The following is a 55089-nucleotide window of genomic DNA, read 5'->3' on the forward strand; positions in this document are numbered from 1 at the left end:
CACGCCTTGAATCGAAGCCCCAGTAAACGGCGGCCGTAACTATAACGGTCCTAAGGTAGCGAAATTCCTTGTCGGGTAAGTTCCGACCTGCACGAATGGCGTAACGACTTCCCCACTGTCTCCAGCACACACTCAGTGAAATTGAATTCCCCGTGAAGATGCGGGGTTCCTGCGGTTAGACGGAAAGACCCCGTGCACCTTTACTGCAACTTTGCACTGGCAATCGTGACTGCTTGTGTAGGATAGGTGGTAGGCTATGAAACCTGGGCGCTAGCTCGGGTGGAGCCGAAATGTGAAATACCACCCTAGTGATTATGGTTGTCTAACCGCGGTCCGTTATCCGGATCCGGGACAGCGCATGGTGGGCAGTTTGACTGGGGCGGTCGCCTCCTAAATCGTAACGGAGGCGTGCGAAGGTTGGCTCAGAGTGGTCGGAAATCACTCGTCGAGTGCAATGGCATAAGCCAGCCTGACTGCGAGACTGACAAGTCGAGCAGAGTCGAAAGACGGCCATAGTGATCCGGTGGTTCTTTGTGAGAGGGCCATCGCTCAACGGATAAAAGGTACGCCGGGGATAACAGGCTGATGACGCCCAAGAGTCCATATCGACGGCGTCGTTTGGCACCTCGATGTCGGCTCATCACATCCTGGGGCTGGAGCAGGTCCCAAGGGTATGGCTGTTCGCCATTTAAAGTGGTACGTGAGCTGGGTTCAGAACGTCGCGAGACAGTTCGGTCCCTATCTGCCGTAGGTGTTGGAGAATTGAGAGGATCTGTCCTTAGTACGAGAGGACCGGGATGGACGTACCTCTGGTGGACCTGTTGTCGTGCCAACGGCACAGCAGGGTAGCTATGTACGGACGGGATAACCGCTGAAGGCATCTAAGCGGGAAACCCACCTCAAAACGAGTTCTCCCTCGAGAGTCGTGGAAGACCACCACGTTGATAGGCCGGGTGTGGAAGCGCTGCAAGGCGTGTAGCTTACCGGTACTAATAACTCGATTGGCTTGATTGCTCTCATTTAGCAATGCTCATCGTTTGCATGAGTTCGCGAAGCGAATTCGGCAATGGCGCGCTCTCACGAGCGCCGCACGATGAGCGTAGGCAAACGGAAAGACCCAAATCAGAAGTCATATGACGTCTCCGCCGACCTGGTGATTATGGCGGGGTGGCTGCACCCGATCCCATTCCGAACTCGGCCGTGAAACGCCCCTGCGCCGATGGTACTTCGTCTTAAGACGCGGGAGAGTAGGTCGTTGCCAGGTCTGCCGAGACGTCATGTGAACTTTCTAATTGCGCTTCGGATGCCCACAAGCATCCGCGCGTAATTCGCGCTTACTAGCGCAAATAAAGAAGTCAATCAGTGCCCTCTATATGAATTCAAAACGCGCCGCTGTGCCTTGTGCCAGCGGCGCGTTTTTGTTTTTGCGATACGCAAAACGTCAGTTCAGGCATTTCGCGAGCTGCAGGCGGTTCTTCTCCGCCAGCGTCTTGCCGTCGAGGGTCGCGAGCGTGCCGCGGCCGGCTCCTGAGAGCGCGGCAAGAAAATCGCCGGACGGCAAGCGAACCGGATCGAGATCGAAGTAGGGCGAAAAATTTTTGACGATGGTGTCGTGGCACGCCTGCGAGACGCCGATCGGCGAGCCAGGCTCCGCCACTTCGATGTTGCCGAGGTCGAGGCCATCGTTCACCTCGTCTGGCGTACATGGTGCCGTGCTCACGGGCCGCGCGAACTCCTCGATCGATCCGTCACGCGCGTCGACGATAAGCACGGACTGCAAGCCGGCGTCTGCGAGTGCGACATGATTGTCGTCAATCACGTTGACGCCACCGGCATAAACGGAAAAGTGGCCCGATGTCGTCTTGTGCGCCTTCGGATCGATGATGCCGAGACGCGTGCCGTCGTCCTTGAACGCCCAGACGCCGGTGAAAGGTCCGGCGTCGGCGCCGACGATGAAAATGGAATGCCCGACGTAAAGGATCTCCATCGGCTCATTGCCGACATTGGTCTTCTCCGGCGCGTTGTCGTCGGAAAGCGCGATCGTAACGGTCTGCGCTTTTGAAACTGTATCGAAAATGGAAAGCACATTTTCGCGGAGAATTGCCGCGTGCGTTCCATCGGTGCTCGTCGCCCACAGCAGCACTTCGTCCGGACTGGCTTGCGGCGCCGGACAAAAGCCTTCGATACAGCCGTCGGCGTCGGTCTTTCCGCGATGGCTGTGTCCGGGAAGAGCTGTGACGCTCGCGGTCGTAAGCGCACCCGTCGCCGTGTCGATCGTCCAGCAGCCCGTCATTCCTGCTGTTGTCGTATCGTTCAACGCGCAGAGCGTGGGCACGCCCGCAACCAAACCGAGATCGAGAACGGGTGGTGCCGCCTCTTGCTCCGGCGGGAACAACGCGGCCGGCAGGCAAGCAGTCTCGGCGTGCGCGAAGCCGCCTGAGATCGATCCTGCGGCGGTCAGCAAGGCCGGGATAACCTGTCGGAGCATCTCATTCACCTTCGCTGCCTTCAGACGCGCGGAACCTCGCACGCTGCAGGTCAATTGGAAATATTGACATCGTCCAATCGGCTTGGGCTACATGCCGCGGGGATAGGCTGTTTTGCGGGCTTATTCCGACCATCTGCGGATATTAGCACCGAAAAGGACGGCCGGACCGTCCACCGGAACTGGGACGTCGCGAAATATGCTGCACTACGTTTGGTCGAAGCTTTATGCGCAATGGCTGCGCGCCCAGCTCGTGCGGCCGAAGCCTCGCGTCGCGCTTCGGCACGGCGGCGGCAAAAATCTCATCCTTGGAATCGCACGCAATTACAGCATTTCGGACTTGAGGCCTTTCGTCCGCTCGGCACGAAAATTTCACGATTGCCGGATTGTCCTCGTCATCAACAACGATCCCGAACTCAGCAAAGAGCTTGATAGGGAAGGGATCGATTGCGTTGTCGAAGACGTGGTGTCGAGCGTCGGGCGTCCGCATATGAACTTCGCGCGCGTCGCAGACTACATTGCGGTGTTGCAGGCGCTTTCGGGTCAAGTCGAGCGCGTGTTTCTCGCCGATACGCGAGACGTGGTTTTTCAGGCCGACATCTTTCAGGCTCTGCCCGATGTGCCGATGGTCTTTTTCGAAGAAGGAAAAGGTTTCTCGCTCGAAACCGCCGGTTGGAACGGCAATGCCATCCGGCGCACGTTCGGCATTCCCGTCTACGAACAGATCAAGCATCACGAAGTGATTTGCAGCGGCACCGTCATGGGGCAGCACGGCGTCACGCTGATGTATTGCTGGGAGAAGCTTCTGCTTGGGCAAATGGTGCGACGGCGGCATCACATGCGCTCAGGCGTCGATCAGGCGACGACGAACGTGCTTGCGCGCGTCAATCTCGTACCGTCGTCCGTCGTGATGCCATATGACGGTGCTGTCGCGACCCTGTCAGGCCGCAACACGAATTTTCTGTCAGTCAAAGACGGACACATGGTAACGGCGACGGGTGCAATCCCGGCGGCGATCCATCAGTATGATCGCAATCCGTCGGTGCGGGATTTCGTCTACGCAACCTACAACGGACCGAAAAGCGGCAACGCGGGCGACAAGGCGAAAGATTCCAAGCTGCAGAAAAAGCTGCGCGTCGCGTTCGGGCTTCAGGGGCCGTGAGTCCTTGTTTCGCTATTCGACGGATTTTTCTTTATCGGCGGTGCGAAACGCGACTTTGACGCCGCATTTTTCCATCGGCAGCGCGGTCGAGGTCCAACGATCTTTCGTGATCGTCACGACGTAGCGGCGGCAGTCGCGCTCGGCGCCCGGCACGAAATGCACGCTGAAGACAGCGGTTCCTTTGGCGCGCGTGCGCGGCCACGTGAACTCGCCGTCGTCGGGAACAGACTTGATCGCCTTCTGAATGGCATAAGCGGCGTTGCGGTAATCGGCGGGCGTCAGGCGGGCGAGGACGACGCGCGAGAGATCAGGATGCAAGCCGACGGATTCCGCCTTCCTGCGATAAGGGTCATTCGAGGGTGCGGGCGGTGCGTAGGCGTCCGATACACTTGCTTTGCCGGAAGTTTTGTCCGCATCCGCGTCGTCCTTGACGCCGGGAGCGTTCGCGACTGTCACTTCGGGTAATGGTTGGGCGATGGCGGCAGTCGCAGGAGGCGTCGGGGAGGGAAGCGGAATGGATCCCGGCACATCGGCGGATGCGACGGCTTTTTCCGCCAGCGGTTCCGTCGACTGGGCGGATTGTACGCGCGCCATCACGGTCGATGCGATGTGCTCGAATTTCTCCGTCCATAGCGCGCGCGTCGCGTCGTCGGTGGCAAATGCGATTCCGACCGTCAGCGCCAGCAACAGAAACAGGGTCGAATAGGGAACGACTTCGAGCTTCCGGCGGGATGGCGGGCAGACGGGATCGCCAGCATAGAACTCGGCGGAAGAAAATTCGCTTTCGTTGTCGGAAACGATGAAGGACGGCAAATCGTCGGCGGAATAGGACGTGCGGGCATACATGGCCGATCCTCGAAGTGAGCTGTCATTTCCCGCACTGCATATGCACCGCACAGTCCTGGCCAAAAAAAGGCGCGGCGGAAAAACACGTCAAATCATCGGCTAATGCCCAATCAATTGAGTTCGAATCGAGTTCTTCGCAGGGGAAATATTCTTGACTCTTAATGGCTGCTTCGGTCAGGTGACGGCGGACCTGATCTCGGGACCTTGAATCCTGACCTATTAGGAGTTGCAATGAGCATTTCCCGTTTCGCGCACGCTGTCGTGCGCCTTTTTTCGGCGTCTTCCTTCCTTTTCGCATCGTTCATCGCGCTCGGCGCGGCCTCGATCTTTTCGCAGGGCGTGCGCGCAGAAGACACCCATGAAGTCGAGATCTCGATCAAGGATCACAAATTCGATCCGCCGTCTCTGAAGCTTCCTATCGGCAAGCCGATCAAGATTTTGGTGAAGAACCTCGACGCGTCGGCGGAAGAGTTCGAAAGCCACGACCTAGGGTTCGAGAAGGTTATCGCTGGCAACAGCTCGGCGACGATCCGGCTGAAGCCGTTGAAGCCCGGCACCTACATGTTCTTCGGCGAATATCACGAGGACACGGCTCTCGGTCATATCGTTGCCGAGTAAGCGCCCATGCTTGCAGCCCTCGTCATCGTTTTTCGTGAAGTTCTCGAAGCCGGACTGATCATCGGCGTCGTGCTGGCGGCGTCACGCGGCGTTCATGGCCGCAACGGCGCGGTCGCCCTCGGTGTGCTCGCGGGCATTCTCGGCTCGATCGTCGTCGCCATGTTCGCGGCGCGGATTTCGGATGCTTTCGACGGGCGCGGGCAGGAGATTTTCGTTGCCGCCATCTTGCTTCTCGCTGTCGTGATGCTGGCTTGGCACGTGGCGTGGATGGCGCATCATGCGCGTGAGATGACGCAGCAATTGCGCCAGCTCGGCAGCGACGTGACAGCCGGGCGGCAATCGCTGTTCGCGCTCGGCACGGCGGTGGCCATCGCCGTCATGCGCGAGGGCAGTGAAGTCGTGCTGTTCATGACCGGCATCGTCATGCAGGGCAAAGACACGGCCGCGTCGCTGCTTGTCGGCTCTTGCATCGGGCTGTTGCTTGGGGCCGCGGTGTCGATGGTTCTCTACTTTGGCCTTGCCGCCATTCCGCTGAAGCGAATGTTCTCGGTGACGGGTGTGCTCGTAACCCTGCTGGCGGCGGGGCTGGCTGCGTCTGCCGTCAAGCAGCTTTCGAATGCCGGTCTCCTCAACGTCTTCGATGTTCCGTTGTGGGATACGTCGTCGTTTCTGTCGGAAGACAGCTGGGCGGGGCGGGTGCTGAGCATTCTCGTCGGCTACATGGATCGCCCGACCGGCATGCAGCTCATTGCCTATGTCGTGACGGCGGCGACGATCTTCACGCTCAGTTATGTCTGGCGCATGCCGGCGAAGACGTCGGCACAGCGCGCTTGATAGAACAGGGAGGCGCCGGATCGCACGGCGCCGTCGCTTCGTTCACAGTCCCAATTCGGACAGGCCCGGATGATCGGCCGGCCGGGGCCCGAGCGGCCAATGATATTTGCGATCGCTTTCTGAAATGCGCATGTCGTTGATGCTGGCATAGCGGTGGTGCATCAGCCCGTCAGGCCCGAATTCCCAGTTCTCGTTGCCGTACGCGCGATACCACTGATTGCTGTCGTCGCGGTATTCGTAGGCGAAGCGGACAGCGATGCGGTTGTCGGTGAAGGCCCACAGCTCCTTGATCAGGCGATAGCCGAGTTCGCGGTTCCATTTGCGGGTAAGAAATTCGACGATCTGCTGACGTCCGACGGGGAATTCGGCGCGGTTGCGCCAGACGCTGTCGACCGTATAGGCCAGCGACACCTTGTGCGGATCGCGCGAATTCCAGCCGTCCTCGGCGCCGCGGACTTTCTGGATAGCCGTCTCACGGGTAAACGGCGGGAAGGGAGGTCGGCTCTCGGACATTTTCTTCTCCTTCAATTCAACCGGTGACGGATTGCTTGACCCGGAGCCCGAACCTCACGAGGTTCTGCGCCAGATCGATATCGTTCGATGACCGCCGACAGAGGGAGCGCCTAGCATGTACGACATCGCCAATCTTTCGAATTTGCCGCATCTCAGGAACCTGTCATCGACAACGATGTCGGCGTTCGAAAATTTCGACCGGGCCGCCATGGCGGCAGGTGCTATTCCGCGTCGCTACAAAGAGTTGATCGCGCTCGGCGTCGCGATTGCGACGCAGTGCCCCTACAGCCTCGAAGTTCATCGCACCAACGCCGAAAACGCCGGTGTGACGGAAGCCGAGATTGCGGAAGTCATTTATATCGCGGCCACGATGCGGGCAACGGCTGCAATCGCGCACGGGACGCATCTTGTCGGGCCGCGCAAAGGCGTGGCGAAGACAAAAGCCTGATGCGGTGTTTGTACGGCCTACAAAATGCCAAGCGATTTGACGGCGATGAGCGCGAGGCTCAATGCGCCGATCCAAAGGGCGATATCGGCGGCACGGCTGCGTTTCGAGCGCGAGGCGATTTTCTCGACGGTGTCGTCGTCGAGGCGGACGCCGGAATTCGCCATTTGCGAGAAACCGTTGATCGCTTGCGCGACGTTTTGCAGAAGTCCCGGAGTCTTGAGCAGGACCTCGCCGATCGTCTCGGCGCCGCGGCCGGCTTCGCGCAGGCGGCCGAGCGGCGAGAGATTGGATTCCATCCATTCCTTGGCGACGGGTTCGGCGGCCACCCAGACGTTAAGCGTCGGGTCGAGATCGCGCGCCACGCCTTCGACGATCACCATGCTTTTCTGCAGAAGTATCAATTCGGGCCGCGTCTGCATGTCGAACACTTCGGTGTAGGCGAAGAGCTGACCCAGCAGATCGGCCATTGAGATTTCTTCGGCGGTGCGGCCTTGAATGGGCTCGCCGATAGCACGCATCGCTTGCGCGAATTCCTCGACGCTGTGATGCGGCGGCACGTAACCGGCTTCGAAGTGAATGGCGGCGGCGCGGTAGTAATCGCGTGTGATGAGGCCGTGCAGAATCTCGGCGAGGAAGCGGCGCTCGGGGAGCCCGAGACGGCCCATGATGCCGAAGTCGACGGCGACGATCTTGCCGCTGTCATCGACGAACAAATTGCCCTGGTGCATGTCGGCGTGAAAGAAGCCGTCGCGCATGGCGTGACGCAGAAACGAGCGCAAAACGGTCATGCCGAGAGCGGAGGTATCGAAGCCTTTGGCAACGAGCTTGTCGCGCTGAGCAATGGGCGTGCCGTCGATCCATTCGACGGTCAGCACGCGTTTAGCGGTGCGCTTCCAGTCGATGTCGGGAACGCGAAAGCCTTCGTCGTCCTTGGTGTTTGAAGCCATCTCGGAGATGGCGGCGGCCTCGAGCCGCAGATCCATCTCGAGATCTGTCGTGTGCTTCAGGTTGTCGACGACGGCAACCGGCTTCAGTCGGCGCGCAGGCGGATAGAAACGCTCGATCATGCGCGCGGCGAAATAATAGCTGTCGAGGTCGCGATAGAAACGCTTCTCGATATTGGGGCGGAGAATTTTGACGGCGACGGCTTTTCTGACGCCGTTGTCGAGAGTGTAAGCCTTATGCACCTGGGCGATCGACGCGGCGGCGACCGGCGGGCCGAATTCGACGAAATGATCTTCGAGCTTGCCGCCAAGCGCGCGTTCGACGGCTTCGCGGGCTTCGGCCATCGAGAACGGTGCGGCCTTGTCCTGAAGCTGGCGAAGGTCGTCGGAGAGTTCAGGACCGATGACGTCGGCGCGGGTGGCGAGGAACTGGCCGAGTTTCACGTAGCTCGGTCCGAGCCTCGTCAGTGCGGTTGCGACGCGCGCGGATCTCGGTTCGTTTCGGCGAAAGGGCGCTGAGATAAGCCGGATCGGTAACGTCGCGATGCGGGCGAGTTTCAGCGGCAGGGGAACCGGCATACCCTTGGGCACGAACTGCACGCCATATTGCGCAAGCACGATCCCGGCGCGCGCGAGTCTTAGCGTGTTGAAAATCGCTCCGGGCATGGCGGTGAATTTGTCGTCCTCAAGTTCGCGAAGGCTGCGGCCCCGGCACATTGCGCCGCAACCTTATGGGGTCAAGTGTAGCCTTCCCGTGCGGTAAAAACGGTTAAACCGACCCGCCTTGATACGAACCAGCGACGAAATGGTCATGCAACGCGGGCAGAAAAATAGCGCCCGGCGGAATTGCCGCGGGCGCTAGAGATGTCGAACTGATGAGATCGCTTAGAGTTTGCAGAAGGTCGCGCGACCGTGACACTTCACCATGCCGCCGTCAGGGCTGCAGCTATAGCGCTTGTTGATGACCTTGTAGCCCTCGACCTGGCCGTTCGCCAGGAAGCCCGGCCAAAGACCCCAACTGACGTTCTGGACCATCGTCTCCATGGCGAACCATTTCGCGGAGTCGGCCGACGTCGATGTCGCAACGGCGCCCTTGGTTACGCAGCCGGCATTGGCGGCGCCGGCGCCAAGCGAAACAACGGCGGCGGCGAGCGCCGAAATCAAAATCCTGGTTTTCATGTGTCCCACCTCCAAAGAAGAATTCACTCTTCCCGTCCCCGTGGAAAAGCTAAGAAGCGTCGCCGCCAGCGTCAATGCAACTTGCGCGGATCGGACGAGAACGTGGTTCAGATGTGGCCGATCAGATCTTCCAGCCGCCGTGGATGGCGGCGATGCCGCCCGTCAGATTGCGATAGCTGACGCGCGCGAAGCCCGCAGTGCGGATCATTTCAGCGAACGCTTCCTGTTTTGGAAAGCGGCGGATGCTTTCGACGAGATAGCGATAAGAGTTTGAATCTCCGGCGGCCCACTGACCGAGGCGGGGAATGACTTCGAATGAGTGGAAGTCGTAGGCGCGATCGAGGATCGGCACGCGGCATTCGGAAAATTCGAGGCAGAGAAAGCGACCGCCGGGTTTCAGAACGCGGAAGGCTTCGGCGAGCGCCTTGTCGATGTGAGTGACGTTGCGAATGCCGAATGCGATCGTGTAGGCGTCGAAGCTGGCATTTTCGAAGGGGAGCTGTTCGGCGTTGCCTTCGATGCAGGTGATGCGATTTTCGAGTCCGGCGTCGGCGAGGCGGCGCTTGCCGACTTCGAGCATCTGCGGACTGATGTCGCAGATGACGGCGGTCGCGTTCGGTCCGCTGTCTTTGGCATAGCGGATGGCGATGTCGCCGGTGCCGCCGGCAACATCGAGGAGCTTGAACGAAGCGACGCTGCGCGGGGCGTTGAGCATCGTGATAAGCTCGCGCTTCCACAGCCGATGCAAACCGCCCGACATGAGGTCGTTCATCAGATCATAGCGGTCGGCGACCGAGGCAAAGACCTTGTTGACGAGGCCCTGGCGCTCGCCTTCGGGTACGGTGCGGAAGCCGAACGTGGCTGTGCTCTGGCTTGCGTTTTCTGAGTTCTGATCCATATGGCGAGAATAGCGGCCCAGCCGGCGGCGCGCTATCGTCACCTCGTCTCATCGTCAATTTCAGGTGTTCTCACATGCCCGAGCTTCCGGAGGTCGAAACCGTGCGGCGGGGGCTGGCACCCGTGCTGGTCGGCAGCCGGGTGGCACGGCTTGATGCACGGCGGCCTGATCTGCGTTTCCCTCTGCCCGAGCGGTTCGGCAAGCGGCTGGTTGGGCAGGACATCGTGCGGCTCGAACGGCGCGCCAAGTATCTGATCGCGGGCTTATCGGGAGGGGAAGATCTCGTCATGCATCTGGGCATGACGGGGCGGTTCACGATCGTCCACGGCGGCGAGGTCGACCGGCCGGGGGACTACATTCACGAGACCGGTCCTGATCCCGCGCACGATCATGTCGTGCTGCATCTCTCGGATGGCACGCAAGTGATCTACAACGATCCGCGGCGGTTCGGATTCATGGTCATGATGCCGCATAACGAGCGGCCTGGTCACGCGCTGTTCGCTAAGCTTGGCGCCGAGCCGCTCAGCGATGAGCTGACGGCGGATTATCTGGCATCGCGGGCGCTGGGAAAGAAGGTCAATCTGAAAGCCTTTCTGATGGACCAGCATGTCGTCGCCGGGCTCGGCAACATCTACGTTTCCGAAGCGCTGTTTCAAGCGCGGCTGTCACCCGATCGCGGGGCGGCAAGTCTCGCCGACCGACGTGGACGGCCGACGGAGCGCGCGAAGCTACTCGTCGATGCGATCAAGGATGTGCTGGAGCGGGCTATCGACGCGGGCGGCTCGACATTGCGTGATTATCGCAATGCGGCGGGTGAGAAGGGCGAATTTCAAGAGCGGTTCGCCGTCTACGATCGCGCCGACGCGGTGTGCGTGACGGCTGGATGTGGTCGCAAGATACGACGCGCGGTCCATTCAGGGCGCGCGACGTTCTACTGTCCGCGCTGCCAGCGTTGAAGCGCGTCAGACCGCGGTGCGGCGTTCGCTCAAGGCGGCGTTGGTTTTGATCAGAATGACGCTGATACACATGATCGCAAAGCCGCCGGCGAGAAACAGCTGATTGGCGGCCCAGTCGCCTTTGTGCGTTATGGCGAGCTTTCCAGACGCGACCAGCCACACGAGGCCGATGGCGATCAGAATGGCTTGATAGCCGATGATCCTGGTCATGCGTTCGATCGTGGCAGGTTGGGCCTGCGCGTCGGCTGAGTTTGCGAGGCGGAGGGCGTAGTAGCCGTAAGCGGCGGCCAACAGCAGGCAAGCGGTGCCATACTCCCAGCCGTGCTGCCAGCGAACGGCGGTGCCGAGGTAGATCGCGTAGAAGGCGGCAGCGCACCACAGAAACGCCAGTGCGATCAGCAGGACGTTGGTGCGCATCGCCTCCCTCAGAAGCACGGGCTGTTCATTTGCTTCCCGGCGCCAGTGCGGAGCATTGGTGCGAATGGCAGAAGCGCACAAGACCGCTGAGAAGACGGCGGCGGCGATCGCCGATTCCGCAATCTGGAAGGAACGACAGGCGAGATACATCGCAACGAGGGCTACCGCGAGCGTGAGTAGCAGCCAGAACAGAGAAGGGCGCAAAGTCATCTCGGCGAACAGTCCCCCATGTCGATCGTCTCAAAGTTCAGCGTCAGGCGCGCGGGCGGGAGCGTAGAGCATCCAGGCTGATGACGGCAATCGCCAGCGCTCCGAAGAAGAAGACGTTGCACGCCGCCCAGTCGGCGTGGGTGGCGTCGCGCGGGAACTTGTTGTCGATGAAGAGGCTGATGATACCGGCCGCCATGCCGACGATCTGGAACTGCAGCAGAATGCGCCCGGCCTTGACGAGGACGGTGTCGTCGCGGCCGGCGGCGCGGTCGCGATCGAGCAATAGCGCAAAGGCGAGGCTGGCGATGGCGGCAAACGCGAAGCCGGCGAAGAATTGCCACCACTCCGGCCAGTGCTTGTCGATGATGAAGAGATAGGTGATCAGCACGCTCAGCGCCGCCCACGCCCAGACCAGTCCGAGGTATCGGGCGGTCGAACTGGCGACGGCGCTCAGCTGAGCGCCGGTATCCCGCAATTTCTGATGGTCCCGGATGGCGAGCAGCGTGATCGCGATACAGACGGCGACGACGGCCGACATCTGCAGCAGGGGCTGTTCGGTCGTGGCCAGGATCGTCGCGCAGACTGCGGCTGCCAGAGAAAACAGCCAACCGGTTATCGATAACATTCTGAGAGGGGCTCCTTACGTCTCGGCCGCCGCACGGCGGTTCGAGGATGGACTTATCGCAAATGGCAGGGCAAAGCGCTGCGACCGGCCGTCGGACACGACATTTGTGATGGATTCGCGCGGATTCATTGACCGCGGGCTTCGGGGCGGCTATACCGCCCGCAAACCGTGCCTGGTGCAAACAAGCCCGGGGCGACGATTCATCTTCTTCAACCCTTTGCCGCGCTTAGCATTTTGCGATCGCGACGGCGTATTCGCAGGACATGTAAGGAAATCCAATGGCAAACACGTCGTCGGCAAAGAAAGCCGCGCGCCAAATGATCCGCCGCACCGAAATCAACAAGGCGCGCCGTTCGCGCGTCAAGTCCGAGGTTCGTTCGGTCGAGGAAGCGATCAAGTCGGGTGACCGGGCGAAGGCGCAGGCGGCTCTGGCCGCGGCGGAACCGCTGCTGGTTCGCACAGCCCAGAAGGGCGTCATGCACAAGAAGACCGCGAGCCGGAAGGTTTCCAGGCTGGCGCAGCGTGTCAAGGCAATGAGCGCATAACGCACTTGTGAATAAAGGGAGCTAATTTTCCTCCCTGTTGCGTATTCGCAACGATCAACAGCGGGCTCGTCAACGAGCCCGCTGTTTTATTATCGTCATTAACCCTACGGAATCTGAGCGATCTACGGCGTTCTGGCGGCGGCGGAGTCGGCTGCTGCTGCTTCCAATGTGATGCGAAGAGCAAGAGAAAATGACGCACCGGTGACGGTCGTGGCGGCAATGCAACCCGACGGTGTGACAGTGGAAAAAACGCGAATAGAGTCAGTCCTCTTATGCACAGATGTTGCGATCTGACTCGCGTTTTCACCAGCACCTGTGGACAACCCACGGGTGGTCCTCATAGCCTCAATCGCCACGCAGGGGCGCTTGTCGAAAAGAAGGTTAAGCGATAGTAAATTTTTAGTGGATGGCAGCGGGGTAAAGCGGTCGTTCGCACTCGTGAGTTAGGCGAGCGTAGCGTTCAGGTCTCTGAAGTTCATCGGACCATGAACGTATCGCCAATTTAGATATAGACCTGCGTTTTGACTTGGGCGTTGCTTCGGCTTTCCCAAGAATGGATGGGTATTCTCCAGGTTGGACTGGAGATACCCGCGCGGGTCTCTATCGAATACTTGTTCGGTGCGTGAGGGGACTCGTGGAAAATGCAGACTTCCGGCGTCGAGGACGTGTCCGTCCCCGAAACTTGGAAGCGTCTCGAAGGCGATCCAAAAGCTGTTCTTGTCGATGTCCGCACGCGCGCCGAATGGGCGTTCGTGGGTATTCCGGATCTCTCCAAGATCAACAAGGACGTCATCCTGATGGAGTGGCTGACGTTTCCAGACAACCGCGCCGTACCGAATTTTGTCGAACGATTAAGTGAGACGCTCACGGCCAAGGGCGTCGAAAAGGATACTGCAATTTATTTCATCTGCCGCTCGGGTGCACGCAGCCGAATGGCAGCCGAGGCAATGACGGCAGCGGGTTATCGCAACTGTCAAAACGTCAGGGAGGGCTTTGAGGGACCTTTGGACGCTAACCGACACCGCAATGAGGTCGCCGGATGGAAATTCTCCGGTCTCGATTGGGTGCAGGGCTAGCACGGATATCACGGAAGGCACGCCGGGTGGCAGAGGGTAACGCCAGCCGGTGATCAGGGGGGACGCTTCCACGCGTCCCGCGTTATCAGCGGGAGTATTCACTATGCAGGCAGCACAAAAGGCAGAGGGTGCGAGCACCGAACGAGGCGCAGAGACGCCAGCTGGAGCGGTAGAGGGCCGCGGCCACAAGGTTCGAGCGATGCTCAAGGTTCAACTCGGTGACGAAGTTTATTCGAGCTGGTTCAAGAGCCTCGAATTCGAGAGCTTCGACGGGCGGATCGTCAAGGTTTCGGTGCCGGTCAAGTTTGTGCGCAACTGGATCCAGGAACATTATTCGGAACACTTGCTTCGCTGCTCGCGGGTCGAATTCGCGACGGCCGAACGCGTCGAAGTCGTCTGGCGGCAGCCCGGCGCGGTGCCGCAAAGGCCATGCGAGACACGTCCGACGGATGCTGCGAGCCAGGGCGCTCCGGCTCCGGCCGCAATCGCACAGCAGACGACTGAAGCTCCACGACCGATTGCTACGCCTCGGGCGCCCGTGTTGCCCGTGCAGAGAACGTCGGCGGGCGGCCTTGAAGGTTCGCCGCTCGATCCGCGCTATACGTTCGAAAGCTTCGTCGTAGGCGCGTCGAACCGCATGGCACATGCGGGCGCAACGCAGGTTGCGGAAACCGTCCTGACAGGAGCTCCGGGCTACAACCCGCTCTATATCCATTCCGCGGTGGGCCTTGGCAAAAGCCACCTTCTGCACGCCATCGCCTGGGAAGTGAAGAAGCGCGCGCCCAACGCGCAGGTGCTTTATCTCACCGCCGAACGCTTCCGCTATCAGTTCGTCGAGGCCTTGCGGTCGTCCGATCCGCTGGCCTTCAAGGAGCGCTTCCGCAACATCAACCTGCTGCTGATCGACGACCTCGAATTTCTTCAGGGCGAGCGGACCGAGCAGGAATTCGATCACATCATCAACGCGCTGCTCGACGGCGGCAAGCAGGTGGTGGTGGCATCGGCGCGGGCGCCGAACCAGATCGAGCGTTTGAACGAGCGGATGCGGTCGCGTCTGCAGCGCGGCCTTGTGACCGAACTCCAGTCGCTCGACCATGAGCTGCGTCTCAAGGTTTTGGAGAAACGCCTTGCCGAGAAGCGGGCGGCCGATCCGTCGTTCTCGCTGTCGCGGGATGTCGTCGACCTGCTGGCGCTGCGGCTGACCGAAAACGGGCGCGAGCTCGAAGGTGCGATCACCCGGCTTTACGCGACGTGGCAATACATGCGCACGCCGATCACGCTCGACATCGTCGAGACGGTCATCCGTGATCTCGTGCAAAATCTCGAGCCGCGGCGGATCAAGATCGAAGACATCTTGCGCATCATCTCGCGCCACTACGGCGTATCGAAGGGCGATCTGCTGTCACAGCGCCGTCATCGTTCGGTCGTCTGGCCGCGGCAGATCGGCATGTACCTCGCCAAGCACCTGACCGCCCGGTCGCTACCGGAAATCGGCCGGCGCTTCGGCGGCCGGGACCATACGACCGTGCTGCACGCGATCCGCAAAATCGAGGGCGAGATCTCCAAGAATCCGAACCTCGGAGACGAGCTTGAGGAGCTGAAGAGGCTTCTCAACCACTGACCGCAAACTCACCCCTTGCGGCCTGATGCGACGTGAGGCCGGCATTTCATCCCCCTGGAGTGCCGGCCTTGCCGCGGATCGAGCGAGGCTAACCCGCGGTCTGACGCGGATTCTCCGCTAGCCCATACATCTCACTTGAAAAGCTCATCTCTTTCGGGTCTGATCCGGCTCCGCGGGCGATTCCGTCCATCGGCGTGTCTTGCGCCAAATTCGTTCTTTTTGCGTGATGCTGCGGCGGTTCCGACCGCTCCTCCACGCGGATTTCCTTAGCTGAGGACAACTATGCGTCTCGAGATCGAACGTGGGGAACTCTTGAAGGCGCTCAGCCACGTCACAAGCGTCGTCGAACGGCGAACCACGATCCCGATCCTGTCGAACGTGATGCTGAAAGCCGCGGGCGACACGCTGATGTTCAAGGCGACCGATCTGGAGCGTGAAGTGAGCGAGAGCGTCAGCGCCAAGGTGTCGGCGCCCGGGACGCTGACGGTTCCGGCGCATGTGCTGCACGACATCGTGCGCAAGCTGCCCGACGGCGCCGAGATCGAGATCAAGCGCGACGGCGACAAGGAACGGCTGACGATCACGTCGGGTCATTCGCGCTTCAGCCTGCAGACGCTATCGGCCGACGATTTCCCCGATCTCGCGGTCGGCGAGATCGGGCACGAATTCACGATGGAAGCCGGTGACCTCAAGCGGCTCATCGACAAGACGCGGTTTGCGATCTCGACGGAAGAGACGCGCTACTATCTCAACGGCATCTATCTGCACACCGCCGAGACGAAGGGCGCGAAGACGCTGCGCGCGGTTGCGACCGACGGGCATCGCCTGGCGCAGGTCGAACTGCCGCTGCCGAAAGGCGCGGAAGGCATGCCGGGCGTGATCGTGCCGCGCAAGACGGTGCACGAGCTGGCGCGTCTGCTTGAGGATTCGAGCGCGAAGGTGAAGGTCGGCGTGTCGCAGACGAAAGTGCGGTTTGAGATCGGATCGGTGGTGCTGACGTCGAAGCTGATCGACGGCACGTTCCCCGATTATGGGCGCGTCATTCCGCACAACAACGACAAGGAAATGAAGGTGCCGAACGCCTCGTTCAAGAGCGCGGTCGATCGCGTGTCGACGATCGCGAGCGAGCGCGGGCGGGCGGTGAAGCTCAACGTCGGCAAGGACAAGCTGATTCTGACGGTGAACAATCCGGAAGGCGGCAGCGCGACGGAAGAGATTCCAGTCGGCTACAGCGCCGGGCCTTTGGAAATCGGGTTCAACGCGCGCTATCTGCTCGATATTGCCGAACAGCTCGAGAGCGAAGATGCGCGCTTTCTGCTCGCCGATCCCGGCTCGCCGACGATGGTGCGCGACGGGAGCGATCAAAGCGCGCTCTACGTGCTGATGCCGATGCGGGTTTAGACATCGACGAACGGAATTCCCAGGGGTTAGGGAACGAAGGCCCGGAATCAAATCCTTTCCCTCTCCCCATTTTTGCACCTAATGGGGAGAGGGTGCAGGGTGAGGGGCAGCATACCCTCAGTCGTCCCCTCTCTCCAGCGCGGCAAGCAATAGCTCCAAAACGCCTTCGATATTCTCGTAGATATCTGCGTTATGCACGCGAACGATTTTATAGCCTAACGCCGACAACGTGTGGTCCCGCTCGCGGTCTTGTGCGATTTCTATTGGCGTGCTGTGCGTGCCTCCGTCGATTTCGATTATCAAGCGTTCCTTGCGACAGACGAAATCGACGAAATAGTTTTCGATTGGAAATTGTCGCACAAATTTGAAATTTCCGAGCCTGCGGTCGCGCAGATGGAACCAGAGCTTATCTTCGGCCGAATGCCTATTGGATCGCAGAACGCGTGCCCGGTTGGTCTTCCAGGGTTGGTTTCCACGCATCGTGGTGCCCAGATTGTAGCTGCCCCTCACCCTAACCCTCTCCCCGTCGAAACGGGGAGAGGGAATATCTAGGAATATTTCAGAATCTCGCGTGTGGTGATAAGCGCAGCGCATGGCATCGATATCTAATTCGCTGTGGGTCGAGCGGTTGCAGCTCACGAACTTCCGGAGCTACGCGTCGGCGAGTGTGACGACGGATGCCGGGCCGCAGGTGATCGTCGGCGCGAACGGTTCGGGCAAGACCAATCTTCTCGAGGCATTGTCGCTGCTGTCGCCGGGGCAGGGATTGCGGCGCGTGCCGTTCGTCGATCTGGCGCGTGCGTCTGGCGACGGCGGATTTGCGGTGGCGGCGCGGGCGCATACGCTCGCTGGGCCTGTCGATCTGGGAACAGGATTGCAGGCGCGGGCTGGTTTCACTCCCACCCCTCTTCGCACCTCCGCCCCTAACCCCTCCCTGCAAGGGGGAGGGGAACGTTCGGAGCGGGGGGCCGCATTCCCCCAAGGCGGAGCGGAATTCACGGAGTACGCCGGCCCTTCTTCGCGGGCCGGCCGCATCGTGCGCATCGACGGCGTGGCGCAATCGGGTTCCGGCGTCCTTGCCGATTATCTCGAAATCGTCTGGGTGACGCCGGCGATGGACGGGTTGTTCACCGGCCCGGCGTCGGAGCGGCGGCGGTTTCTCGATCGGCTGATCCTGTGTTTCGATCACGGCTATCGGACGATCGCGGGCCGGTTCGAACGGGCGATGACGAGCCGCAACAGATTGCTTGCGGACGGCGTGCGCGACAACGCACAGCTTTCGGGCTTCGAGCAGGTGATGGCGGAGACTGGCATCGCGGTCGCGGCGGCGCGGCTCGAAGCGGTGAGCGCGATGCGGGGAATCGTCGAGAAGCGGCGCGAGCGCGATCCCAATTCGGCGTTTCCGTGGTCGGCGTTCCGGCTCGAAGGCACGATCGAGGACGACTTGAAGCGGCTCTCGGCGGTGGAAGCTGAGGATGCGTATGCCAAGACATTGCGGGACACGCGCGAGCGTGATCGGGCGGCCTCGCGGACGCTCGACGGGCCGCACCGGTCCGACCTCATCGTCGAGCATGGACCGAAGGCGCTTGAAGCGCGGCATTCCTCGACGGGTGAGCAGAAGGCGCTGCTGCTTGGCCTCGTTCTGGCGCACGCCGAATTGCTGACGGAGCGGCAGGAAGGCGCGGCACCGATCCTGCTGCTGGACGAAATTACCGCGCATCTCGACGTGCATCGGCGGGCGGCGCTGTTTCAGGAAATCCTGCGGCTGGGGGCGCAGGCGTGGATGACGGGAACGGACGCGGAGGCCTTTTCGGCGCTCACCGGCAAAGCCCGATTCTGGGGCGTGAACGAGGGAAAAATCGAAGCCCTTTCGTAAGCGGTTCAAGAGGGACAAACGGCCACATCCAAAACGCTGAAAAACAAAGGTTTTTTGGTCTCAAATTCTGTCGATTTGTTGCGGCTTTTCGCGCCGATTTGTGCTATAGAAAACGACCGAATTTCCGCCCACTGAGAAAGCCCCGAAATGAACGCGCAACCGCTCAAGAAAACCCCGTCCGAGGACTACGGCGAAGACAGCATCAAGATGCTGAAGGGGCTCGATGCGGTTCGCAAACGTCCGGGCATGTACATCGGCGATACCGACGACGGGTCGGGTCTGCATCACATGATCTACGAGGTCGTCGACAACGCCATCGACGAGGTTCTCGCCGGGCATGCGAAGTCGTGCATCGTGACCTTGAACCCCGATGGATCGTGCACCGTGCGCGACGACGGGCGCGGTATTCCGACGGGCATCAAGCGCGATGACGATCACGATCCGAAGCGCTCGGCGGCGGAGATCGTGTTCACCGAACTACACGCGGGCGGCAAGTTCGACCAGAACTCCTACAAGGTGTCAGGCGGTTTGCACGGCGTCGGCGTGTCGGTCGTCAACGCGCTTTCGTCGTGGCTCAAGTGCCGGATCTGGCGCGACGGCAAGGAACACTTCATCGAATTTCACAACGGCAACGCCGTTGCGCCGCTGAAGGTGATCGGCGATGCGGGCGAAGAGCGCGGCACCGAAGTCTCGTTCCTGCCGAGCACGGAAACCTTCCACAACGTCACCGAGTTCGACTTTTCGACGCTCGAGCATCGCTTGCGCGAGCTGGCGTTTCTGAACTCGGGCGCCAAAATCATTCTGACGGACGCGCGCCATGCCGACGTGAAGCGCGAAGAATTTTTGTACGAAGGCGGCACGTCGGCGTTCGTGCGGTTTCTCGATCGCTCGAAAACATCGGCGCTGGGCGAGCCGATCATGATTCAAGGCGAGCGCGACGGCATCAGTGTCGAAGCGGCGCTGTGGTGGAACGACAGCTATCACGAGACGGTGCTGTGCTTCACCAACAACATTCCGCAGCGCGACGGCGGTACGCATTTGGCGGGCTTTCGTGGTGCGTTGACGCGTATCGTCAACAAATATGCCGAGGAAACGGGCCTCGCGAAAAAGGAGAAGGTCAATCTTTCGGGTGATGACGCACGCGAAGGTCTGACGTGCGTGCTTTCGGTGAAAGTGCCTGATCCGAAGTTTTCGTCGCAGACGAAGGACAAGCTCGTTTCATCGGAAGTGCGTCCGGTCGTCGAATCGATGGTCGGAGATCAGCTCGGTGCGTGGTTCGAGGAGCATCCGAAGGAAGCCAAGGTCATCGTCGGCAAGATCGTCGAAGCAGCGCTGGCGCGCGAAGCAGCACGCAAGGCGCGCGACCTGACGCGGCGCAAGGGCGCGCTCGATGGGCTGCGGCTGCCGGGCGGATTGGCGGAATGCCAGGATCGCGACGCGTCGAAGACCGAACTTTTCATCGTCGAGGGCGACTCGGCCGGTGGTTCCGCGAAGCAGGGCCGCAAACGCGAGTTCCAGGCCGTGCTGCCGATCCGAGGTAAGATCTTGAACGTCGAGCGGGCCCGCACCGACAAGATGCTGTCGTCCGAACAGGTGACGAACATCATCGGCGCGCTGGGCACCGGTATCGGCCGCGACGAGTTCAAGCTGGACAAGCTTCGCTATCACAAGGTCATCATCATGACCGATGCCGACGTCGACGGCGCACACATCAGAACGCTGCTGCTGACGTTCTTCTATCGGCAGATGCCGGAACTGGTCGATAAGGGCCACGTCTACATTGCGCAGCCGCCACTCTACAAAGTGGCCAAAGGCAAGGCTCATTCGTATCTGAAGGATCAGCGCGCGCTGGAAGATTACCTGATCGATCAGGGTCTGGCGGATGCGGTGCTTGTCGCCGGTGATGGAACGGAGCGCGCCGGACGCGACCTTCGCGATATTGTCGAGCAGGCGCGGCAGATCGCGGGCGGCATCAACGGCCTGCATCATCGCTATAACCGCGATGTCGTCGAGCAGGGTGCGATCGGCGGCGTGTTCGATGCCTCTATCCTAACGACGCCATCGGCCGAGAAGGCGAACGCCATCGCCGAGCGCATCGCGAAGCGGCTCGATGCCATTGCGGAAGAGACGGAGACGGGCTGGGAAGGCCGCTACGGCAACGACGGCTATGTCTTCAAGCGCGAGGTGCGCGGCGTAACGGAAGTTCACGTGCTCGACCGGGCGTTGCTTGGTTCGCTCGACGCGCGCCGTCTCAACGAGAGGCACGCGCATCTGGTCGAGATTTACGATGCGCCGGCGAAGCTCAAGCGCAAGGACAAGGTTGATATCGTTACCGGACCGCGCTCGCTGCTCGATGCCGTCTACGAGACAGGGCGCAAGGGGCTCGATCTGCAGCGCTACAAAGGCTTGGGCGAGATGAACCCGGAGCAGCTGTGGGAGACGACGCTCGATCCGGAAGTTCGGACACTTCTGCAGGTGAAGGTCGGCGACTTGGCGGAGGCGGACGAGATCTTCGCCAAGCTGATGGGCGATATCGTCGAGCCGCGCCGCGACTTCATCCAGGAAAACGCGCTCAACGTTTCGAATTTGGACGTGTGAAGTCGGTGTCATCCTCGGCTTTATGCCGAGGATCTATTTTGTAACCGGCGTTGTCAGATCATGGACCCTCGGGACAAGCCCGAGGATGACACTTTGGGCTGTCACACCCGCTTACGGCCGGGGAGCGCGCGGGTTTCGGTGCCGGCTTTCTTGGCTGCACCCTGCAGATCGGCGCGGAATTCGTCGCGCTTTTCATGAATGGATGCGATGACGAGGCCGGTCGGCACGCCAAGGCCGACGAGGGCGGCTTCGGACAACTGCAGACTGGCTTCGATCGTTTCGGGCACAGCGTCGTTGACGCCGATCTCGTAAAGGTGGCGGGCGTGGCTCGCGTCCTTGGCACGCGAAACGATGACCAGCTTCGGGTGGCGTGAGCGCAGCGCCTTCACGATCGCGTCGATCTCGGGCTGAGTGTGGATCGTGATAATTGCCGCCTTGGCAGTGTCGAGGCCGCAGTGCTCCAGAAACTCGACGTTGCGAACGTCGCCGAAATAGACGGGCTTGCCTTCCCGCCGGGCGTTGGCGACGAGGCCGGGGGCGCGATCGACGGCGATGAAGCGAACGTTGTGCTCGGCGAGCAGTTCGCCAATCAATTGACCGACGCGGCCATAGCCGACCACGAGCGCTTTGACGTTGCTTTCGCCTGCTGGCGTCGCGGTCAGCGCTGGATCGACGGTCGCCGGCGGGGTGTTGCGCTTGGCAAGCCAGCGTCCGAGCTTGGCACAGGCAGGGATGAGGGCCATCGTCAGCGACACGGACGTCAGTAGAATGCTTGTCAGCTGGCGACTGACGAGATGGGAATCGAGCCCGAGCGTCAGGATGACGAAGGCGAATTCGCCACCGGGCGCGAGCAATGCGGCAGTTTCCAGCGCTGGTCCGCGTGCGATGTTGAACAGGCGAGCGAGGCCGTAAATGATCGCGGCCTGAAGGACAAGCAGTCCGACCGTCGTTGCGAGAATGGCGGCCGGGGCGGAGATCAGGGCTTTGAGATCGAGCTGCGACCCGACGGAAAAGAAGAACACGCCGAGAAGCAGGGATTTGATCGGCTCGACGGTCGTCTGGACGGCGCGACGGTATTCCGTCTCAGCCAGAAGCAGGCCGGCGACGAATGCGCCGAGTGCCATCGATAACCCGGCCGCGGCCGTGACAAAGGCCGTGCTGACGGCGACGAAGAGCGTCGTCGCGATGAAAAGATCCTCGTTGTGGGTTTGAGCAACCACACGGAAAAGCGGCTGAAGCACGTAGCGGCCGACGCCGATGATGGCGACGATGGCGGCCGCGGCCTGTGCGATCGCGGTCAAAATCCCGAGCAACACCGAGCCGCCCTTACCGGGTTCGAGAATGCCGATGAGGATCAGGATCGGGACGACGGCGAGGTCCTGGAACAGAAGGATCGAGAAGCTTGTTCGGCCGACCGTGGTCGAAAGCCGTTTTTGGTTGGCCAGCATCTCGATGACGATCGCGGTCGAGGACAAGCAGAGCGCAACGCCGATGACGAGCGAGATGACGGGTGGCTGGCCAAGCGCATACGCAACCAGGCCGATGAGCAAAGCGGAGACGACGACCTGCGAGGCGCCAAGTCCGAAGACCAGGCGCCGCATCGTTGATAGACGTTCAAAAGAAAGCTCGAGGCCGATGATGAACAGCAGAAAGACCACGCCCCATTCGGCGAATTTCGCCAGCGCTTCGGGGTCGGTGATCGTCAGCCAGGAAAGCTGCGGCACATATGGGACGAGGGCGCCCAGTCCGCCGGAACTCAGAAATGCGCCGGAAAGTAGAAAAGCGAGAACGGTGCTGACGCCGAACCGGTGCAATAGCGGCACGACGACGCCTGCCGTGCCCAAAACAAGTAACGCATCCTTGTAGGTTGCCAGATTTCCCGCCGTCGACATCACCTCTCCTTAACAGTTCTTAAGAGTATGACGGGCGGTGACGCAGAGCGCCACTGGGCATTTCGCTCGTTCGTCCGCGTTCGAAATTTTTTCGTGCCTACAACTTGGAGGCAACGGCGCGTGCGGGAATGCCGACTTAACGCGGCCTTAGCCAACGTCGGCTAACAGTTTCAGAGATTATCCGCTTCAGATCGGGTTTGCTGACGTGGCGGCAGGGAGGGGGCGCTCCGCCTTCGAGAGTTTTGACGGTGTTGCGCGCCATTGCTGCGGCTTTGCGCTTTGCGTTGTGGCTGGTTTGGAGGACGATCTTTGGTCCTGGCCGCAAGCGTGCAGATGCACCGACGCAGACGCTTCCGGCATCATTTCAGTCCGTCGCTTCGCAGGCCTTCAGCGCAAGCGAGACGGCTGCGAATGACGTTCCGAAATCGCAGACGGCGCAGGCGCCTAAGCTCGGGCGTTTTCAGAGACTGAAATGGAAGTATCGCGTTGCGATTGGCGCAGGCGCAGTGGGCGCCGGCATCACGATGCTGACCTTCGCGGTTATGATGGTCTATTACACGGTCGCTTTTCCCGATCCGCTGGCGCTCAAAAACTCGGCTCACACACCACTGATCCGTATTCTGGCCCGCGATGGATCGGCGCTCGCCGAGCGCGGCGCGCCACACGATTATGTCCCGCTCGACAAAATGGCGAAAGCGCTCCCCGCGGCCGTGGTTGCAACTGAAGACCGTCGTTTCTTCGATCACTATGGGGTCGATCCGGCGGGCATGATCCGCGCGATGTTCGCGAACTTGAGGGCGGGGCGTTTCGCGCAAGGCGGATCGACGCTGACGCAGCAGCTCGCGAAAAACCTGTTTCTGACGCAGGACAGAACGCTGTCGCGCAAGATCGCGGAACTGGGACTGGCGCTGTGGCTCGAAATCCGGCTGACGAAACCGGAAATTCTCGAGCTCTATCTGAACCAGGTCTATTTCGGCGGCGGCGCCTATGGCGTCGGCGCTGCAAGCGAACGTTATTTCAACAAGCCGGCGAGCGAGCTGACGATACCGGAGGCGGCGCTGATCGCGGGACTGCTCAAGGCGCCGTCGAAATATTCGCCGGCCGCTAACCCCGGCGCGGCGCGGGCGCGGGCGCGCGTCGTCCTGACGAAGATGTTCGAAGCGGGCTTCATCTCGGAGGGACAGGAAACCCAGGCGCTGGCACAGACGCTGGTGTTCAACGAGCAGAAGGTCGAAAAGACGGCGGCGGACGCCGGTTATGTCATCGATTATGTGCTCGATCAGCTGCCCTCGGCGATCGGAGACGACCAGCAGGGCGATCTTATTATCGAGACGACCGTCGACAAGGATTTGCAACGCCGCGCGCAGGACATCGTCGCAGACACGATCGAGAAGCGCGGTGAGGCGCTCGGCGCGAGCCAGGCCGCCGTGACGGTGCTCGATGGCAGCGGCGGCGTGCGGGCGATGGTCGGCGGGAAAGATTATGCGGAAAGCCAGTTCAATCGGGTGATCAAGGGCAAACGCCAACCCGGATCAGCCTTCAAACCGATCATCTATCTTGCGGCGCTGAACAAGGGCATGACGCCGGATACGATCATCGATGATGCGCCGATCACCATCGGCGGGTGGTCGCCGAAGAACGATAACGGGCAATATGCCGGGCCTATCCCGATGCGGCGCGCCATCGCGCAATCAATCAACACGGTCGCGGTGCGGCTCAACCAGGATATCGGGCACGGCACGGCAGCCGATCTCGCGCAGCGGCTCGGCATCAAGTCCGATTTGCACGATGGCCCGTCGCTGGCGCTTGGCACGTCGGAAGTGACGCTGCTCGAAATGGCAGGCGCTTACGCGGCGTTCTCGAACGGCGGGCACGTTGTGTCGCCGCACGTCATCACGCGGATCACGACAGGCAGCGGCAGGGTTCTCTATCAGTATCAAGCGCCAGCAAACAGCGCGCCGATACCGGAGGCAGCTCGGATTGGCGCGCTGAACGACATCCTCAATGCGGCCGTCGATTACGGAACGGGACGGCGCGCGGCGCTCTCGGATCGACCAGTTGCCGGCAAGACGGGTACGACGCAGGATTTCCGCGATGCCTGGTTCATGGGTTACACGGCGCAGCTGACCGCTGGCGTCTGGGTCGGCAACGACAACGGCAAGCCGATGAACCGTGCGACGGGCGGCAGTCTTCCGGCGGAAATTTGGCGGCAAGTGATGCATGCCGCGCATGAAGGATTGCCGCCTCTGTTATTGCCGGGAACGACGGTTGCGGATCCGAATGCGGAAGTCGCGATGTGGGGCGCTCTCGCCAATCATCTGCCGCGTGTCGTCGAAGCCCGCGCCGGACAGACGCCTGTAGACGAGCCGATGCGCTATTCTGCGGATGCCTCAGGGTCGCCGCCGCCGCGCGAATCCCATCCGGCAAACAGCATCGGAGAGGATTTCATAGCGAAGGCGATTGCGACGACGCAGGGAGAGAACGGCAAGCCGTCGGCCGGTGTTTCAGCGCCGGATGCTTCGACGGCTCAAAGCGGGGTCCTGCCGTTCAGCAGCTGGTGGTGATACGCCGGTCAGTGTCCGCGGCCGTGCGCGGGACCGTAGCGATGAAGATCAGGCCCGAGCACCTGCAGCCACTGCTTGGCGGTTTCGAAATCGGGGCAGATCTTTTTGACGAGCGCCCAGAAGCGCGGACCGTGATTCATTTCGATCAGATGGGCGACTTCGTGTGCGGCGACGTAATCGAGCACGAACGACGGCGCGAGCACGAGGCGCCACGAGAACGATAGCGCGCCTGTCGTCGAGCAAGAACCCCAGCGGCTGGTCTGATCGCGGACCGCGATGCGCTTGGGCTGAAGTGATAGGGGCCGCGAATGTCTTTCGACGCTCGCGATCAAATCGCGCTTCGCCTCTTCGAACAGCCATCGCGTCAGGCGATTGGCGGCGAGGTGCTGTTCGCCGGGAACGACGATCGACGGGCGCGAGACACGCTGATCGATCGCGATCGAGCGCGAGCGCGTGTTGCCAGAGAAAACGATCGTGTGGGGAATGCCTCTCAGGGGCATGGCTGCGGCATCTTCGAACGGGACGTGGTTCGGCAAGCTGTCGAGGCGGGCGCGGACCCAATCGATGTGGCGATTGAGAAAGCTGCCTGCCTCGTCGAGATCGCATTGGAGCGGCAGCGTCACGATGACCGCGCGGCGCGTGCGGCTCACGCGCAGCGTCAGGCGGCGCGCGCCGGGATGGCGGCGCACTTCAAGTTGGGCGCCGATGTCTTCAAGGCGAACGGATCGCGTTTTGGAACTCAAGTCGATGGCGCGCCGTCCGTTTATGATGCTCATGCGCTCTGCCCCCAAAAGCCGACGCGCATCCAACTGATGCAACGAAGTGCTGCTCGCGTTTGCTCGATCAATACAGCACGAAAATGACCTATCAAGGTTCGTGTCGTCGCTCCAGTTGCAAAGTCATGGAGAAGTTCCGGCGTGTGAAGGTGTGGCGCGCAGGTCTCAGGAGCGAATCGACGCGTGTACACTACGAAAGTGCTCGATCGAGCGCTGACACGAGCTGATCAACATCGTTCGTATGCGGTATTGGCGCCAGCAATTTTCCATCCTTTCCCATCAGATAGAAGATCGCGGAGTGGTCGACGGTGTAGTTCTTGGGATCATTATCGTCAGAAACTTTCTGATAGTAAACGCGATACGCCTTCGCTGTTGCAGCGATGTCGCTTTCACTTCCCGTCAACCCAACCAACTTCGGGCTGAATGCTTTGACGTAAGTCGCCATCTTCTCCTGCGTATCGCGCGCAGGATCGAGCGTAATGAAGATCGGTACGATGTCGTCAGCGCGTTTGCCGAGCTTGTCGAGCGCCGCCGACATGATCTGAAGGCCGGCCGGGCAGATGTCCGGGCAGTTCGTGTAACCGAAGAACACGAGCATGTAATGCCCGAGATAGTCTTTGTCGGTGACGCGCTTGCCGGTGTTGTCGATCAGGCTGAAGGGTCCGCCGACCGCGGGCCGGTCCGTGACGATAACCTGGCCCTCGCCCGGCGGGCTCGAATTTTTGAGCGCCAGGAATCCAAATGCGGCGCCCGTCAGGAGGCCGGCGAACGCGAGCGCTATCATCGTGCGATTTATAACCTTGATGTCTCCGAGTGGCATTGGCTAGAAATGTTTTCCGGTGCGGATGCACGCGCGTCAGCGGCTGACGCTCTGCGGCGGCTGCTATCACCGAGCAAAGGTTTCGACATGTCCGTAGCGATCACCGCTTTATACACCGGCATCTTGGCTCTCATTGTCGTTGCGATGGGCATCAATGTTACGATTTATCGTTTCAGATATGGTGTGATGATCGGCGACGGCGGCCAGAACGTATTGCGGCGCATGGTCCGAATACACGGCAATACCGTCGAGAACATCCCCTTGTGTGCGCTGCTCATGGCTCTTTACGAGATCGACGGCGGCGAAAAAATGGTACTGCACGCTTCCGGCATTGCGCTCATCGTCGGTCGGATACTGTTCGCGGGGCCTTTGTGGGTTCACGACGGGCCGAGCCCGATCCGGGCAAGCGGGGTGACCCTTACGTGGGGTACTACCGCAATTCTGGCGGTGCTAAACATCTTGCAGCTGCGATCTTAGCGCGAGTGTAATCGCGGCGGCCGTGCGACCTGAAGTCACGACATTCGAAACTGGATCCTTCGTTCATGAGCACGTCAATGAATGGCCTGCCGCTTCTAAAAGGCATTGTCAACGAGCGCGAAAGCCAGCTGCGGCTGATCACGAGCGTGCGGCTCAGATGGGCGGCTGTTCTGGGCCAGCTCGCGGCGATCGCGGTCGTAACGCTGATCTACGGTTTTCCGCTGAACATCGGCGGATGTCTCGTCCTCATCGCGATGTCGGCGTGGCTCAATGTTTTCTTATCCATTCGCTTTCCCGCGCGGCACCGGCTTTCGATTCCGTTCGCGTTCGCGCTGTTGATGTACGACGTTTTGCAGCTCGCCGGTCTTTTGTATCTGACAGGCGGCATCCAGAATCCTTTTGCAGTCTTGCTGGTCGCGCCGATCACGGTCGCGTCGGCGACGCTGCCGCCTCGGTATACTATTTTTCTCGGCTGCATGGTGATCGTCGCGGGGACGCTGCTCATCGGTCATCACTATCCGCTGCCCTGGCATCAGGATCAGGGCCGTGGCTTCGAGCTGCCGCGCGATTATCAGATCGGCGCGCTGTTCGCGCTGATTTCGTCGATGGCCTTCATGGCGTTCTTCACGTGGCGGCTCAATAAGGAGTCGCGGCAGATGTCGGCGGCGCTGGCGGCAACAGATATGGTGCTGGCGAGCGAACAGCGCCTGCACGCGCTCGACGGGCTTGCGGCGGCGGCGGCGCATGAACTCGGCACGCCGTTGTCTACGATCGTGCTCGTTTCGAAGGAGTTAGAGTACGAACTCGGTAAAAACAGCCCCTATCAGGAAGATCTTCAGCTGCTGCACAGCCAGGCCCGGCGATGCCGTGAGATCCTGCAGAAACTGACGCGCAAGCCCGACGAGCAAGATCCGATGCACGCGAGCCTGACGATCGTCGAGTTGCTCGAAGAAGCGACGGCGGCGCACCGATCGTCCGGCAAGCGTATCATTATTTCGGCCAATCCGCTGCCAGGGCTCGACGACGAAGTCCGGATCGAGCCGGTGGCGCACAGGCGGCCCGGCGTCATCTATGGTCTCGGCAACCTGATCGAGAATGCAGTGAGCTTCGCGAAGTCGGAGGTACAAGTCTCGGCGCGGTGGAACGGGTCGCACGTGTTTTTCACGATTACCGATGACGGTCCGGGGTTTGCGCCGGAAATGATGGACAGCATCGGTGAGCCCTATGTCACTTCGCGGCGCTACGAGGATAAGGGCGATAGCGGCCATTCCGGGCTCGGGCTCGGTCTCTTCATCGCCAAGACCCTGCTCGAACGGTCGGGGGCGACGGTGTCGTTTTCCAACCTCTCGCCGCCGCGGCACGGTGCTAACGTCCAGATTTCATGGCCGAGAACGGCGTTTGAGCTGCCGCCGGGGGCTTTTAACTGGCCCGGCCGGCGTGGTATGCCCCTGAACGTTGCCTAGGCTGGCAATTTTTCGCGAAAGCTCTATCTTCTGTTGCTCCTCAAGTAACCTTTTGGGTCGGTTTTCGCTTGCTTAAGGGGTTGCAGCCCTTTAGGCCGCACTAGATTATAGCCTGTCATGTAAAAAGCAGACGGATAAACCGTGATGCGGGAGGCTCCCTTGGTTACCGAAGACCTGTCTTTCAAGCAGGATGAACTGCCCGCCGACCGCTCGTTGGTCATCATCGACGACGACCGGTCTTTCCTGCAGCGTCTGGCGCGCGCCATGGAGCTTCGCGGCTTCGAAGTGCGCTTTGGCCATTCGGTTGCGGAAGGTGTCGATTTGATCCGCGAGAAGGCGCCGGCATTCGCCGTGGTCGACATGCGCCTCGAGGACGGCTCGGGGCTCGACGTGATCGCGGAACTCGCCAAGGTTCGTCCGGATTCACGTGCGATCGTGCTGACGGGCTACGGCAATATCGCGACCGCGGTTACGGCCGTAAAGCTCGGCGCGGTCGATTATCTCGCGAAGCCTGCCGATGCCGACGACGTAACTGACGCGCTTCTCGCGCCGAGCGATTCCAAAGCGCCGCCGCCGGAAAACCCGATGTCGGCCGATCGCGTGCGCTGGGAACATATTCAGCGCGTCTATGAGCTTTGCAATCGCAACGTGTCGGAGACGGCGCGGCGGCTCAACATGCATCGTCGTACGTTGCAACGCATTCTGGCGAAGCGCGCGCCGAAGTAAGCGCGCCGCCATTTTTGTCGGACGATCATTCGATCACGAGGCCCGGGTCGATCTGCGCATGCAGACGCATCGCCGCCGTGCGCGCGATCGATAAGGTTAATGCCTTGCGCCGTGCGGCGCTGATCGGATGGCGCGGCGGCGGACGCACGATCTCGCCCGCATAGGCGTCGGCGAGGATCAAGCCGGCGTCCTCGGGAAGTATCTCGGCGGGAAATTCCGGCGATACCACAAACAGTAGCGCGTCGCAGTACTCGCGGTACTCCGGCCACTTCAGATCGGCGCGGAAATCGGCAACGCACGATTTGATCTCGACGATCCAAATGTCGCCGTTGCGCGCCAGCGCCAGGATGTCAGCGCGGCGACCATTTCCCAACGTGATCTCGCTCAGGCTTTCGAAGTCGAGGGTGCGGAGAAGGCGCTGCGTTCCACGCAAAATCGCCCGCGCGCACTCATAATCCCGGGCTCGATCCGCGGTCTGGGGCGGAGGGAAAGGATTCGTTGAGGAAGAGGGGCCGTCGGTCATGGTGCCGCCATTATGACCATGCGACAGTTGCGGACAAGCTGGCAGCAGGGGCGGCGGTTTTGTTGCCGGCGATGTCGTTCGAAGGGGTTATGGCTCCAGGGGGGAGAGCGTGCGAATGGTCTTCTGGCGTACACGATCGGAGAAGAAGGCCGAGGTCCCAACTGCAACGGATGCGGAAACGCCTCCGCCGATCACTGCGCAGCCGGCCGAGGCCGATGCGGCGACTGACGAGAAGGTCGAGACCGAAGCATCAACCAACGTGGTGACGCTCGTGACGAGTTGGCTTGCAGATCGTCTGGCGGACGTGGCGATCGTCGGAGATCGCCGCGACGTCAAAGAGAAACCGGCGAAGGATTCGGCGCAGGTCGGGCCTGTCGAGCAGGCGCAGTTCTTCGGTCAGAAACGCGCGATCGGAAAGATCAGGGCGGCGCTTGTCGCCGGGCGCGGCGAGCATCTGTTGATCATGGGCGAGCCCGGCAGCGGCCGGGTCGAATTGGCGGAAGCGCTCGGCAGCGAAGTCGATCGTGCGCCGGCCGCCGACTGGATCCATATCGTCGATCCCGGTGCGCCTTCGCGCGCCAAGGGCTTCACGCTGCCGCCGGGAGAAGGTCCACGCTTCCGCCGTGACGTTCGGATCGCGCTCGATAAAGCGCGGGCGGCGTTCGGGAGATATCTCAAAAGCGAAGAACATCGGATCAGCCTCGATTTGCTCGAGGAAGACTTGCGCTATCGCAGCGAACGGGCGGTCGAGCCCATCCGGCGCCGCGCCGAAGCGCAGAACATCGCCGTCGTGAAATCGCTCGACGGTTACGTGCTGGCGCCGATGCACGAGGGCCGGGTTGTCCGATCCGATGTGTTCCGGGCGTTGCCGGAAGCTTTGAAGCGCAACGTCGAAGCCAAGATCACCGTGCTCGAGGACGAGCTGCAATCGGTCGTCGCCAAGCTTCCGGATGCAGAGTTCGAAGCGAGCGAAAAGCACGATGCGCTCATTCGGCAGGCGGCGTTGCGGGCGTTGCGGCCGGGGCTTACAGCAGTGCGCCGGGCCTATGCGGACGGAGTTTCGATCGGGGCGGCGCTCGATGCCGTCGAAGAAGCGTTCTTGTCGGCGGCCACCCGTCACGCAGGATCGGAGATTTTCGAGCCTGTGATTTTCCTCGATTGCGAGGACGTTCACCTGACCGATCCGACGGGGCCGAGCAAGGTCGTGATCGCGCGGCAGGCGACGGCAAGCGATCTTCTGGGCGAAATCAGCCGCGACGCGCTGGGACTTCCTGTCGTTCTTCCCGGGCACCTGATGCGTGCCGGGTCTGGAATCGTGATCATCGAAGCGTGGCGTCTTGCAGCCGATCCGTCGGCTTGGCTTGCGATCAGCGCCGCGATCCGGAGCAAACAGATCGCGCCGATCAGCGCGCCGGGCGTCGGCATCAAGGTCGATTCCATTCCGTTTGCGGCGACCGTCGTCATCGTCGCGGATGCGCAATCCTGGTCGAAGCTCGAAGCCATCGAACCCGGCGTCATGCGCTATTTCCCACACGTCGCCAAGCTCGCCGAAACGATCCCGATGTCGGAACTCAGCGAAGATGATTTCGCCAAAGGCGCGGCGCGGCTGGCGGTCGAGCACGGACTTCGGCCGATCAATTCGGCGGTCGGGCCTCTGATCTACAAGGATGCGGTCCGGCGCGGCGGCGGGCGCGTGTCGCTTGCCGGAATTCCACTTCTGCATCTGCTGCAACGGGCCGATGCCGTTGCCGCCGACCATTCGGCATCGCAGATCCGGGTTGCCGACTTGAATGCCGCGATCGCTCTCAGGGCCGACGGCGACAAGCCATGATCGCACATGTGGCGGAAGCATCGGAATTGAGCGGGCGCGTCGTGCTCTGGCTCGATCCCGAGGCCGACTATCCTGCCGCGCGCTTGGAGGCACCTGTTCGCCTCGCCGCCGCTTATGGTGCCGAGATCGAGACGGTGGTGGTCGCCGATGCGAGCAGCGACCTTGTCGGCGATGTGCCGATCCGAGTCATCGGATCATCCGGGTTCGCCACGCATCGGGACGTCGCTGCTTACGACAGACGGTTCGAGCTTCTGGTGTCACGTTGCCGCCGAGCCGTCGAAGATGTCGGAGCCGCGCACGGCGTCAAGGTGCGGCACACACTGGCGGCGGGCGATGCCGTCGATCGCATCTCGGAAATGTGCGTCGAACGCGGGCCTTGGAACATCGTGGCGCTGACGCGCCTGCCGGTGTCGGGGGGCGACTTCGTCGTCGGTACGTTGCTTGCCAATGTCGGCGGCGCGACCGGCTTTCTGCTTTGCGGGCACCAGCGCTCGAAGCAAGCGCGTGTCGTCGTGATCGCCGAAGACACAGAGCGGTTGATATCGATGCTCAGGGCCGCCGAGCGGCTTTCGGGTCCGCGCGGTCCGGTGCACGTCGTGATCGCGGCCGATACGGCGGAGGACTACGCCGAGATCGAGGCGCAGTCGCGCCTGCTGGCGTCGGAGATTCACATCCCTGTCGTGTTCGAGGATGTCGGCCCGACCTTCGGCGTGCCGGAAGCGCTGACCGGACATGTCGCGCGGTTAAAGCCGAGCCTCGTCGTCGCCGTGTTCGGCGGTTCGGCCATCGCGGACGGCCGCGAGCTGTCGCGGGCATCGATCGTCGCGCGCGCGCCGATCCTGCTGGTGCGGTAGTCGGTTAGAACCATCCGTTCTCGCCGATCGAATGTAATATTCGCCCGTATTCGTCCGCCAACCCCGTCATGCCGATGGAGGTCGGCACCCAGGCAAATTTCAGCAAATCGTATGTTAATAATTGGCTGGATCCCGGCCTGCGCCGGATGACGAAACATTTGGGTCCTGTTCGTCAGCTGCGCGGTTGGGCGACGTGGGGGTGAAAGAATTCGGGACCGGAGCCGATGATCCGCGGATCGTGCGAGCCGATGGCATCGAGGTCGCGGCCTTCGTATTCAATCGAAAGCAAGACGTGGCGAATGGTTTCGATACGCGCCCGGCGCTGGTCGTTGGCGCGAATGACGATCCACGGGGCGATCGCGGTGTGCGTGAAGCGAAACATCTCGACTTCGGCGTGCGTGTAGTCGTCGTAGCGGCTGAGGGCGGCCATATCGACCGGCGACAGCTTCCACTGCTTCAAAGGATCCTGCGCGCGCTCGTGAAAACGCACGAGCTGCATTTCGCGGCCGATGGTCAGATAGAATTTGAACAGTTTGATGCCGTCGCGGACCAGCAAGCCCTCGAACTCCGGGGCTTCGCGCAAAAAAACGGCGAGCTGGTCTTCGGTGCAGAAGCCCATCACGCGTTCGACGCCGGCTCGGTTGTACCATGAGCGGTCGAAGAGCACGACTTCGCCGGCGGTCGGCAGATGCACGGCGTAGCGCTGAAAATAAAGCTGCCCGCGCTCGGTTTCGGTGGGCTTGGGCAGGGCGACGGTGCGCGTGTTGCGCGGGTTCATGTGCTCGTTGAAGGCCTTGATGCACGATCCTTTGCCGGAGCCGTCACGGCCTTCGTAGAGGCAGAGGATGCGATTGCCGACCTTGAGATTGTATTTCTGCAGCTTCATCAGCTCGATCTGGAGGGCGAGCAACTGCTCGTCGTATTCCTCGCGCTTCATGCGCTTGTCGTAGGGATAGCTACCAGAGCGCATGGCGGCGTCTTCGATCGCTTTCGGCAGCTTCGGGTCGGAAAGCGAGAAATCTTTCGGCAGATCGAGCGTGTGGCCCGGCGCTTCGTCGCTGTCCCGGGTTTGATTGGCGGAAATCGCGGTGGCGGCGTCGTCCGGCAATAGCTCGGCTTCGGCACGTTCGCGCTTCTTATCCTTGTTCTTGCCTTTGGACATTCGCCATCTCCAGCACGTCGCGACGGAACGCCCGGAGCGTAGCACGCGCGGTGCCCGGGCGATCAATTCGTGCTGCCGAAGGTCAACGGGGGATCAAGAAATGGGAAAGCCAGCAGCCACCCCCGCGGCTGCTGGCTTTCCTCTTCTTCCACTGGCCCTGCCCCCCAGCCGACCAGCGGTGATGGCGTTATGGCCTGCGCTTGGGGTCTGAGCCGGCGATCGCAGGGGCAGGAAGACTTGCCACAACCGGCGTTTCGGCATCGGTACGCTCGCGGCGACGCGGGGCGACCGGCTGGAAGGCGCGGCGGGCATGGACTTCGCAATAGGGCAGCAGCGGAACCTTGGTCCGGCCGCAGAAATGGAACTCAGGCGTCTGCGGGTCGCCGATCGGCCAGCGGCAGCTGCATTCGCTGAGCGTCTGGATGGATTTGCGCTCGGCGAGCGGAATTTCGATTTCCTCCGCAGGCGCCACGTAAGCTTCGGCGTCTACGTAAAGGGCGCGAACAGCGGGATTGCCGCTTTGCGCGAAGCGCGGCTTCACAGGCCGCTTGACGTTGGCAAGGCGCGTGCGTGGGCGATGCGACTTCATTCGCGAAGTGGTGGCTCGGCCGGAAAGTCCGAGCCGGTGAACTTTGCCGATGACAGCGTTGCGTGTCACGCTACCAAGCCGTCCGGCGATCTGGCTGGCGCTCAGTCCCTCGGACCAGAGTCTCTTCAAAAGGTCCACGCGCTCATCAGTCCAAGACATGCGTCCGTTGCTCCCTCTCGAGCCGCATCTGCGGCGGAACACCCCCCGGTGCCCGCGATTACTCCGGCCGAAAGCGAGCGTGCCCCTGCCAAGCGCGCGTGAATGAACGCGACGCGCGGCGAAGGACGACGGTCCCAAACCGGTTACGAACGCAAAAAACTTGAGAAGACGCAGAACAGATACGCGCTATTGACGCGGGCCGCCGCTAACAAGCGGGTAGCCCAGGCGCGGTCTAAGCCGATACACAACCGATGAAAAAGCGGCTGGCGCCGCCATATCTCGTGGCCTGACGAGGGAAGATTACAACATGCTGAATCCCGCCTACAAGGCAGAGCTTTCATATATCGGCTATTGACAGGGAAAAGTGGCGAGGAGGCCACAGACGATTCGCGCCGGGGGATATGTCGTTTTTCGGTGCATAGCGAGGCGGGATTCAACCATAGGCTTCTGGCGGGCACGCTCAAGACCCTCCTGGCGGCGAGAAGGCAGAGCTTTTATTGACAGCAAAGCCCCGAGCAGGTATCAGGGGTTGTGATCGAGCCGCCGGATTTGGGCGGCTTTTTGATTTTCTGCTCAGGGTTATCCACGCACCATGGCATCGTCCCCTGCTGCGCTGGGGAAAGCTCCCCGTAGCGCTTCGGACACAGATGGGCCGTCGCCGGCCGTGATGGGCACGTACGCGCGCCAGGATATCGTCTTCATCCGCGGCGAGGGATGCTGGCTGACCGCCGAGACGGGCGAACGCTATCTGGATTTCGGCTCAGGCGTCGCGGTCAATGCGCTCGGGCATGCGCATCCGCAACTCGTGGCGGCTCTCAAGGCACAGGCCGAGAAGCTCTGGCACACCTCCAACCTTTATAGGGTCGAGGGCCAGGAGACGGTCGCCGAAAAGCTGACGCGGCTGACCTTCGCCGACAAGGTTTTCTTCTGCAATTCCGGCGCGGAAGCCTGCGAGGGCGCGATCAAGGTGGCGCGGCGCTATCATTATGTCTCGGGCCAGCCGGAGCGGCAGCGCATCATCGCGTTCCGGGGCGCCTTCCATGGGCGGACGCTGGCAACGCTCGCGGCTGCCGGAAACGAGAAATATCTCGAAGGCTTCGGGCCGACGGCCGGGGGCTTCGATCACGTCGATCTCGGCGATCTCAAAGCGGTGGAAGCCGCGATCGGGCCGGAGACGGCGGCGATCATGCTGGAGCCGATCCAGGGCGAAGGCGGCGTTCGGCCGGCCACAACCGAATTCCTTCAGGCCATTCGCGGGCTTTGCGACAAGCACGGGCTTTTGCTGGTGCTCGACGAAGTGCAGACCGGCATGGGCCGCACGGGCAAGCTGTTCGCGCACGAGTGGGCGGGCATCACGCCTGACGTCATGGCGATCGCGAAAGGGTTCGGCGGCGGATTTCCGGTTGGTGCGGTGTTGGCGACGGCGGAGGCCGCGAAGGGGATGACGCCCGGCACGCACGGTTCGACGTTCGGAGGCAATCCGCTCGGCATGGCGGTCGCCTCGACGGTGATCGACATCATTTCCGAGCCTGCCTTCCTCGAAGCCGTCCGAGACAGGACGCTGCGTTTGAAGCAAGGGCTCGAAGGCCTGAAAGACCAGCATGTGGACCTGATCGAAGAGGTTCGCGGTGCGGGCCTGTTGATGGGTTTAAAGCTCAAGCCGCACGTGACGCCGCCGCAAGTCGTGAAGGCTGCCAACGCCGAGAAGCTTCTGCTCGTCGGCGCCGGGGACAATTGCGTGCGCGTGCTGCCGCCCCTCATCGCGACCGATCAGGACATTTCCGATGGGTTGCTTGCTCTTTCGCGCGCGCTCGGCCGCGTCGCTCGTGAAACATCCTGATGTCCAGCGCAATCCAAGAGCTGGAGAAAGCTCCGCAATTCATGACCTCTAAAAAGCCGATCCGGCATTTCCTCGACATTTCAGATCTCGACAGCAAGACGCTGCGGCGGATCATCGATGCAGCGCACGCGATGAAGAAAGCGGGCAAGCGCGTCCCGAAAGATCTGCGGCCGAAGGGCATCGAAGACCTCGTGCTGGCGATGATCTTCGAAAAGCCGTCGACGCGGACGCGCGTTTCGTTCGACGTGGCGATGCGCCAGCTCGGCGGCAGCGGTATCGTGCTCAATCATATGGATCTGCAGCTCGGGCGCGGGGAGTCGGTCGCCGACACGGCTCGCGTGCTGTCGCGTTATGTCGACGGCATCATGATCCGCGCCAACGCGCATGCGACGCTGGTGGAACTCGCGAAATACGCGACTATACCGGTCATCAATGGGCTGACCGAGAAAAGCCATCCATGCCAGGTGATGGCCGACATCCAGACGTTCGAAGAGCATTTGGGTCCGATCAGGGGCAAGACGGTCGCCTGGGTCGGTGACGGCAACAATGTCGCCGTGTCGTGGATGCATGCGGCGGTGCGCTTCGGCTTCACGCTTCGGCTGGCGTGTCCGAAAGCGCTGTTCCCCGAGGATGAGGCCGTCGCGTGGGTCATTCGCGAAAAGGGTGACGTCGAGATCGGCACCGATCCGGAGCGGGCGGTCAAGGGCGCCGATTGCGTGGTGACGGACACCTGGGTTTCGATGGGCCAGTCGGACGCTGCCAAACGCAAGAAAATGCTGGCGCCGTATGCCGTCGACCAGAAGCTGATGAACAAGGCGCAGAAGACCGCGATCTTCATGCATTGCCTGCCGGCTTATCGCGGGCATGAAGTGACGGAGGAGGTGCTGGAAGGGCCGCAGTCCGTTATTTTCGACGAAGCCGAAAACAGGCTGCACGCTCAGAAGGCCATTCTTGCGTGGTGCTTCGGCGCCTGAGAGAGAGTTTCGCCGATGCCGGTTGACGCTCCGCCAAGACAGCCGTCGATTCCCGCGGACGATGTCGTTGTCGTGTTTCGGACGCAGAATTCGAACATCCGCGGGCGGCTCGTCAGGCTGGGGGCGACGCTCGATGCCATCGTCGCGCCGCACGCCATGCCGGAGCTTCCAGGGCGCGCACTGTCGGAAGCGTTGGCGCTGGCGGCGCTGTGCGGGTCCGCACTTCCGAAGAACGGCAATCTCAATCTGATGGTGCGCTCGGACGGAGCGGTGAGCATTCTCGTCGCCGACTATGCGGCGAGCGGCAAGCTTCGCGGCTATGCGCGTTTCGATGCGGAAAAAATCCAGCCGCTGACGCAAGCGGCGGCACGGCCCGATATCGCGTCGGCTCTGGGCAGCGGCCACTTGGCGATTACGCTTGATTCAGGTCCGGGCGAAGAGCGCTATCAAGGCGTTCTCGCCTTCGAGGATGCGGCGCTGTCGGGAACGGTGGCGGCGTACTTCCAGCAGCGCGAGAACCTGCCGACCTTCATCCGTTCGGCCGTCGCCGAGCAGTACGTCGGCTCGCGACAAGATCCACAGCCGCAATCGCGCTGGCATTGGCGGGCGGGCGGTCTCATGGTGCAAAGCCTCAGTGCATCTACGGAGGATGGTGGCGCAGACGACGATGACTGGAAGCGCGTCGAGATGCTGGCGGCGACCGTCGAAGATCACGAACTGCTCGACCCCGGCCTGACGGTCGAGCGGCTTCTTCTGCGGCTATTCCACGAGGAGGCGGTTTCGGTCGAGCGCATCATTCCGCTCTCGGCGTTCTGCCGCTGCAGCCGGGAGAAGGTCGAGAATGTGCTTTCAGCCTTCGGAGCGGGAGAGCTTTCCGACATGCTCGACGACAGCGGCCAGATCGTCGTGACGTGCGAGTTCTGCACCAAGCGTTACGTTTTCTCTCCCAACGAACTGCGCGAGACCGGAAGCTGATTCACTCGCTCTAGCCCGTCGTGCGGGTGGCGTCAGCGGCCGAGGCTGCCGTTCGCGGCTTGGCCCTGCTGGCCAGCCTGATCGCGCGGGTCGCTGTTCTGCGCTTTGGCGCCGGATGTGTCGTATTCGGTCTTGGAGCGGGCGCTGGCGATCTGGTTGGCGTCGAGCTTGCAGCTTCCCGACTTGTCCATCAACACGAACGCCGGGTTCGGCTTGTCGACGAATTCCTGGCGCGAGACCTTGCCGTCGCCGTTGGCGTCGAAATATTTCAAATCCGCGGTGACGAACATCTTGTCGACGTCCGTCAGGTTTTTCCATTCCGTGGCGTCGAGGAAATCATCGTGATTGGCGTCGGCTCCGTTGAAGAGATCTTCGGCGTAGGATTTCCATTCGTTGCAGGTCACGACGCTGTCGTGATTGAGGTCCCAGCTTCCGGCCGCCTGGAGATAAGCGCGATCGACCTCGGAGATGGTGTTGCCGCTGCCGAACGGGTTGATCGAGCCGATGGTCGGCACTGACGCGGTCGAGCAGCCGGCGAGGGCGAAAGCCGTAGAGACCGCGCACACGGTGGTCGGCAGCAGGCGCAAGTATTTCGACATCGGCGGTCTCTTGATGAATTGCAAAGTTCGGCAGCTTGGGTGGATTGGTACGCCAAAGACTGGGTCGGAAGCACGGCGACCGCGGAAAAAAGTCGTGAGTTTGCTCACTTGTCGCACAACATGTCGCAAGCGGGACACATGCCTGCGCATCGGCCTAAATTGTTGCTGCGCAAGATGAATTCTTTCAATCGAAAGAGGGTTCGATGTCAGGTCTCGGCCCAATCGCCGAGGCGGCCAAGAAAATCCATGCATTTGGCGATCTGGCTTTCGGCGATCCATTCGTCGGCCGTATGGGCCTGGGCGATGTCTCCCGGCCCGCAGACGACGGCAGGGGCGCCCGCCTCCTGGAACAATCCCGCTTCAGTGCCGTAGGAGACGCCGTAGGTTTCGTTCTGGCCTGTGAGCTTCAAGGCCAGCGCGACGACTTCGGACTTGCGCTCGGCGCCGAAGGGCGGAACGGCATTGACGCGTTCGATATGAATGCCGGCCTCGGGTGCGATTTCGTGCATTTCGGGAAGACAGCGCTTCTCCGCGAACTGGCGGAGGCGTTTTTCGATTTCGTCGGGGTCGAGGCCGGGAAGGGCGCGGATGTCGAACGTGAAAGAGCATGTGATCGGGACGATATTGGTCGCAGTGCCGCCTTCGATCTTCGTCACCTGCAAAGTCGAATAGGGTGGCTCGAAGCGGATGTCGATGACGCGCTGCTTGAGTTCTTGCTCCATGCGTTCGAGTTCGCCGATGAGGCGCGTCGCGTAGGTGACGGCGTTGACGCCCAGATGGGCCATGCTCGAATGCGCGGCGCGCCCCTTGACGTCGACCTGCCACCGCACCGGTCCCTTGTGAGCATCGACGACCTGCATGCTGGTCGGCTCGCCGACGATCACCATGCGCGGTTTGGGAAGGTCGCGACCAAGCTCGGCGATCATCGGGCGGACGCCGATACAGCCGATTTCCTCGTCGTATGAAAACGCGAGGTGGATCGGCTTTTTGAGCTTGCGCTTGTTGTAATCGGGCACGGCGGCGAGAGCGGCGGCAAGAAAGCCCTTCATGTCGGCGGCGCCGCGGCCGTAAAGCTTGCCGCCTGCGGCGCGCAGCTCAAACGGGTCGCTCGTCCATTGCTGACCGTCGACGGGAACGACGTCGGTGTGGCCAGACAGGGCTACGCCGCCCGCATGGTCGGGACCAATGGTGGCATAGAGCGACGATTTCTGACCGTCGTCGCTGACGATGCGGCGCGAGGCGACGCCGTGGCTCGAAAGATAATCCTCGACGAATGCGATCAGGCCCAGATTGTTCTTATGGCTCGTCGTGTCGAAGGCCACCAAGCGCGCGAGCAGTTCGACAGGAGAATAGATCGGGCCTGGTGCGCTGCTCATCGGCTGGTGCCGGTCAGTTCATACTGCGTCGCGTGTAGGGGCTGTCGAGCGAGAACGCCGGGATCGCGACATCGAAAAGTTTGCCCGCTTCGTCGGTCATCTGATAGCTGCCGACCATGATGCCCTGCGGCGTCTTCAGCGGGCAGCCGGAGGTGTAGTGGAAGGCTTTGCCCGGCTCGATGACGGGTGTCTGACCGACGACGCCTGCGCCGCGGACCTCTTCGGTGCGGCCGAGGGCATCGGTGATGCGCCACATGCGCGATTTGAGCTGAACGGTCTCGGTGCCGTCGTTCGATATTTCGACGGCGTAGGACCAGACGAAGTGACTGTCCTCGGGCGACGACTGCTCTTCCATATACTTCGGCTCGACGCGAATGCGGATGCCGCGCGTCGTGGCTTCATAAGGATGGAAGGCGGCTGCGGCCGTCCGCTTGCTTGTCGTTGTCGGCGTACTCTTACTCATGGCTCCCGGTCACCCCGTCATCGTCCTCACCGCCTTGGCGAGATCGTCTGCCAAATCCTCGGCGGCTTCAAGCCCGATCGAAAGACGGATCATACCATCACTAATGCCCAGTTCCGAGCGTTGCTCGGGCGTGAGCTTGAAGTGCGTCGTTGTGGCCGGATGCGTCACGAGGCTTTTGGCATCGCCCAGGTTGTTGGAAAGCCGGATCAAGCGCAGCGCATTGAGGCATTTGAAGGCGCCCTGTTTGCCGCCTTCGACCTCGAAAGCGATGATCTGGCCGCCGCCCGGCATCTGCTTGGCGGCAAGAGTGGCCTGCGGATGATCGGCGCGGCCAGGGTAAATGACGCGCGAAACGCCTTTGAGGCCGGCGAGGAAATCGGCGATCCTGGCGGATGTTTCGCATTGGGCCTTGACGCGGATAGGCAGCGTTTCGAGACCCTTCAACATCACCCAGGCGTTGAACGGGCTCATCGAGGGGCCCGTTTGGCGCAGCCATTCCTGCACGTACTTGCCGACAAAGTCTGTCTTGCCGAGGACGGCGCCGCCGAGACAGCGGCCCTGGCCGTCGATGTGCTTCGTCGTCGAGTAGACGACGATATCGGCGCCGAGCGCCAAAGGCCGCTGCAGCATCGGGGTCGCAAAAACGTTGTCCACGATCGACAGAATGCCGTTGTCGCGGGCGATTTTGCAGACCGCTGCAATGTCGACCAGTTCAAGCGCCGGGTTCGAGGGCGTCTCGAAGAAGAACATCTTGGTGTTGGGACGGACGGCGGCCTTCCAGGCGTCGAGGTCCTTGCCGTCGATCAGCGTCGCTTCGATGCCAAAGCGCGGACAGAGCGTTTCGACGATGTATCGGCACGAGCCGAACAGGGCGCGGGCAGCGACGATGTGGTCGCCGGTTTTGACGTACGACAGGATCGCCGCCGTGACGGCCGCCATGCCGGTCGCGGTCGCGCGACATTCCTCGGCGCCCTCGAAGATCTTCAGGCGGTCCTCGAACATCGCGATCGTCGGGTTGCCGAAGCGGGTATATTGGAAGCCCGGATCTTCCTGCTTGAAGCGGGCTTCGGCCTGCTCGGCGCTATCGTAGACGAAGCCTTGCGTCAGATGCAGCGCTTCGGACGTCTCGCCCCAATTGGAGCGCGTGATGCCGGCGTGAACGAGCGCCGTTTCTGGGCGCCAGGCCGGATTGTTGTTCGGGAATTTCTCGTCGTTCGCCATCGGCTTGGCCTTTCGCGCAATAAAAATCCCGGCTCCGATGCGCCGGCTGACAAGGCCGGGCGCGGGAAACCGGGCGCGCGCACGGCCTTTTAGCGACTTATTTAACGTGGCTGCAAGCCGGCCGGCCAAAGGACCACGGAAAGTGGGAGCGGGATTAGCGCTGGTGGCGTGTGGCGTCAAGGGGCGGCCTTGGCCGTGGCGCAACCGGTGTATGGTAACTATCGTCCCTCTTGGCGAAGATCAGCGGCTGCTCTAGACGGGGCCCCGGGGGGCTATGCCTACACGAATGACCAAGCTTGAGAAAATCGGTCCTGCGTCGCGTCGGCGCGAGCGGAGCATCGGCATCCTGCCATCGCAGGCGATTTCCCGCATGATCGCAGATGGCGCTGTGATGTTGGCGGAACCTGCCGCTGAGGGGCAAGTGCAGCCCGCGAGCCTCGATCTCAGGCTTGGTGCGGTTGCCTATCGCGTGCGCGCCAGCTTCCTGCCGAGGCCCGGCGGACGCGTGCAGGGCAATCTCGACGATCTCGCGCTTCACACCATCAGTCTCAGCCAAGGCGCGGTGCTGGAGACGGGCTGCGTCTATATCGTGCCGCTGCTCGAAACACTGGCGCTGCCGCCGGATATCGAAGCGTCCGCCAATCCGAAAAGCTCGACCGGCCGGCTGGACGTCTTCACCCGTGTCATTGCCGATGGAGTCGGCGCTTTCGATCAGATCCCACGCGGATACAAGGGGCCTCTTTACGCCGAGATTTGTCCGCAGACGTTTCCAATCGTCGTCAGGAAGGGATCGCGGCTGTCGCAGATCCGGTTTCGCAATGGTCCGGCGGCGGACAGCGATGACACCTTGCGCGAGTTACAGGCGCAGGAACGGCTCGTCTCGTCAGAGAACGCGGATATTTCAGGCGGCATTGCGCTGACCGTCGATCTCGCCGGTGACGAGAAGGGTCTTGTCGGATTCCGGGCGCGGCGGCACACGGGCGTTGTCGATGTCGACAAGGTCGGGATGTATCCGCTCGAAGATTATTGGGACCCGATCTTCGTCAAGGACAAGCACAGGCTCATCCTCGATCCGGATCAGTTCTACATTCTGGCGTCGAAAGAAGCCGTGCACGTGCCGCCGACGCATGCCGCCGAGATGGTGCCGTTCAATCCGCTGGTCGGTGAATTCCGCGTGCATTATGCGGGCTTCATGGACCCCGGTTTTGGTCATGCGGCGGCGGGCGGCCGGGGCTCGCGCGTCGTGCTGGAGGTCAGGTCGCACAAGGTGCCGTTCATTCTGGAGGACGGACAGATCATCGGCCGGTTAATCTACGAGCGGATGATCGAGACGCCCGAAACGCTCTACGGCCAGGGCCTCAAATCGAACTATCAGGGCCAGGGCCTGAAGCTGTCGAAGCATTTTAAGTAGGCTTTTGGATTGCGCCGGTGACTTCCCTGCCGAGGGCCGGTCCCAAGCACTGCCAGAAATCATCGGCCACAATCCCATATGCCGTCATCCCGGCAAAGGCCGGGATCCAGCCCACTCTCGACAAGCAAGAAGATGATTCTTGTCTGGGTGCCGACCTTCGTCGGCATGACGGAAGATGTGGCGAACAGCGTGTCACACCTTCTCGATCGGTTCTGGGGACAGAGATAGAGATGCCGAAGGGCGCTTTACCGGATTGTGTCGATCAGCGCTTTTTCGTCTTGTCGCTGGCTTTCAGGATCGAGGCGATGACGCCGGGGAAGCGCTTGTCGATCTCGGCGCAGCGCAACGAGTTCACGACCTCGGTGCCGCGACGCTCCGAGCGGATAAGGCCCGCTTCGCGCAACACCTGGAAGTGATGCGATTGCGTCGATTTCGGCAGGTCGGCCGGAGCGGCCATCGAGCAATTCATGCCGCAGCTGCCGCTTGCGAGCTTTTTCACGATTTCGAGGCGCGTGGGGTCGGCGAGCGCGTAAAGCACGCTCTCGAGGGTCACGTCTTCGACCGCCGGATGAACAAAGGGTCTTTGCATGGCGGATAAAATAGCCACGAGAATGTGAAGTTTCAATAGTTCGAAAATCTTGAACTACGGAAATAGCGCATTATTTGGTGTCTCGTCCGGGGCGCCTGTCGGATGGGCCGGCCAACCTGATCAGGACGGAACGCCAAAGAGTTCATGGGGATTAGCCATGTCAAAACCACTTTCCGGAAAGATCGCAGTTGTTACAGGCGGCAGCCGCGGCATCGGGCGCAGCATCGCTGAAGCCTTGGCGGCGGACGGGGCGCTTGTCGCCGTCCACTACGGCAAGAACAAAGCCTCCGCCGACGAGGTGGTTGCCAAGATCAAGGCGAATGGCGGTGATGCATTTGCGGTCGGCGCCGACCTTGCGAAGAAAGGCGCAGCCCAGGCGCTGTTTGCCAGCGTCGACCAGGAATTGAAGCAGCGCACGGGCGACACGAAATTCGACATTCTCGTCAACAACGCCGGCATCGCGCCGTTCGTCAGCTTCGATCAGACGACGGAAGATGTCTTCGACGAGATCTATAACGTGAACGTCAAATCGCTGTTTTTCATCACTCAGGAAGCGGTCAAGCGCCTGAAGGACAACGGCCGCATCATTTCGACGTCGTCGGGCGTGGTGCGCACGCCGCTGCCGGCGGTCGCCGCTTATTCGATGCTCAAGGCTCCGCTCGATAATCTCGCCAAATCGCTGGCGGTCGAGCTCGGACCCCGGGGCATAACGGTCAACACCGTGGCGCCGGGCGTCATAAACACCGACATGGCCGCAGATTTCGTCAGCAATCCCGAAGGCCAGGCATTCGCCATCGGCAAGCAGGCGCTGAAGCGCATCGGGCAGCCTGAAGACGTCGCCGATGTCGTCGCCTTTCTCGCCGGGCCGGGATCGCGATGGGTCACCGGCCAGACGGTCGATGTTACAGGCGGTAGCGTTTTGACGTTCTGATTCTCCTGCCTTTCCTCCTGTCGTCCTTCAAAACTGGCGCCAAAATATCGGATTTTGGCGTCTTTTTTGCGCGAAAGCCTTATGTCACGCTTGCTTTCGGGCAACAAATGCTGCTCTTTTCGCCGGCTCCATTCGAGAAAGGCCCCAAAACAGCGTGTTTTCCGGCTTTGACGATGTAGTGTTTGATCGAAAAATGATTCGCATGAGAGGGAAGACAAATGGCAAAGGCAGCTGCGCCAGCTAAGGCGAAGATCGATACGGTGACGTTGAAGCACATCGCTGCGACGCTTGCCGAGACGCACGAGATTCCGAAGAAGCAGTCGATTGCGCTGCTCGAAGATCTCGTCGCTCAGATTTCGAAGCACCTCAAGAAGGGCGCTCGCATCCGCATCGGCGGCCTTGGCGTTCTGCAGGTTCGCAAGCGTCCGGCGCGCATGGGCCGCAACCCGGCCACGGGCGAAGCCATCAAGATCAAGGCTTCGAAGAAGATCGCTTTCCGCGCTGCAAAAGAGCTGAAAGAGTCGATCTAAGCCGCGTCTATCGGCGAGATTTCGAAAAGGCTGCCGGAGGTCACGGCAGCCTTTTTTATTGGCGCCGACGACCCCGTTTCGCGGAGCCGGCCGTTGGCGCGGGCTAGTGTCGGGCAGCTTGCGGGCCAATTCATTTCATCATCCCGGCGCAGGCCGGGATCAACGGCCAATCAAAACTCCTCTCATGGCGATCGTTGTCGTGGATGGCCGCCTTCGCGGCCATGACGTATGGGAAGAGGCATGCCGCACGAATACACCGTCATCCCGGCGAAGGCCGCGATCCAGTCAAAGATCGACACGGATAGCGCATGATGATGGTGAGCAATCCACTTTCCCATCGACATCCCGCAGGCGGCGCGGGTGCTGACGAAAGATTCAGCCGTTGCGGAAGTAATTGGTGATGAAGCGCTCGTAGATCGTCGTCAACGTTTCGAGGTCGGTGATGCTCGTGTGCTCATCGACCTGATGAATCGTTGCATTGACGAGACCAAATTCGACGACGGGACAGATGTCCTTAATGAAGCGAGCATCCGACGTGCCGCCGCCGGTGGTCAGCGACGGCGTGCGGCCGGTGACGGATTTCACCGCGTCCTTCAACGTGGAAACGAGGGGGCCCGGCTTGGTCAGGAAGACGTCGCCGGTGCCTGAAAACTCAAGATCGTATTTGGCGCCGACTTCGGCTGCCGCTGCGGCGACCGTCTTTTGAACCCAATCTTCGATCGAGGGCCGCGTCCAGGCATCATTGTAGCGGATGTTGGCGCGCGCGACAGCGCGGCCGGGGATGACGTTGGTCGCGGTGTTGGGAACCGAGATCACTGTCACCTGCAGGTTCGAGGGCTGGAAGTTCTCGGTGCCGTCGTCGAGCTTGGTGGTCGACAGGCGATCGATGATGCGCGCGAGCTTGGGGACGGGATTGTCGGCGATCTGCGGATAAGCGGAATGGCCTTGCTTGCCGTGAACGACAAGGTCGATCGTCAGCGAGCCGCGGCGGCCGATGCGAATTTCATCGCCAAGCGCCTTGGGGTTTGAAGGTTCTCCGACGATGCAGGCGTCGATGACTTCGTCGCGGGCCTTCAGCCAGTCGAGAATTTTCATCGTGCCGTTGATCGATGGGCCTTCTTCGTCACCCGTGATGATGAACGACAGCGAGCCGCGCGGCAGGCCGTTATAGTGATGAATGTATTTCATCGCTGCGGCCAGGAAGGCGGCAACACAGCCCTTCATGTCGACGGCGCCACGGCCGTAGAGGATGCCGTCCCTGATCTCGCCGGCGAAAGGCGGAACCGTCCAGGCCGCTTCGTTGCCGACCGGCACGACGTCGGTGTGGCCTGCGAAGGAAAGATGCGGTCGGCCGCTGCCGAGACGGGCGTAGAGATTGTCGACGTCTGGTGTGCCGGGCTCGGAGAACACGAGGCGATGGCATGTGAAGCCCGCCGGCTCGAGCACGTTCTGCAGGAGTGTCAGCGCGCCGGCTTCGTCGGGGGTCACGCTTTCGCAGCGGATGAGCGCTTGCGCGAGGGCAACGGGATCGGTCGGAACGAGGGTCATTATACGCTGGGAGTTCTATAGATTTGTTCGATGGAAGGCAACGGAACGTCTCGGCCTTCGAGGCTTTGCACGATCGTGATCTTTTGCCAGATCTTGCCGGAGAGATCGGATGTCAACCGCTCGATGTCTCCCACCGTATCGACGACAACCGGGTCGCTGAGCTTTTCAGCGTACAGAGCCGCGAGCTTGGCCGTTAGGGACAACATTTCGGAGCAGTAATCGAGATAGCGAACGAGTTCGAAGGGCGAAAGGCTGCGATCAGGCGAACTCGATGTATGAACCGCCGCGAGCATGCTCGGATCTTTGGTCAGCTGATGCATGTCGATGACGTGAATGATCGACCGGAACTCGTGCAGGGCGTTGAGGGCGCGCCGTTGCTTCCAGCGTGTCTCGATAGATGAAACGAAAAACAAGGTCGCGCCCATCAGCACGACGATATTGAAGCCGGAGTCGATTCCCTGCAGCGTTCCGAACAGATCGTCATTAGTCCTGGTGCCGGACAAAATGATCTGCGCGACCGCGATCAGCAGAACTAGTCCGGCGGTGATCGCGATCCAAATGATGAATCGAAGCAAGAAGTGCGGACGGTTGATTTCCTCCGCCCGGACCGCCGTCTCATTTGCAAGTTCGACAAGATCACGGCAGACGCTGGCCAATCCCGCACCCGGAAACCGTTCCTGGATCCGCCGTACGAGCTGGTTGAGGCTCGAGACGATCAGGCCGGGATTGAGGGTGCGATATTTGGACTGCGCCTTCACATTCAGTCTCGCAGCAGTTCGTTGATGCTCGTCTTGCTCCGCGTCTTCTCGTCGACGCGCTTCACGATCACGGCGCAGTAGAGACCCGGTCCAGGCTCGCCGTTCGGCAGGGGCTTGCCCGGCATGGTCCCCGATACGACGACGGAATAGGGCGGCACCTTACCGAAGAACTTCTCGCCCGTCGCCCGGTCGATGATGGTGGTCGAGGCGCCGATGTAGACGCCCATCGACAGCACCGAGCCTTCGCCGACTTGGACGCCCTCCGCCACCTCGGCACGGGCGCCGATGAAGCAGTTGTCCTCGATGACGACGGGGCCCGCCTGAAGCGGCTCGAGCACGCCGCCGATGCCGGCACCGCCGGAAATGTGACAATTCTTTCCGATCTGGGCACAGCTTCCGACGGTCGCCCAGGTGTCGACCATCGTGCCGCTGTCGACGTAGGCGCCCAGGTTGACGAATGCCGGCAGGAGAACGGCGCCGGGGGCGATGTAGGCAGAGCGGCGGACGACGGCGCCAGGCAATACGCGAAAGCCGCCTTTGCGGAAGTCGGCCTCCGTCCAGCCAGCGAACTTCGGCGGTACCTTATCCCAGAAGAAGCTGCCGCCCGGGCCGCCCGAGATCGTCTCCATATCGTTGAGCCGGAACGATAAAAGGACGGCTTTCTTCAGCCATTGATTGACAACCCAGGCGCCGTTCAGCTTCTCGGCGACACGAGCCTGTCCCTTGTCTAGGAGATCGAGAGCGGTCTCGACGGCGTCCCGCACCTGACCTTTAGTCTCGAACGAAATGCCGTCGCGAGCCTCCCATGCCGTCTCGATCGTGGATTTGAGCTCGTCGTGGGCCATGGGACGTCATTCTCCGGTGCTGCATGTCTTTTAAGACGCGCCTTGTCGCCTCTTGGGCCCGGGGTGTCAATTCGGCGGCGCGGGGTCGTGCGACGCATGCTGACCGTCCCGCCGAGCGGCGTTCACGAACCGCGGCAGGATAGGGCGTTGGCGCGATTCCGTCTTCCATTCGAATCTGGCATGGTGCAGCCCCGTCGGACCGCGCCTCGGCGGCCGCTGAAAAAGGGAAGCGATGTCATGGCGAAATCGGAAAGCACGAGCAAGAAGGTCGCGTCGGCCGCCTCGAAGGTTCTCAGGAGCAAGTCCGCGACGAAGGCGGAGAAGTCGGTTGCGGCTTCGGCGCTGACGCAGAAGGGCAGCACGGAAACGACGAGCGCCAAGGTCGCTTCATCGGCGTCGAAGATCCTGCGGTCGAAGACGGCGAGCAAGGCTGCGAAGTCGGCGGCGGCGTCGGCGCTGACGCAGAAGGTCAAGGCGAAGAAGAAATAAGAGCGATGTTGTCATCCTCGGCTTTTGGTCGAGGCTTGATTTCAGCGCCAGTGCGATTGCTTGATGGATCCTCGGGACAAGCCCGAGGATAACATCCTAGCTATTCGATCGCCGCCTCGATCAGCTTCTTAGCGTCGGGGGAATCCCATTTCGCCGAACCGGCCAAGCGGCCGACTTCCTGACCATCCTTGTTGATCAGGATCGTCGTCGGCATGCCCACGAGCTTCAAAGCCATGCCCTGTTTGGCGCTCGGATCGGCATAAAGCTTGACGTCGGTCGCTTTCAATTCATCGAGGAACTTGCGCGAGGCTTCATAGCCACCGCGGTCGAGGCTCAGGGCGACGACCTCGAACTTGTCGCCGCCGAGTTCCTTCTGCAGCTTGTTCAGGGCCGGCATTTCCTCGCGGCAGGGGCCGCACCAGGTCGCCCAGAGATTGAGCAGGATGGTCTTGCCCTTGAAGCTCGAAAGCTGGACTTCCTTGCCGGCGGCATCTTCGAAGGTGATGTCGGGCAGGGCTTCGGGCGGCTTCTTGGTCACGAAGGCGGCCATGTCGCCGAGCTTGAACGAGGATTCCCCCGTCGCGCCGACGTCGGGGACATCAAGATTTTGGGCCGAGGCGCCGGAAATTGCCGGGCCTTTGTTGTCGAACCAGCCTCCGATGACGTATACGGCGCCGAACCCGACGAGCGCCGACAGCGCTACGATCCAAAGTGCTCTTTGCGGCCGTCCCAAGCTGTTCGCTGCCATCTGGTAACCTTGTTTGCTTCTCTAATACGGAGCCGTTCGTGACCGACAAGCCCGCCAACGCGCCGGCCAATTCAATGTGGGGTGGCCGTTTTGCAATGTCTCCTGCGGAGATCATGCAGGAGATAAATGCCTCGATCGGGTTCGACAAGGCGCTTGCGCCGCAGGACATTCGCGGCTCGAAGGCGCATGCCGAGATGCTGGCGGACGCGGGCATCATCACGAAGGCCGATGCGCGCGAGATTGCAAAGGGTCTGGACAAGATCAAGGCCGAGATCGACGCGGGGACGTTCACGTTTTCGCGGGCGCTCGAAGACGTTCACATGAACGTCGAGAGCCGGCTCAAGGATATCATCGGCGCGGCGGCGGGACGGCTGCATACGGCGCGTTCGCGCAACGATCAGGTCGCGACCGATTTCCGGCTGTTCGTGCGCGATGCCATCGACGGCATCGATGTGGCGCTCGCGGCCGTGCAGCAGGCGCTGGCGGAAAAGGCGGAGGCGCATGCGGCGACGGTCATGCCGGGTTTCACGCATCTGCAACCGGCCCAGCCTGTGACGTTCGGTCATCATCTGCTGGCTTACATCGAGATGATCGCGCGGGATCGCGGGCGGTTCGCCGATGCACGCAAACGTTTGAACGAGTCGCCGCTCGGTTCCGCGGCGCTCGCGGGCACATCATTCCCGATCGATCGGGAAAAAACGGCCGAGGCGCTGGGTTTCGACCGGCCGATGGCGAATTCGCTCGACGGTGTCTCGGATCGTGACTTCGCGCTGGAGACGCTGGCCGCCGCGACGATCACGGCCGTGCACTTCTCGCGGCTGGCGGAAGAGATCGTCATCTGGATGACGCCGCAGTTCGGGTTCGTGAAGCTGTCCGACCGTTTCACGACAGGCTCGTCGATCATGCCGCAGAAGCGGAACCCTGATGCTGCCGAGCTGGCGCGCGCCAAGGTCGGGCGGATCGCGGCGGCGTTCCAAGGCCTCGTCATCGTTATGAAGGGCCTGCCGCTCGCCTATTCGAAGGACATGCAGGAGGACAAGGAGACGACGTTCGACGCGCTGTCGAGCCTGCGTCTCGTCATGGCGGCGATGGCGGGCATGATTTCCGATCTCGAACCCAACGCGGAGGCCATGCGGGCGGCGGCGGGGCGGGGCTATTCGACGGCGACCGACCTTGCCGACTGGCTGGTGCGGGAACTCAAGATGCCGTTCCGCGAGGCGCACCACGTCACGGGTTCGATTGTCAAGGCGGCGGAGAGCAAGGGCGTCGATCTCGACCGGCTTTCACTCGAAGAGATGCAAAAGGTCGAACCGCGCATCACAAAAGCCGTATTTTCGGTGCTGTCTGTGGAGAACTCGGTCAAGAGCCGGACGAGCTATGGGGGAACCGCGCCACAGAACGTCGCCAAAATGGCCCGCCAGTGGCTTCGGCGATTGGAAAAGGCGCGCGGGAAGGTCTAGGATTTCTGAACGGGTGCCTGCTTCCTCAGCGGGCCGATGGGGTTTGGAGTGATTTTTCGCATGGCGGCGCTTTCGCGCAGCTTCAGGACGTTGGCGATCGCGACGCTGCTTGGCGCCGTGGGGCTCGGCTTTGCCGGTTGCGGGGTCAAAGGGCCCTTGGAGCCGCCGCCGGGTGCGAAAGCCGCGGGCGAATCCAAATCGGCCGATGCTGCCGACCCCGGCAAGAACTCCGACGCGCCGCCCAAGCCGCACGAGAACTTCATTCTCGATCCGCTGCTGCGGTAGGTCAAAGGCGCTGTCGTCCTCGGCTTTATACCGAGGATCCATTTTTCCGCGGACACGGTTGCCTGATGGATCCTCGGGATAAGCCCGAGGATGACAATTTCTTTGCCTCTCCCCAAGGGGAGAGGGGAAGCAAGCCGTCTTGACCTTTCCGGCATTTTCCGGTGAAGCGGGGGCTTCGCATCCGCTAGAAGCCATCCCATGCATCATTTTCACTACAAGTCAGGCGTCCTCCACGCGGAGGAGTTGAGCCTCGCGCACATCGCGGCCGAGGTCGGCACGCCGTTCTACTGCTATTCGACCGCGACGCTCGTGCGCCATTACGAGGTGCTCGCGAAAGCGTTCGAGGGTCAGAACGCGCTCATCTGCTTCGCGGTCAAGGCCAACTCGAACCAGGCTGTGCTGAAGACCATGGCGCAGCTCGGCGCCGGAATGGACGTGGTGTCGGAGGGCGAACTCCGGCGGGCGCGGGCGGCGGGCGTTCCGGCATCGAAGATCATTTTCGCGGGCGTTGGCAAGACGCGAGGCGAGATGGCTTATGCGCTGGAGGAAGGCATTCTCGGTTTCAACGTCGAGAGCGAGCCGGAGCTTCTGGCGCTCAGCGAAGTTGCGTCGGCGATCGGGCGCACGGCGTCGATTGCGATCCGGGTCAATCCGGATGTCGATGCCAAGACGCACGCGAAAATCTCGACGGGCAAGGCCGAAAACAAGTTCGGCGTGCCGTACGGCGACGCGCGACAGCTTTATGCGGAGGCCGCGAAGCTCCCGGGCATCAAGATTTCCGGCATTCACATGCACATCGGCAGCCAGATCACCGATCTTCAGCCGTTCCGCGATGCATTCCGGCTGATGGCCGATCTCGCCCGCGATCTGAAGGCCGATGGCCTGGCACTCGAACATCTCGATATCGGCGGCGGGCTCGGCGTGCCCTATCGCGGCGCCAACGACATTCCGCCGACGCCCGATGAATACGCGGCGGTGGTGAAGGAGACGCTCGGGCCGCTCGGGCTCAAGATCGTGCTGGAACCCGGACGCATGATCGTCGGCAATGCGGGCGTGCTTGTGAGCAAGGTCATCTACGTCAAGGAAGGCATCGACAAGACGTTTACCATCGTCGACGCTGCGATGAACGATCTGATCCGGCCGACGCTTTACGAGGCCTATCACGACATCTGGCCGGTGACGGAAGCGCGCAATGAGCTGGCGCCGATCCAGCAGGATATCGTCGGACCGGTGTGCGAGACCGGCGATTTTCTCGCCGAGGATCGCGCACTGCCGCCGTTCGAGCCGGGCGATCTGATCGCGGTGATGACGGCGGGCGCTTATGGTGCCGTGATGTCCTCGACCTACAACAGCCGTCTTCTGGTGCCGGAAGTGCTGGTCGATGGGGACAAATATGCGATCGTCAGGCCGCGTCCGAGCTACGACGATTTGATCGAGGCCGATCGCCTGCCGCCTTGGCTTTCCTAGGATTTCATCCTCGGCCTGCCGCCGAGGGTGACAATTCCGGGGGGCGCTTTTCGGTCCCAGAATTTATTTTCGCCTGCCCGCTGACTTGCACTTGACGCAATTGCATGTTGCACTACATGCAAGACGTGTCGAAGCGGCCGAAACCCGAAAGCATTGACCAGCGTCTCGCGAAAATCTGCGAGCGCATCGCCGAAGCGCGCAAGCTTTCCGGACTGACGCAATCGGCTGTCGCAGACGCGATGGGACTTTCGAACAGCCAGTATTCGCGCCTCGAGACCGGCGCGACCGAGATGACGCTCAGGCAGCTTCTCACTGCCTGCGAAGCCGTCGGTCTCGATCCCGCGGAACTGTTTGCGAGCACCATCGACACCGAGGTCGCCGACCTCCAGACGCGATTGCGCGCGTCGGAGGGAAAACTGGCGGCCATTACCCGGATGCTCAAGAGCGACAAGGACATCTGGGAAAGCTGAAAAGGACGATGACATGACGGAAATTACGCCGGAAGCCCAGTCCCAACCCACGCAAGCCAAGACGTCTATCACCATGGTTCTCGACCATTCGGGGTCGATGGAAGCCTGCCGCGCCGCCACGATCGAAAGTGTGAACGCCTATCTGCAGAAGGGCCGCATCGACGACAATCTGAAGGACGCCGACTTCGAACTCGCGATTTTCGATACGGAAGCCTACGAAGTGATCCGCCGGAGCGTGTTGTCGGCCGCCAACGATATCACGCGCGATGAATTCGAACCGCGCGGCGGCACACCGCTTCTCGATGCGGTCGGACGTGGCATCGACGGGCTCGACAAGCGGTCGCGCGACGACAAGGCAATTCTCGTCATCGTGACGGACGGCGAAGAAAACTCCAGCCGCAAGCACACCTACGAGAGCATCCAGGCGCTGCTCGAAGACCGGCAGAAAAAGGGCTGGATGGTTCTTTTTCTCGGCGCCGGCCTCGACAGCGCGCAGCAGGGGCTGCGCATGGGCGTTCCGGGCGTGAACGTCGCCAACATCGGTCTCAAACACGCGCAGCTTCGTGCATGCATGGATACGATGGCGGAGACGAACGCTACGTACGCCTCGGCGCCGACCCCGGGTGCCCGACGCAACTACGCAGCGAGCGCGAAGCTTTCGCGCAGCGCGCGCGTGGCGATGGGCGATGCCTCGGGCGGCGACGGTATTGTCGATAACGGCAGCAAGACGGGCGGCATCGGCAAGTTGTTCCGGCGCGGCAAGAAAACGCCTGCGGCGACTGCCGCTCCGCCACCGCCGCCGGCCGGGGAGTCGGACGCCTGGATCGAGCCGCGCGGCGACGCCTGGAACTGACCGGACGTGTTACGAGAAAGGCCGGGGTTTCTCCCGGCCTTTTTTATCGCGGGGATTACCGCGCACAGGGCGTCGATTTACCCGTTCACGTTGCATTTTGTTAACTTTCGGGGGTTCGGCCCCGTGCTAGCTTCAAGATCATGGCAGAGCCTCAAAAACGGGATCCCGG

General features: G+C 61.5%; 53 protein-coding genes, 2 rRNA genes and 1 riboswitch (1 of these 56 only partly in view). Of the genes, 31 read left to right on the forward strand and 24 right to left on the reverse strand.

The features are described 5' to 3' along the window. Both QM780_RS16790 and rrf read left to right on the forward strand, forming a co-directional pair. Window positions 1–1014, forward strand: a 23S ribosomal RNA gene (locus tag QM780_RS16790) (it extends 1779 nt beyond the left edge of the window). A 135-nt stretch (window positions 1015–1149) separates the two neighbouring features. Beyond that, window positions 1150–1264, forward strand: a 5S ribosomal RNA gene (gene rrf / locus QM780_RS16795). Between the two features lie 177 nt (window positions 1265–1441). Here rrf and QM780_RS16800 read toward each other — a convergent pair. Continuing rightward, window positions 1442–2488, reverse strand: a complete 1047-nt coding sequence (locus QM780_RS16800; protein WP_415071577.1) for a hypothetical protein — start codon at window positions 2486–2488, stop codon at window positions 1442–1444. Window positions 2489–2684: 196 nt separating this feature from the next. On the opposite strand from QM780_RS16800, the gene QM780_RS16805 reads away from it, so the two are divergent. Beyond that, on the forward strand, window positions 2685–3647 hold the full coding sequence (locus QM780_RS16805; protein ID WP_415071578.1) for a hypothetical protein: 963 nt from the start codon (window positions 2685–2687) through the stop codon (window positions 3645–3647). A 12-nt stretch (window positions 3648–3659) separates the two neighbouring features. Here QM780_RS16805 and QM780_RS16810 read toward each other — a convergent pair whose 3' ends face one another. Next, complete coding sequence (locus tag QM780_RS16810) at window positions 3660–4493, reverse strand: hypothetical protein (protein ID WP_415071579.1); 834 nt, start codon at window positions 4491–4493, stop codon at window positions 3660–3662. Between the two features lie 231 nt (window positions 4494–4724). Between QM780_RS16810 and QM780_RS16815 the strand changes: the two genes are divergently transcribed. Both QM780_RS16815 and QM780_RS16820 read left to right on the forward strand, forming a co-directional pair. Then, the gene (locus tag QM780_RS16815; RefSeq protein WP_415071580.1) at window positions 4725–5111 is read left to right on the forward strand and encodes a cupredoxin domain-containing protein; all 387 of its coding nucleotides are present in this window, start codon (window positions 4725–4727) and stop codon (window positions 5109–5111) included. 6 nt (window positions 5112–5117) lie between these two features. Next, on the forward strand, window positions 5118–5945 hold the full coding sequence (locus QM780_RS16820; RefSeq protein WP_415071581.1) for an FTR1 family iron permease: 828 nt from the start codon (window positions 5118–5120) through the stop codon (window positions 5943–5945). A 42-nt stretch (window positions 5946–5987) separates the two neighbouring features. Here the strand turns inward: QM780_RS16820 and QM780_RS16825 are convergent, their stop codons facing one another. Next, window positions 5988–6458 (reverse strand): DUF1348 family protein, encoded by a 471-nt coding sequence (locus QM780_RS16825; protein ID WP_415071582.1) that lies wholly within the window; start codon window positions 6456–6458, stop codon window positions 5988–5990. Between the two features lie 115 nt (window positions 6459–6573). Between QM780_RS16825 and QM780_RS16830 the strand changes: the two genes are divergently transcribed. After that, window positions 6574–6906 carry a carboxymuconolactone decarboxylase family protein gene (locus tag QM780_RS16830; RefSeq protein ID WP_415071583.1) on the forward strand — a complete coding sequence of 111 codons (333 nt, stop codon included), beginning with the start codon at window positions 6574–6576 and terminating at the stop codon, window positions 6904–6906. Window positions 6907–6923: 17 nt separating this feature from the next. Here the strand turns inward: QM780_RS16830 and ubiB are convergent, their stop codons facing one another. From ubiB to ubiE, 3 genes are all read right to left on the reverse strand, one after another. Continuing rightward, window positions 6924–8516 carry a 2-polyprenylphenol 6-hydroxylase gene (ubiB, locus tag QM780_RS16835; protein ID WP_415071584.1) on the reverse strand — a complete coding sequence of 531 codons (1593 nt, stop codon included), beginning with the start codon at window positions 8514–8516 and terminating at the stop codon, window positions 6924–6926. Window positions 8517–8735: 219 nt separating this feature from the next. After that, window positions 8736–9029, reverse strand: a complete 294-nt coding sequence (locus QM780_RS16840; RefSeq protein WP_415071585.1) for a hypothetical protein — start codon at window positions 9027–9029, stop codon at window positions 8736–8738. Window positions 9030–9150: 121 nt separating this feature from the next. Beyond that, window positions 9151–9927, reverse strand: a complete 777-nt coding sequence (ubiE, locus tag QM780_RS16845; RefSeq protein WP_415072071.1) for a bifunctional demethylmenaquinone methyltransferase/2-methoxy-6-polyprenyl-1,4-benzoquinol methylase UbiE — start codon at window positions 9925–9927, stop codon at window positions 9151–9153. Between the two features lie 74 nt (window positions 9928–10001). On the opposite strand from ubiE, the gene mutM reads away from it, so the two are divergent. Continuing rightward, window positions 10002–10883, forward strand: coding sequence for a bifunctional DNA-formamidopyrimidine glycosylase/DNA-(apurinic or apyrimidinic site) lyase (gene mutM / locus QM780_RS16850; protein ID WP_415071586.1), 882 nt, complete (start codon window positions 10002–10004; stop codon window positions 10881–10883). Window positions 10884–10889: 6 nt separating this feature from the next. Here the strand turns inward: mutM and QM780_RS16855 are convergent, their stop codons facing one another. Then, on the reverse strand, window positions 10890–11510 hold the full coding sequence (locus QM780_RS16855) for a hypothetical protein (RefSeq protein ID WP_415071587.1): 621 nt from the start codon (window positions 11508–11510) through the stop codon (window positions 10890–10892). Window positions 11511–11553: 43 nt separating this feature from the next. Next, a complete protein-coding gene (locus QM780_RS16860; RefSeq protein ID WP_415071588.1) occupies window positions 11554–12135 on the reverse strand; it encodes a hypothetical protein in 582 nt (193 codons plus the stop codon). Between the two features lie 278 nt (window positions 12136–12413). On the opposite strand from QM780_RS16860, the gene rpsT reads away from it, so the two are divergent. From rpsT to dnaN, 4 genes are all read left to right on the forward strand, one after another. Beyond that, window positions 12414–12680 carry a 30S ribosomal protein S20 gene (gene rpsT / locus QM780_RS16865; protein WP_415071589.1) on the forward strand — a complete coding sequence of 89 codons (267 nt, stop codon included), beginning with the start codon at window positions 12414–12416 and terminating at the stop codon, window positions 12678–12680. A gap of 641 nt (window positions 12681–13321) precedes the next feature. Next, entirely contained in the window at window positions 13322–13756 is a 435-nt protein-coding gene (locus tag QM780_RS16870; protein ID WP_415071590.1) for a rhodanese-like domain-containing protein, read from the forward strand. Window positions 13757–13859: 103 nt separating this feature from the next. Continuing rightward, entirely contained in the window at window positions 13860–15377 is a 1518-nt protein-coding gene (gene dnaA / locus QM780_RS16875; protein WP_415071591.1) for a chromosomal replication initiator protein DnaA, read from the forward strand. 282 nt (window positions 15378–15659) lie between these two features. Then, window positions 15660–16778 (forward strand): DNA polymerase III subunit beta, encoded by a 1119-nt coding sequence (gene dnaN, locus QM780_RS16880; protein ID WP_415071592.1) that lies wholly within the window; start codon window positions 15660–15662, stop codon window positions 16776–16778. A gap of 117 nt (window positions 16779–16895) precedes the next feature. On the opposite strand, the gene QM780_RS16885 is transcribed toward dnaN, so the two are convergent. Continuing rightward, complete coding sequence (locus QM780_RS16885) at window positions 16896–17372, reverse strand: endonuclease domain-containing protein (RefSeq protein ID WP_415071593.1); 477 nt, start codon at window positions 17370–17372, stop codon at window positions 16896–16898. Between QM780_RS16885 and QM780_RS16890 the strand changes: the two genes are divergently transcribed. Together QM780_RS16890 and gyrB are read left to right on the forward strand one after the other, a co-directional pair. Continuing rightward, complete coding sequence (locus tag QM780_RS16890; protein ID WP_415071594.1) at window positions 17371–18654, forward strand: DNA replication/repair protein RecF; 1284 nt, start codon at window positions 17371–17373, stop codon at window positions 18652–18654. The genes QM780_RS16885 and QM780_RS16890 overlap by 2 nt on opposite strands. Before the next feature lie 147 nt (window positions 18655–18801). Beyond that, entirely contained in the window at window positions 18802–21252 is a 2451-nt protein-coding gene (gene gyrB / locus QM780_RS16895; protein ID WP_415071595.1) for a DNA topoisomerase (ATP-hydrolyzing) subunit B, read from the forward strand. 101 nt (window positions 21253–21353) lie between these two features. Here the strand turns inward: gyrB and QM780_RS16900 are convergent, their stop codons facing one another. Further along, window positions 21354–23144, reverse strand: a complete 1791-nt coding sequence (locus QM780_RS16900) for a cation:proton antiporter (RefSeq protein WP_415071596.1) — start codon at window positions 23142–23144, stop codon at window positions 21354–21356. A 248-nt stretch (window positions 23145–23392) separates the two neighbouring features. Here QM780_RS16900 and QM780_RS16905 point away from each other — a divergent pair, with 248 nt between their 5' ends. Then, a complete protein-coding gene (locus QM780_RS16905; protein WP_415071597.1) occupies window positions 23393–25708 on the forward strand; it encodes a transglycosylase domain-containing protein in 2316 nt (771 codons plus the stop codon). An 8-nt stretch (window positions 25709–25716) separates the two neighbouring features. On the opposite strand, the gene QM780_RS16910 is transcribed toward QM780_RS16905, so the two are convergent. Together QM780_RS16910 and QM780_RS16915 are read right to left on the reverse strand one after the other, a co-directional pair. After that, on the reverse strand, window positions 25717–26484 hold the full coding sequence (locus tag QM780_RS16910; RefSeq protein WP_415071598.1) for a M48 family metallopeptidase: 768 nt from the start codon (window positions 26482–26484) through the stop codon (window positions 25717–25719). A gap of 190 nt (window positions 26485–26674) precedes the next feature. Then, the gene (locus tag QM780_RS16915; protein WP_415071599.1) at window positions 26675–27304 is read right to left on the reverse strand and encodes an SCO family protein; all 630 of its coding nucleotides are present in this window, start codon (window positions 27302–27304) and stop codon (window positions 26675–26677) included. 87 nt (window positions 27305–27391) lie between these two features. On the opposite strand from QM780_RS16915, the gene QM780_RS16920 reads away from it, so the two are divergent. The 3 genes from QM780_RS16920 (at window position 27392) to QM780_RS16930 (ending at window position 29970) form a co-directional block, all read left to right on the forward strand. Continuing rightward, on the forward strand, window positions 27392–27781 hold the full coding sequence (locus tag QM780_RS16920; RefSeq protein ID WP_415071600.1) for an MAPEG family protein: 390 nt from the start codon (window positions 27392–27394) through the stop codon (window positions 27779–27781). Between the two features lie 65 nt (window positions 27782–27846). Continuing rightward, the gene (locus QM780_RS16925; RefSeq protein ID WP_415071601.1) at window positions 27847–29244 is read left to right on the forward strand and encodes an ActS/PrrB/RegB family redox-sensitive histidine kinase; all 1398 of its coding nucleotides are present in this window, start codon (window positions 27847–27849) and stop codon (window positions 29242–29244) included. A 144-nt stretch (window positions 29245–29388) separates the two neighbouring features. Beyond that, window positions 29389–29970 (forward strand): ActR/PrrA/RegA family redox response regulator transcription factor, encoded by a 582-nt coding sequence (locus QM780_RS16930; RefSeq protein ID WP_415071602.1) that lies wholly within the window; start codon window positions 29389–29391, stop codon window positions 29968–29970. A 25-nt stretch (window positions 29971–29995) separates the two neighbouring features. Here the strand turns inward: QM780_RS16930 and QM780_RS16935 are convergent, their stop codons facing one another. Then, window positions 29996–30493 (reverse strand): MmcB family DNA repair protein, encoded by a 498-nt coding sequence (locus QM780_RS16935; RefSeq protein WP_415071603.1) that lies wholly within the window; start codon window positions 30491–30493, stop codon window positions 29996–29998. A 115-nt stretch (window positions 30494–30608) separates the two neighbouring features. Here QM780_RS16935 and QM780_RS16940 point away from each other — a divergent pair, with 115 nt between their 5' ends. Both QM780_RS16940 and QM780_RS16945 read left to right on the forward strand, forming a co-directional pair. Next, window positions 30609–32324 carry an AAA family ATPase gene (locus QM780_RS16940; RefSeq protein ID WP_415071604.1) on the forward strand — a complete coding sequence of 572 codons (1716 nt, stop codon included), beginning with the start codon at window positions 30609–30611 and terminating at the stop codon, window positions 32322–32324. Continuing rightward, window positions 32321–33178, forward strand: coding sequence for a hypothetical protein (locus tag QM780_RS16945; RefSeq protein ID WP_415071605.1), 858 nt, complete (start codon window positions 32321–32323; stop codon window positions 33176–33178). The genes QM780_RS16940 and QM780_RS16945 overlap by 4 nt, the downstream gene beginning before the upstream one ends. A 172-nt stretch (window positions 33179–33350) precedes the next feature. Here the strand turns inward: QM780_RS16945 and ppk2 are convergent, their stop codons facing one another. After that, entirely contained in the window at window positions 33351–34340 is a 990-nt protein-coding gene (gene ppk2 / locus QM780_RS16950) for a polyphosphate kinase 2 (protein ID WP_415071606.1), read from the reverse strand. A gap of 187 nt (window positions 34341–34527) precedes the next feature. Beyond that, the gene (locus QM780_RS16955; RefSeq protein WP_415071607.1) at window positions 34528–35088 is read right to left on the reverse strand and encodes a GcrA family cell cycle regulator; all 561 of its coding nucleotides are present in this window, start codon (window positions 35086–35088) and stop codon (window positions 34528–34530) included. A 667-nt stretch (window positions 35089–35755) separates the two neighbouring features. Here QM780_RS16955 and QM780_RS16960 point away from each other — a divergent pair. From QM780_RS16960 to QM780_RS16970, 3 genes are read left to right on the forward strand one after another with little or no spacing between them, the layout of a single operon-like run. Next, window positions 35756–36928: an aspartate aminotransferase family protein gene (locus tag QM780_RS16960; RefSeq protein ID WP_415072072.1), complete on the forward strand. Its 1173-nt coding sequence runs from the start codon at window positions 35756–35758 to the stop codon at window positions 36926–36928. Beyond that, window positions 36928–37902 carry an ornithine carbamoyltransferase gene (gene argF / locus QM780_RS16965; RefSeq protein WP_415071608.1) on the forward strand — a complete coding sequence of 325 codons (975 nt, stop codon included), beginning with the start codon at window positions 36928–36930 and terminating at the stop codon, window positions 37900–37902. Before QM780_RS16960 ends, argF begins: the two co-directional genes overlap by 1 nt. A 15-nt stretch (window positions 37903–37917) precedes the next feature. Then, window positions 37918–38877, forward strand: coding sequence for an Hsp33 family molecular chaperone HslO (locus QM780_RS16970; RefSeq protein WP_415071609.1), 960 nt, complete (start codon window positions 37918–37920; stop codon window positions 38875–38877). Between the two features lie 32 nt (window positions 38878–38909). On the opposite strand, the gene QM780_RS16975 is transcribed toward QM780_RS16970, so the two are convergent. From QM780_RS16975 to metZ, 4 genes are all read right to left on the reverse strand, one after another. After that, window positions 38910–39476, reverse strand: a complete 567-nt coding sequence (locus QM780_RS16975) for a histidine kinase (RefSeq protein WP_415071610.1) — start codon at window positions 39474–39476, stop codon at window positions 38910–38912. Between the two features lie 206 nt (window positions 39477–39682). Next, complete coding sequence (gene argE, locus QM780_RS16980) at window positions 39683–40852, reverse strand: acetylornithine deacetylase (protein WP_415071611.1); 1170 nt, start codon at window positions 40850–40852, stop codon at window positions 39683–39685. Between the two features lie 13 nt (window positions 40853–40865). Further along, window positions 40866–41315, reverse strand: a complete 450-nt coding sequence (apaG, locus tag QM780_RS16985) for a Co2+/Mg2+ efflux protein ApaG (protein WP_415071612.1) — start codon at window positions 41313–41315, stop codon at window positions 40866–40868. Between the two features lie 9 nt (window positions 41316–41324). Beyond that, window positions 41325–42536: an O-succinylhomoserine sulfhydrylase gene (gene metZ / locus QM780_RS16990; protein ID WP_415071613.1), complete on the reverse strand. Its 1212-nt coding sequence runs from the start codon at window positions 42534–42536 to the stop codon at window positions 41325–41327. Window positions 42537–42605: 69 nt separating this feature from the next. Then, a riboswitch (SAM riboswitch) is annotated at window positions 42606–42683 on the reverse strand. Window positions 42684–42822: 139 nt separating this feature from the next. Between metZ and QM780_RS16995 the strand changes: the two genes are divergently transcribed. Next, window positions 42823–43947, forward strand: coding sequence for a 2'-deoxycytidine 5'-triphosphate deaminase (locus QM780_RS16995; protein WP_415071614.1), 1125 nt, complete (start codon window positions 42823–42825; stop codon window positions 43945–43947). Between the two features lie 262 nt (window positions 43948–44209). Here the strand turns inward: QM780_RS16995 and QM780_RS17000 are convergent, their stop codons facing one another. Next, window positions 44210–44536 carry an ArsR/SmtB family transcription factor gene (locus QM780_RS17000; RefSeq protein WP_415071615.1) on the reverse strand — a complete coding sequence of 109 codons (327 nt, stop codon included), beginning with the start codon at window positions 44534–44536 and terminating at the stop codon, window positions 44210–44212. A 157-nt stretch (window positions 44537–44693) separates the two neighbouring features. Between QM780_RS17000 and QM780_RS17005 the strand changes: the two genes are divergently transcribed. Both QM780_RS17005 and QM780_RS17010 read left to right on the forward strand, forming a co-directional pair. Further along, window positions 44694–45467: an SDR family NAD(P)-dependent oxidoreductase gene (locus QM780_RS17005; protein ID WP_415071616.1), complete on the forward strand. Its 774-nt coding sequence runs from the start codon at window positions 44694–44696 to the stop codon at window positions 45465–45467. Between the two features lie 218 nt (window positions 45468–45685). Continuing rightward, window positions 45686–45997 (forward strand): HU family DNA-binding protein, encoded by a 312-nt coding sequence (locus QM780_RS17010; protein WP_415071617.1) that lies wholly within the window; start codon window positions 45686–45688, stop codon window positions 45995–45997. Window positions 45998–46372: 375 nt separating this feature from the next. Here QM780_RS17010 and dapE read toward each other — a convergent pair whose 3' ends face one another. From dapE to dapD, 3 genes are read right to left on the reverse strand one after another with little or no spacing between them, the layout of a single operon-like run. Further along, on the reverse strand, window positions 46373–47545 hold the full coding sequence (dapE, locus tag QM780_RS17015) for a succinyl-diaminopimelate desuccinylase (RefSeq protein ID WP_415071619.1): 1173 nt from the start codon (window positions 47543–47545) through the stop codon (window positions 46373–46375). Further along, complete coding sequence (locus QM780_RS17020) at window positions 47545–48303, reverse strand: hypothetical protein (protein WP_415071620.1); 759 nt, start codon at window positions 48301–48303, stop codon at window positions 47545–47547. Before QM780_RS17020 ends, dapE begins: the two co-directional genes overlap by 1 nt. A gap of 2 nt (window positions 48304–48305) precedes the next feature. Further along, window positions 48306–49148 carry a 2,3,4,5-tetrahydropyridine-2,6-dicarboxylate N-succinyltransferase gene (dapD, locus tag QM780_RS17025; protein WP_415071621.1) on the reverse strand — a complete coding sequence of 281 codons (843 nt, stop codon included), beginning with the start codon at window positions 49146–49148 and terminating at the stop codon, window positions 48306–48308. 237 nt (window positions 49149–49385) lie between these two features. On the opposite strand from dapD, the gene QM780_RS17030 reads away from it, so the two are divergent. Next, the gene (locus tag QM780_RS17030) at window positions 49386–49637 is read left to right on the forward strand and encodes a hypothetical protein (protein WP_415071622.1); all 252 of its coding nucleotides are present in this window, start codon (window positions 49386–49388) and stop codon (window positions 49635–49637) included. Between the two features lie 100 nt (window positions 49638–49737). Here QM780_RS17030 and QM780_RS17035 read toward each other — a convergent pair whose 3' ends face one another. After that, on the reverse strand, window positions 49738–50385 hold the full coding sequence (locus tag QM780_RS17035; RefSeq protein ID WP_415071623.1) for a TlpA family protein disulfide reductase: 648 nt from the start codon (window positions 50383–50385) through the stop codon (window positions 49738–49740). 38 nt (window positions 50386–50423) lie between these two features. Between QM780_RS17035 and argH the strand changes: the two genes are divergently transcribed. The 5 genes from argH (at window position 50424) to QM780_RS17060 (ending at window position 54920) form a co-directional block, all read left to right on the forward strand. Continuing rightward, window positions 50424–51845 (forward strand): argininosuccinate lyase, encoded by a 1422-nt coding sequence (argH, locus tag QM780_RS17040; RefSeq protein WP_415071624.1) that lies wholly within the window; start codon window positions 50424–50426, stop codon window positions 51843–51845. A 60-nt stretch (window positions 51846–51905) separates the two neighbouring features. Continuing rightward, on the forward strand, window positions 51906–52130 hold the full coding sequence (lptM, locus tag QM780_RS17045) for an LPS translocon maturation chaperone LptM (protein WP_415071625.1): 225 nt from the start codon (window positions 51906–51908) through the stop codon (window positions 52128–52130). 198 nt (window positions 52131–52328) lie between these two features. Then, on the forward strand, window positions 52329–53597 hold the full coding sequence (lysA, locus tag QM780_RS17050; protein WP_415071626.1) for a diaminopimelate decarboxylase: 1269 nt from the start codon (window positions 52329–52331) through the stop codon (window positions 53595–53597). A 104-nt stretch (window positions 53598–53701) separates the two neighbouring features. Further along, window positions 53702–54067: a helix-turn-helix domain-containing protein gene (locus QM780_RS17055; protein WP_415071627.1), complete on the forward strand. Its 366-nt coding sequence runs from the start codon at window positions 53702–53704 to the stop codon at window positions 54065–54067. Window positions 54068–54080: 13 nt separating this feature from the next. Then, window positions 54081–54920, forward strand: coding sequence for a vWA domain-containing protein (locus tag QM780_RS17060; protein ID WP_415071628.1), 840 nt, complete (start codon window positions 54081–54083; stop codon window positions 54918–54920). Window positions 54921–55089: the final 169 nt, after the last annotated feature.

It is taken from the genome of Hyphomicrobium sp. (genome assembly GCF_047600905.1).
Lineage (GTDB): Bacteria > Pseudomonadota > Alphaproteobacteria > Rhizobiales > Hyphomicrobiaceae > Hyphomicrobium_B.

Coding starts and splice junctions, on each gene's coding strand:
- QM780_RS16800 (WP_415071577.1), bottom strand. CDS start 2,488: ATGCTCCGACAGGTTATCCCGGCCTTGCTGACCGCCGCAGGATCGATC.
- QM780_RS16805 (WP_415071578.1), top strand. CDS start 2,685: ATGCTGCACTACGTTTGGTCGAAGCTTTATGCGCAATGGCTGCGCGCC.
- QM780_RS16810 (WP_415071579.1), bottom strand. CDS start 4,493: ATGTATGCCCGCACGTCCTATTCCGCCGACGATTTGCCGTCCTTCATC.
- QM780_RS16815 (WP_415071580.1), top strand. CDS start 4,725: ATGAGCATTTCCCGTTTCGCGCACGCTGTCGTGCGCCTTTTTTCGGCG.
- QM780_RS16820 (WP_415071581.1), top strand. CDS start 5,118: ATGCTTGCAGCCCTCGTCATCGTTTTTCGTGAAGTTCTCGAAGCCGGA.
- QM780_RS16825 (WP_415071582.1), bottom strand. CDS start 6,458: ATGTCCGAGAGCCGACCTCCCTTCCCGCCGTTTACCCGTGAGACGGCT.
- QM780_RS16830 (WP_415071583.1), top strand. CDS start 6,574: ATGTACGACATCGCCAATCTTTCGAATTTGCCGCATCTCAGGAACCTG.
- ubiB (WP_415071584.1), bottom strand. CDS start 8,516: ATGCCCGGAGCGATTTTCAACACGCTAAGACTCGCGCGCGCCGGGATC.
- QM780_RS16840 (WP_415071585.1), bottom strand. CDS start 9,029: ATGAAAACCAGGATTTTGATTTCGGCGCTCGCCGCCGCCGTTGTTTCG.
- ubiE (WP_415072071.1), bottom strand. CDS start 9,927: ATGGATCAGAACTCAGAAAACGCAAGCCAGAGCACAGCCACGTTCGGC.
- mutM (WP_415071586.1), top strand. CDS start 10,002: ATGCCCGAGCTTCCGGAGGTCGAAACCGTGCGGCGGGGGCTGGCACCC.
- QM780_RS16855 (WP_415071587.1), bottom strand. CDS start 11,510: ATGACTTTGCGCCCTTCTCTGTTCTGGCTGCTACTCACGCTCGCGGTA.
- QM780_RS16860 (WP_415071588.1), bottom strand. CDS start 12,135: ATGTTATCGATAACCGGTTGGCTGTTTTCTCTGGCAGCCGCAGTCTGC.
- rpsT (WP_415071589.1), top strand. CDS start 12,414: ATGGCAAACACGTCGTCGGCAAAGAAAGCCGCGCGCCAAATGATCCGC.
- QM780_RS16870 (WP_415071590.1), top strand. CDS start 13,322: ATGCAGACTTCCGGCGTCGAGGACGTGTCCGTCCCCGAAACTTGGAAG.
- dnaA (WP_415071591.1), top strand. CDS start 13,860: ATGCAGGCAGCACAAAAGGCAGAGGGTGCGAGCACCGAACGAGGCGCA.
- dnaN (WP_415071592.1), top strand. CDS start 15,660: ATGCGTCTCGAGATCGAACGTGGGGAACTCTTGAAGGCGCTCAGCCAC.
- QM780_RS16890 (WP_415071594.1), top strand. CDS start 17,371: ATGGCATCGATATCTAATTCGCTGTGGGTCGAGCGGTTGCAGCTCACG.
- QM780_RS16885 (WP_415071593.1), bottom strand. CDS start 17,372: ATGCGCTGCGCTTATCACCACACGCGAGATTCTGAAATATTCCTAGAT.
- gyrB (WP_415071595.1), top strand. CDS start 18,802: ATGAACGCGCAACCGCTCAAGAAAACCCCGTCCGAGGACTACGGCGAA.
- QM780_RS16900 (WP_415071596.1), bottom strand. CDS start 23,144: ATGTCGACGGCGGGAAATCTGGCAACCTACAAGGATGCGTTACTTGTT.
- QM780_RS16910 (WP_415071598.1), bottom strand. CDS start 26,484: ATGAGCATCATAAACGGACGGCGCGCCATCGACTTGAGTTCCAAAACG.
- QM780_RS16915 (WP_415071599.1), bottom strand. CDS start 27,304: ATGCCACTCGGAGACATCAAGGTTATAAATCGCACGATGATAGCGCTC.
- QM780_RS16920 (WP_415071600.1), top strand. CDS start 27,392: ATGTCCGTAGCGATCACCGCTTTATACACCGGCATCTTGGCTCTCATT.
- QM780_RS16925 (WP_415071601.1), top strand. CDS start 27,847: ATGAGCACGTCAATGAATGGCCTGCCGCTTCTAAAAGGCATTGTCAAC.
- QM780_RS16930 (WP_415071602.1), top strand. CDS start 29,389: ATGCGGGAGGCTCCCTTGGTTACCGAAGACCTGTCTTTCAAGCAGGAT.
- QM780_RS16935 (WP_415071603.1), bottom strand. CDS start 30,493: ATGACCGACGGCCCCTCTTCCTCAACGAATCCTTTCCCTCCGCCCCAG.
- QM780_RS16940 (WP_415071604.1), top strand. CDS start 30,609: ATGGTCTTCTGGCGTACACGATCGGAGAAGAAGGCCGAGGTCCCAACT.
- QM780_RS16945 (WP_415071605.1), top strand. CDS start 32,321: ATGATCGCACATGTGGCGGAAGCATCGGAATTGAGCGGGCGCGTCGTG.
- ppk2 (WP_415071606.1), bottom strand. CDS start 34,340: ATGTCCAAAGGCAAGAACAAGGATAAGAAGCGCGAACGTGCCGAAGCC.
- QM780_RS16955 (WP_415071607.1), bottom strand. CDS start 35,088: ATGTCTTGGACTGATGAGCGCGTGGACCTTTTGAAGAGACTCTGGTCC.
- QM780_RS16960 (WP_415072072.1), top strand. CDS start 35,756: ATGGGCACGTACGCGCGCCAGGATATCGTCTTCATCCGCGGCGAGGGA.
- argF (WP_415071608.1), top strand. CDS start 36,928: ATGTCCAGCGCAATCCAAGAGCTGGAGAAAGCTCCGCAATTCATGACC.
- QM780_RS16970 (WP_415071609.1), top strand. CDS start 37,918: ATGCCGGTTGACGCTCCGCCAAGACAGCCGTCGATTCCCGCGGACGAT.
- QM780_RS16975 (WP_415071610.1), bottom strand. CDS start 39,476: ATGTCGAAATACTTGCGCCTGCTGCCGACCACCGTGTGCGCGGTCTCT.
- argE (WP_415071611.1), bottom strand. CDS start 40,852: ATGAGCAGCGCACCAGGCCCGATCTATTCTCCTGTCGAACTGCTCGCG.
- apaG (WP_415071612.1), bottom strand. CDS start 41,315: ATGAGTAAGAGTACGCCGACAACGACAAGCAAGCGGACGGCCGCAGCC.
- metZ (WP_415071613.1), bottom strand. CDS start 42,536: ATGGCGAACGACGAGAAATTCCCGAACAACAATCCGGCCTGGCGCCCA.
- QM780_RS16995 (WP_415071614.1), top strand. CDS start 42,823: ATGACCAAGCTTGAGAAAATCGGTCCTGCGTCGCGTCGGCGCGAGCGG.
- QM780_RS17000 (WP_415071615.1), bottom strand. CDS start 44,536: ATGCAAAGACCCTTTGTTCATCCGGCGGTCGAAGACGTGACCCTCGAG.
- QM780_RS17005 (WP_415071616.1), top strand. CDS start 44,694: ATGTCAAAACCACTTTCCGGAAAGATCGCAGTTGTTACAGGCGGCAGC.
- QM780_RS17010 (WP_415071617.1), top strand. CDS start 45,686: ATGGCAAAGGCAGCTGCGCCAGCTAAGGCGAAGATCGATACGGTGACG.
- dapE (WP_415071619.1), bottom strand. CDS start 47,545: ATGACCCTCGTTCCGACCGATCCCGTTGCCCTCGCGCAAGCGCTCATC.
- dapD (WP_415071621.1), bottom strand. CDS start 49,148: ATGGCCCACGACGAGCTCAAATCCACGATCGAGACGGCATGGGAGGCT.
- QM780_RS17030 (WP_415071622.1), top strand. CDS start 49,386: ATGGCGAAATCGGAAAGCACGAGCAAGAAGGTCGCGTCGGCCGCCTCG.
- QM780_RS17035 (WP_415071623.1), bottom strand. CDS start 50,385: ATGGCAGCGAACAGCTTGGGACGGCCGCAAAGAGCACTTTGGATCGTA.
- lptM (WP_415071625.1), top strand. CDS start 51,906: ATGGCGGCGCTTTCGCGCAGCTTCAGGACGTTGGCGATCGCGACGCTG.
- lysA (WP_415071626.1), top strand. CDS start 52,329: ATGCATCATTTTCACTACAAGTCAGGCGTCCTCCACGCGGAGGAGTTG.
- QM780_RS17055 (WP_415071627.1), top strand. CDS start 53,702: ATGTTGCACTACATGCAAGACGTGTCGAAGCGGCCGAAACCCGAAAGC.
- QM780_RS17060 (WP_415071628.1), top strand. CDS start 54,081: ATGACGGAAATTACGCCGGAAGCCCAGTCCCAACCCACGCAAGCCAAG.